58 protein-coding genes (1 of these 58 cut by a window edge) are annotated in these 54,609 nt (G+C 71.8%); 26 read left to right on the forward strand and 32 right to left on the reverse strand.

Annotation, left to right across the window (positions count from 1 at the left end):
* Position 1: 1 nt before the first annotated feature.
* Both AMR74_RS08880 and AMR74_RS19395 read right to left on the reverse strand, forming a co-directional pair.
* Positions 2–427 carry a VOC family protein gene (locus tag AMR74_RS08880; RefSeq protein WP_053771711.1) on the reverse strand — a complete coding sequence of 142 codons (426 nt, stop codon included), beginning with the start codon at positions 425–427 and terminating at the stop codon, positions 2–4.
* Positions 428–466: 39 nt separating this feature from the next.
* On the reverse strand, positions 467–592 hold the full coding sequence (locus AMR74_RS19395) for a transporter (protein ID WP_197702923.1): 126 nt from the start codon (positions 590–592) through the stop codon (positions 467–469).
* Between the two features lie 118 nt (positions 593–710).
* Here AMR74_RS19395 and AMR74_RS08885 point away from each other — a divergent pair, with 118 nt between their 5' ends.
* The 5 genes from AMR74_RS08885 (at position 711) to AMR74_RS08905 (ending at position 5,756) form a co-directional block, all read left to right on the forward strand.
* Positions 711–1,397, forward strand: a complete 687-nt coding sequence (locus AMR74_RS08885; RefSeq protein WP_053771966.1) for a 2,5-diamino-6-(ribosylamino)-4(3H)-pyrimidinone 5'-phosphate reductase — start codon at positions 711–713, stop codon at positions 1,395–1,397.
* A 210-nt stretch (positions 1,398–1,607) separates the two neighbouring features.
* Entirely contained in the window at positions 1,608–2,531 is a 924-nt protein-coding gene (locus AMR74_RS08890; protein ID WP_053771712.1) for a coiled-coil protein, read from the forward strand.
* 141 nt (positions 2,532–2,672) lie between these two features.
* Positions 2,673–3,608, forward strand: coding sequence for a signal peptide peptidase SppA (gene sppA / locus AMR74_RS08895; protein WP_053771713.1), 936 nt, complete (start codon positions 2,673–2,675; stop codon positions 3,606–3,608).
* A gap of 114 nt (positions 3,609–3,722) precedes the next feature.
* Positions 3,723–4,859: a DUF373 family protein gene (locus AMR74_RS08900; protein WP_053771714.1), complete on the forward strand. Its 1,137-nt coding sequence runs from the start codon at positions 3,723–3,725 to the stop codon at positions 4,857–4,859.
* A 72-nt stretch (positions 4,860–4,931) separates the two neighbouring features.
* The gene (locus AMR74_RS08905) at positions 4,932–5,756 is read left to right on the forward strand and encodes a shikimate dehydrogenase (protein ID WP_053771715.1); all 825 of its coding nucleotides are present in this window, start codon (positions 4,932–4,934) and stop codon (positions 5,754–5,756) included.
* Between the two features lie 24 nt (positions 5,757–5,780).
* Here AMR74_RS08905 and AMR74_RS08910 read toward each other — a convergent pair whose 3' ends face one another.
* Positions 5,781–6,239: a hypothetical protein gene (locus AMR74_RS08910; protein ID WP_053771716.1), complete on the reverse strand. Its 459-nt coding sequence runs from the start codon at positions 6,237–6,239 to the stop codon at positions 5,781–5,783.
* A gap of 104 nt (positions 6,240–6,343) precedes the next feature.
* Here AMR74_RS08910 and AMR74_RS08915 point away from each other — a divergent pair, with 104 nt between their 5' ends.
* From AMR74_RS08915 to AMR74_RS08935, 5 genes are read left to right on the forward strand one after another with little or no spacing between them, the layout of a single operon-like run.
* The gene (locus AMR74_RS08915; RefSeq protein WP_053771717.1) at positions 6,344–6,853 is read left to right on the forward strand and encodes a helix-hairpin-helix domain-containing protein; all 510 of its coding nucleotides are present in this window, start codon (positions 6,344–6,346) and stop codon (positions 6,851–6,853) included.
* 53 nt (positions 6,854–6,906) lie between these two features.
* Positions 6,907–8,613: an anthranilate synthase component I family protein gene (locus AMR74_RS08920; RefSeq protein WP_053771718.1), complete on the forward strand. Its 1,707-nt coding sequence runs from the start codon at positions 6,907–6,909 to the stop codon at positions 8,611–8,613.
* Positions 8,610–9,284 (forward strand): anthranilate synthase component II, encoded by a 675-nt coding sequence (locus AMR74_RS08925; protein WP_053771719.1) that lies wholly within the window; start codon positions 8,610–8,612, stop codon positions 9,282–9,284. Before AMR74_RS08920 ends, AMR74_RS08925 begins: the two co-directional genes overlap by 4 nt.
* Complete coding sequence (locus tag AMR74_RS08930; RefSeq protein WP_053771720.1) at positions 9,277–10,197, forward strand: aminotransferase class IV; 921 nt, start codon at positions 9,277–9,279, stop codon at positions 10,195–10,197. The genes AMR74_RS08925 and AMR74_RS08930 overlap by 8 nt, the downstream gene beginning before the upstream one ends.
* A 50-nt stretch (positions 10,198–10,247) precedes the next feature.
* Entirely contained in the window at positions 10,248–10,718 is a 471-nt protein-coding gene (locus tag AMR74_RS08935; RefSeq protein ID WP_053771721.1) for a Rieske (2Fe-2S) protein, read from the forward strand.
* A 38-nt stretch (positions 10,719–10,756) separates the two neighbouring features.
* Here AMR74_RS08935 and AMR74_RS08940 read toward each other — a convergent pair whose 3' ends face one another.
* Positions 10,757–11,203, reverse strand: a complete 447-nt coding sequence (locus AMR74_RS08940; RefSeq protein ID WP_053771722.1) for a DUF5788 family protein — start codon at positions 11,201–11,203, stop codon at positions 10,757–10,759.
* Positions 11,204–11,251: 48 nt separating this feature from the next.
* Positions 11,252–12,361: an ATP-binding protein gene (locus AMR74_RS08945; protein ID WP_053771723.1), complete on the reverse strand. Its 1,110-nt coding sequence runs from the start codon at positions 12,359–12,361 to the stop codon at positions 11,252–11,254.
* Positions 12,362–12,473: 112 nt separating this feature from the next.
* Between AMR74_RS08945 and AMR74_RS08950 the strand changes: the two genes are divergently transcribed.
* Positions 12,474–13,262, forward strand: a complete 789-nt coding sequence (locus AMR74_RS08950; RefSeq protein ID WP_053771724.1) for a YkgJ family cysteine cluster protein — start codon at positions 12,474–12,476, stop codon at positions 13,260–13,262.
* A gap of 37 nt (positions 13,263–13,299) precedes the next feature.
* Here AMR74_RS08950 and AMR74_RS08955 read toward each other — a convergent pair whose 3' ends face one another.
* Complete coding sequence (locus AMR74_RS08955) at positions 13,300–14,220, reverse strand: dihydrodipicolinate synthase family protein (RefSeq protein ID WP_053771725.1); 921 nt, start codon at positions 14,218–14,220, stop codon at positions 13,300–13,302.
* A gap of 116 nt (positions 14,221–14,336) precedes the next feature.
* On the opposite strand from AMR74_RS08955, the gene AMR74_RS08960 reads away from it, so the two are divergent.
* A complete protein-coding gene (locus AMR74_RS08960) occupies positions 14,337–14,747 on the forward strand; it encodes a TRAM domain-containing protein (protein WP_053771726.1) in 411 nt (136 codons plus the stop codon).
* A gap of 67 nt (positions 14,748–14,814) precedes the next feature.
* Here AMR74_RS08960 and AMR74_RS08965 read toward each other — a convergent pair whose 3' ends face one another.
* The gene (locus AMR74_RS08965) at positions 14,815–15,534 is read right to left on the reverse strand and encodes a class I SAM-dependent methyltransferase (protein WP_053771727.1); all 720 of its coding nucleotides are present in this window, start codon (positions 15,532–15,534) and stop codon (positions 14,815–14,817) included.
* A 100-nt stretch (positions 15,535–15,634) separates the two neighbouring features.
* Positions 15,635–16,027, reverse strand: a complete 393-nt coding sequence (locus tag AMR74_RS08970) for a PPOX class F420-dependent oxidoreductase (RefSeq protein ID WP_053771728.1) — start codon at positions 16,025–16,027, stop codon at positions 15,635–15,637.
* 151 nt (positions 16,028–16,178) lie between these two features.
* Between AMR74_RS08970 and AMR74_RS08975 the strand changes: the two genes are divergently transcribed.
* The 5 genes from AMR74_RS08975 (at position 16,179) to AMR74_RS08995 (ending at position 19,343) form a co-directional block, all read left to right on the forward strand.
* Complete coding sequence (locus AMR74_RS08975) at positions 16,179–16,451, forward strand: MarR family transcriptional regulator (protein ID WP_053771729.1); 273 nt, start codon at positions 16,179–16,181, stop codon at positions 16,449–16,451.
* Between the two features lie 105 nt (positions 16,452–16,556).
* Entirely contained in the window at positions 16,557–17,564 is a 1,008-nt protein-coding gene (locus AMR74_RS08980; RefSeq protein WP_053771730.1) for a glycosyltransferase family 2 protein, read from the forward strand.
* Positions 17,565–17,610: 46 nt separating this feature from the next.
* Entirely contained in the window at positions 17,611–18,429 is an 819-nt protein-coding gene (hisF, locus tag AMR74_RS08985) for an imidazole glycerol phosphate synthase subunit HisF (protein WP_053771731.1), read from the forward strand.
* Positions 18,430–18,524: 95 nt separating this feature from the next.
* Complete coding sequence (locus AMR74_RS08990) at positions 18,525–18,710, forward strand: DUF7511 domain-containing protein (RefSeq protein WP_053771732.1); 186 nt, start codon at positions 18,525–18,527, stop codon at positions 18,708–18,710.
* Positions 18,711–18,941: 231 nt separating this feature from the next.
* Complete coding sequence (locus AMR74_RS08995) at positions 18,942–19,343, forward strand: hypothetical protein (protein WP_053771733.1); 402 nt, start codon at positions 18,942–18,944, stop codon at positions 19,341–19,343.
* A gap of 363 nt (positions 19,344–19,706) precedes the next feature.
* Here the strand turns inward: AMR74_RS08995 and AMR74_RS09000 are convergent, their stop codons facing one another.
* The gene (locus AMR74_RS09000; protein ID WP_053771734.1) at positions 19,707–21,824 is read right to left on the reverse strand and encodes a hypothetical protein; all 2,118 of its coding nucleotides are present in this window, start codon (positions 21,822–21,824) and stop codon (positions 19,707–19,709) included.
* A gap of 104 nt (positions 21,825–21,928) precedes the next feature.
* On the opposite strand from AMR74_RS09000, the gene AMR74_RS09005 reads away from it, so the two are divergent.
* Together AMR74_RS09005 and AMR74_RS09010 are read left to right on the forward strand one after the other, a co-directional pair.
* On the forward strand, positions 21,929–24,250 hold the full coding sequence (locus tag AMR74_RS09005; protein WP_053771735.1) for an alpha-amylase family glycosyl hydrolase: 2,322 nt from the start codon (positions 21,929–21,931) through the stop codon (positions 24,248–24,250).
* 111 nt (positions 24,251–24,361) lie between these two features.
* Positions 24,362–25,423, forward strand: coding sequence for a TrmB family transcriptional regulator (locus AMR74_RS09010; protein WP_053771736.1), 1,062 nt, complete (start codon positions 24,362–24,364; stop codon positions 25,421–25,423).
* Positions 25,424–25,433: 10 nt separating this feature from the next.
* On the opposite strand, the gene AMR74_RS09015 is transcribed toward AMR74_RS09010, so the two are convergent.
* The 17 genes from AMR74_RS09015 to AMR74_RS09090 all read right to left on the reverse strand — a co-directional run bounded on the left by AMR74_RS09015 (position 25,434) and on the right by AMR74_RS09090 (position 42,548).
* Positions 25,434–26,468: a DUF7551 domain-containing protein gene (locus AMR74_RS09015; protein WP_053771737.1), complete on the reverse strand. Its 1,035-nt coding sequence runs from the start codon at positions 26,466–26,468 to the stop codon at positions 25,434–25,436.
* A gap of 26 nt (positions 26,469–26,494) precedes the next feature.
* Positions 26,495–27,328: an FAD-binding protein gene (locus AMR74_RS09020; protein WP_053771738.1), complete on the reverse strand. Its 834-nt coding sequence runs from the start codon at positions 27,326–27,328 to the stop codon at positions 26,495–26,497.
* Positions 27,325–28,335 (reverse strand): FAD-dependent oxidoreductase, encoded by a 1,011-nt coding sequence (locus AMR74_RS09025; RefSeq protein ID WP_053771739.1) that lies wholly within the window; start codon positions 28,333–28,335, stop codon positions 27,325–27,327. The genes AMR74_RS09020 and AMR74_RS09025 overlap by 4 nt, the downstream gene beginning before the upstream one ends.
* The gene (locus AMR74_RS19080; RefSeq protein ID WP_167551901.1) at positions 28,332–28,508 is read right to left on the reverse strand and encodes a hypothetical protein; all 177 of its coding nucleotides are present in this window, start codon (positions 28,506–28,508) and stop codon (positions 28,332–28,334) included. Before AMR74_RS19080 ends, AMR74_RS09025 begins: the two co-directional genes overlap by 4 nt.
* Positions 28,508–29,779, reverse strand: coding sequence for an ABC transporter substrate-binding protein (locus tag AMR74_RS09030; protein ID WP_053771740.1), 1,272 nt, complete (start codon positions 29,777–29,779; stop codon positions 28,508–28,510). The genes AMR74_RS19080 and AMR74_RS09030 overlap by 1 nt, the downstream gene beginning before the upstream one ends.
* A 193-nt stretch (positions 29,780–29,972) precedes the next feature.
* Positions 29,973–30,299 carry a NifU family protein gene (locus AMR74_RS09035; RefSeq protein WP_053771741.1) on the reverse strand — a complete coding sequence of 109 codons (327 nt, stop codon included), beginning with the start codon at positions 30,297–30,299 and terminating at the stop codon, positions 29,973–29,975.
* Between the two features lie 206 nt (positions 30,300–30,505).
* Entirely contained in the window at positions 30,506–30,922 is a 417-nt protein-coding gene (locus AMR74_RS09040; RefSeq protein WP_053771742.1) for a metal-dependent transcriptional regulator, read from the reverse strand.
* Positions 30,923–31,082: 160 nt separating this feature from the next.
* A complete protein-coding gene (locus tag AMR74_RS09045; RefSeq protein ID WP_053771743.1) occupies positions 31,083–31,877 on the reverse strand; it encodes a DUF7260 family protein in 795 nt (264 codons plus the stop codon).
* A gap of 353 nt (positions 31,878–32,230) precedes the next feature.
* Positions 32,231–33,457, reverse strand: coding sequence for an ABC transporter substrate-binding protein (locus AMR74_RS09050; protein WP_053771744.1), 1,227 nt, complete (start codon positions 33,455–33,457; stop codon positions 32,231–32,233).
* A 1-nt stretch (position 33,458) separates the two neighbouring features.
* Positions 33,459–34,637, reverse strand: a complete 1,179-nt coding sequence (locus AMR74_RS09055) for an ABC transporter substrate-binding protein (protein ID WP_053771745.1) — start codon at positions 34,635–34,637, stop codon at positions 33,459–33,461.
* A 1-nt stretch (position 34,638) separates the two neighbouring features.
* Positions 34,639–35,913, reverse strand: a complete 1,275-nt coding sequence (locus AMR74_RS09060; protein ID WP_053771746.1) for an ABC transporter substrate-binding protein — start codon at positions 35,911–35,913, stop codon at positions 34,639–34,641.
* A 101-nt stretch (positions 35,914–36,014) separates the two neighbouring features.
* Positions 36,015–36,983: an ABC transporter ATP-binding protein gene (locus tag AMR74_RS09065; RefSeq protein WP_053771747.1), complete on the reverse strand. Its 969-nt coding sequence runs from the start codon at positions 36,981–36,983 to the stop codon at positions 36,015–36,017.
* The gene (locus AMR74_RS09070) at positions 36,983–38,185 is read right to left on the reverse strand and encodes a FecCD family ABC transporter permease (RefSeq protein WP_394324737.1); all 1,203 of its coding nucleotides are present in this window, start codon (positions 38,183–38,185) and stop codon (positions 36,983–36,985) included. Before AMR74_RS09070 ends, AMR74_RS09065 begins: the two co-directional genes overlap by 1 nt.
* Positions 38,182–39,213 (reverse strand): NAD(P)/FAD-dependent oxidoreductase, encoded by a 1,032-nt coding sequence (locus AMR74_RS09075; RefSeq protein WP_053771749.1) that lies wholly within the window; start codon positions 39,211–39,213, stop codon positions 38,182–38,184. The genes AMR74_RS09070 and AMR74_RS09075 overlap by 4 nt, the downstream gene beginning before the upstream one ends.
* Before the next feature lie 3 nt (positions 39,214–39,216).
* Positions 39,217–40,476, reverse strand: a complete 1,260-nt coding sequence (locus AMR74_RS09080) for an ABC transporter substrate-binding protein (protein WP_053771750.1) — start codon at positions 40,474–40,476, stop codon at positions 39,217–39,219.
* Positions 40,477–40,536: 60 nt separating this feature from the next.
* The gene (locus AMR74_RS09085; protein WP_053771751.1) at positions 40,537–41,535 is read right to left on the reverse strand and encodes a HEAT repeat domain-containing protein; all 999 of its coding nucleotides are present in this window, start codon (positions 41,533–41,535) and stop codon (positions 40,537–40,539) included.
* A 98-nt stretch (positions 41,536–41,633) separates the two neighbouring features.
* The gene (locus AMR74_RS09090; protein WP_053771752.1) at positions 41,634–42,548 is read right to left on the reverse strand and encodes a serine/threonine-protein kinase RIO2; all 915 of its coding nucleotides are present in this window, start codon (positions 42,546–42,548) and stop codon (positions 41,634–41,636) included.
* 146 nt (positions 42,549–42,694) lie between these two features.
* On the opposite strand from AMR74_RS09090, the gene AMR74_RS09095 reads away from it, so the two are divergent.
* From AMR74_RS09095 to AMR74_RS09110, 4 genes are all read left to right on the forward strand, one after another.
* Entirely contained in the window at positions 42,695–43,543 is an 849-nt protein-coding gene (locus AMR74_RS09095; protein ID WP_053771753.1) for a lipoate--protein ligase family protein, read from the forward strand.
* A gap of 70 nt (positions 43,544–43,613) precedes the next feature.
* Positions 43,614–44,450: a deoxyribonuclease IV gene (locus AMR74_RS09100; RefSeq protein ID WP_053771754.1), complete on the forward strand. Its 837-nt coding sequence runs from the start codon at positions 43,614–43,616 to the stop codon at positions 44,448–44,450.
* Positions 44,451–44,539: 89 nt separating this feature from the next.
* Positions 44,540–45,013 (forward strand): hypothetical protein, encoded by a 474-nt coding sequence (locus AMR74_RS09105; protein ID WP_053771755.1) that lies wholly within the window; start codon positions 44,540–44,542, stop codon positions 45,011–45,013.
* A gap of 63 nt (positions 45,014–45,076) precedes the next feature.
* Positions 45,077–45,910: a class I SAM-dependent methyltransferase gene (locus tag AMR74_RS09110; RefSeq protein ID WP_053771756.1), complete on the forward strand. Its 834-nt coding sequence runs from the start codon at positions 45,077–45,079 to the stop codon at positions 45,908–45,910.
* A 23-nt stretch (positions 45,911–45,933) separates the two neighbouring features.
* Here the strand turns inward: AMR74_RS09110 and AMR74_RS09115 are convergent, their stop codons facing one another.
* The 3 genes from AMR74_RS09115 to AMR74_RS09125 are packed head-to-tail and all read right to left on the reverse strand — an operon-like array spanning position 45,934 to position 48,969.
* On the reverse strand, positions 45,934–46,578 hold the full coding sequence (locus tag AMR74_RS09115; protein WP_053771757.1) for a DUF7095 family protein: 645 nt from the start codon (positions 46,576–46,578) through the stop codon (positions 45,934–45,936).
* A gap of 55 nt (positions 46,579–46,633) precedes the next feature.
* The gene (locus AMR74_RS09120) at positions 46,634–47,179 is read right to left on the reverse strand and encodes a DUF5615 family PIN-like protein (protein WP_053771758.1); all 546 of its coding nucleotides are present in this window, start codon (positions 47,177–47,179) and stop codon (positions 46,634–46,636) included.
* Positions 47,176–48,969 carry a helix-hairpin-helix domain-containing protein gene (locus AMR74_RS09125; protein ID WP_053771759.1) on the reverse strand — a complete coding sequence of 598 codons (1,794 nt, stop codon included), beginning with the start codon at positions 48,967–48,969 and terminating at the stop codon, positions 47,176–47,178. Before AMR74_RS09125 ends, AMR74_RS09120 begins: the two co-directional genes overlap by 4 nt.
* 108 nt (positions 48,970–49,077) lie before the next feature.
* On the opposite strand from AMR74_RS09125, the gene AMR74_RS09130 reads away from it, so the two are divergent.
* Positions 49,078–49,497: a DUF2237 family protein gene (locus AMR74_RS09130; RefSeq protein WP_053771760.1), complete on the forward strand. Its 420-nt coding sequence runs from the start codon at positions 49,078–49,080 to the stop codon at positions 49,495–49,497.
* A 36-nt stretch (positions 49,498–49,533) separates the two neighbouring features.
* Here the strand turns inward: AMR74_RS09130 and AMR74_RS09135 are convergent, their stop codons facing one another.
* The 3 genes from AMR74_RS09135 to AMR74_RS09145 all read right to left on the reverse strand — a co-directional run bounded on the left by AMR74_RS09135 (position 49,534) and on the right by AMR74_RS09145 (position 53,338).
* Positions 49,534–50,751 (reverse strand): MFS transporter, encoded by a 1,218-nt coding sequence (locus AMR74_RS09135; protein ID WP_053771761.1) that lies wholly within the window; start codon positions 50,749–50,751, stop codon positions 49,534–49,536.
* Between the two features lie 89 nt (positions 50,752–50,840).
* Positions 50,841–52,232, reverse strand: coding sequence for a signal recognition particle protein Srp54 (locus tag AMR74_RS09140; RefSeq protein WP_053771762.1), 1,392 nt, complete (start codon positions 52,230–52,232; stop codon positions 50,841–50,843).
* 188 nt (positions 52,233–52,420) lie between these two features.
* Positions 52,421–53,338, reverse strand: coding sequence for a pantoate kinase (locus tag AMR74_RS09145; RefSeq protein ID WP_053771763.1), 918 nt, complete (start codon positions 53,336–53,338; stop codon positions 52,421–52,423).
* 138 nt (positions 53,339–53,476) lie between these two features.
* On the opposite strand from AMR74_RS09145, the gene AMR74_RS09150 reads away from it, so the two are divergent.
* Together AMR74_RS09150 and AMR74_RS09155 are read left to right on the forward strand one after the other, a co-directional pair.
* Positions 53,477–53,995 (forward strand): zinc ribbon domain-containing protein, encoded by a 519-nt coding sequence (locus AMR74_RS09150; protein WP_053771764.1) that lies wholly within the window; start codon positions 53,477–53,479, stop codon positions 53,993–53,995.
* Positions 53,996–54,075: 80 nt separating this feature from the next.
* Positions 54,076–54,609: the 5' portion of a phosphatase PAP2 family protein gene (locus AMR74_RS09155; protein WP_053771765.1), read on the forward strand. 300 nt of this gene lie beyond the right edge of the window; only the first 534 of its 834 coding nucleotides appear in the window; its start codon is at positions 54,076–54,078; the stop codon falls past the right edge of the window.

Raw genomic sequence — 54,609 nt, forward strand, 5'->3', positions numbered from 1 at the left:
GTCAGGCGTCGAGCACCTCGATCAGGTTCCCCTCCGGGTCCCGGACGAACAGGACGGTCGTCCCGCTCTCCGTCGTCCGCGGCGGGCTCAGCGTCTCGACGTCGTCGGCGAGCCCCGCGTGAAACGCCTCGACGTCGTCGACCGCGAGCCCGAGGTGAGTCGCTCCGGGGCGATTCAGGTCGGGGGCGTTCCCCAGACCCGACTCCTCGGCCGGGTCGTATTCGACGAGTTCGACGATCGCGTCCCCGGCGTCGAGGTGCGCGAACGCGGCGGCGGCGCCCTCGACGGCGACCGCCTCGGCGAAGGCGTCGCCGCCGACGGCGAACTCGGCGACGACGTCGAGGTCGAACGTCTCGGCGTAGAACTCGACGGCACGGTCGAGGTCGGCGACGGTGACGCCGACGTGGTGCGCGGTCGGGTCGGACACGGCCGGTCGGACGGTCCCCGCCGGGGAAATCGTATCGGGTCAGAGCCCGAACAGGCGGGCGGCGAGCCCGGCGAGCACGACCAGCGCGCCGAGGATGAACGTGCCCGGGATCGGGAGGAGGAACAGGGCGACGCCGATCAGGACCACGATCGTCGAGGTTCTCATGACGCGCTCCTTCGGTCCGGCGCCGGATACGCTTTGGGTCGGAGCGACCGCCGCGGTCGACGGTCGCGCCGACCTCCCCGACCGAAACGACCATTCCGCGTCCGGTCGACCGTCGCGTATGCACGTGGTCGTCAACGCGGCCCAGAGCGTCGACGGGAAGCTCGCCACTCGCCGCCGGGAGCAGCTCCGCATCTCCGGCCCCGAGGACTTCGACCGGGTCGACCGCGTCAGGGCGGCCGCGGACGCGGTGCTCGTGGGGGTCGGGACCGTCCTCGCGGACGACCCGCACCTCACGCTCGATGAGGAAGACCGCCGCGTCGAGCGCCTGCGGAACGGGCGGCCCGGCGACCCCGCCCGCGTCGTGATCGACTCGACGGGGCGGACGCCGACCGACGCCCGGATCTTAGACGACGCGGCCGCGACGTACCTGCTCGTCTCGGCCGCGACCGACCGGGAACGCCGCGAGGCGCTCGCCGACGCGGGCGCCGAGGTGATCGTGGCCGGCGAGGAGCGCGTCGACGTCGCCGAGGGGGTCGATCGGCTCGCCGAGCGCGGGGTCGACCGCCTGATGGTGGAGGGCGGCGGCGAGGTGATCTTCTCGTGTTTCGAGGCCGGCGTCGTCGACGAGCTCCACGTCTACGTCGGCTCGCTCGTCATCGGCGGCCGCGACGCGCCCACCCTCGCGGACGGCGCGGGCTTCACCGAGGGGTTCCCCGACCTGACGCTGACGGGCACGGAGCGGTTCGACGACGGGGTCGTCCTCTCGTACGCGGTGGGAGGGGACGGCGAGTCGTGTGAACGGTAACCACGGAAATCGGGGGGTACACGCGTCGTGGCACCGGTACGCACGAAAACCACCGAAGTATTTATGTATCGCCCGGGGGTAGTTGCGGGTACCAGAACGCCTCTGGCGCTGGTGGAATCGCACGCTGAAATGAACGGGAGTTCTTGTAGACGGCCCGACGCACCACAGCGAGCGTCCGCTATCGCCGGAGCGGTGATGGAGAGATAACAAATGGTAACGAAAGAAGAAGTCATCGAGCAGTACGACGTGGAAGCGATGGACGAGGCGGACAACGTGGACCTTTCTGAGGACGACCTGGAGAACGGCTCCAAGGGTCAGCTCATCAAACGCGCCGGCCAGCTGCGAGACCGACGCAACGAGCTGAACCAGATGGCGTCCGAGCGCGCCTCCAAGCGCGACGACCTCAACGCGAAGACGCGCGAGAAGGTCGACGAGGCCCAGGAGCACCGCGAGAAGCGCGACGAGCTCAACGAGCAGGTCCAAGAGCACAAGGACAAGCGCAACGAGCTCAACGCCGAGGCCAACGAGCTGTTCGACGAGGTCGAGGAGCTCAAACAGGACCTCGAACTCGGCTCCGGCAAGTCCATCGAGGAGCTCGAAGAGGAGATCGAGGACCTCGAGTTCCGCCAGCAGACGGAGGTGCTCGACGCGGAGGACGAGCGCGAGCTCATCGAGAAGATCGACGACAAACGCGAGAAGCTCGCCGAAAAGAAGGAGAAGGTCGACGACACGAGCGAGCTCGACGAGCTCGTCGAGGAGGCCGAGGAGGTCCGCTCCGAGGCGTCCCAGCACCACCAGAAGGTGACGGAGCTCGCCGACAAGGCCCAAGAGCACCACAACCAGATGATCGAGGCCTACCGCGAGGCCGACGACATCCGCGACGAGGCCGACGAGATGCACGAGCTGTTCGTCGAGGCCCAGGAGGCGGCCGACCGCCACCACGAGGACTTCGTCCGCGTCCAGAAGCGCCTGCGCGAGCTCGACAAGAAGGAGGAGGAAGAGCGGCAGGACGAGCGCGCCGAGAAGCGCGAGGAGGAGAAGGAAGAGGCCGAGGAGATCTATCAGAAGTTCAAGGAGGGCGAGACGCTCGACACCGAGGACCTGATGAAGCTCCAGAAGACCGGCCTCCTGTAAGCCGGCCGAGACGCGGTCCGACGCGGTTTTCTGCGGTTTTCCACGGTCGACAGCGACGCGCTCGGCGAGCGCGGGCGGCCGGTCCCGGCGACCGGCGTCGCCCACGACAGCATATAAACGGGAGCGCCGCCAACCGTCGGTATGGACGACGCGCCGGCGAACGGACGGAAGGGGTTGCTCGCGGCCGCCGCGGTCGGCGCGGCGACGACGATCGCGGGCCGCGCGGTCCTCGCGCGGCTCACGGGCGGGCGATTCGGTGACGCGGACGAGTACAACGTCGCGAAGGTGACGGTCTCGGGGCCGATCCGCCGGAACCAGGGGCGGCCGTCGCCGCTTTCGGGCCCGGGCGGTGCGACCGCGGACGACGTGGTCGAGCAGATCGAGGCGGCCGACGAGGACGACGACGCCGAGGCGCTGCTCGTCGAGCTCAACACGCCCGGCGGCGAGGTCGTGCCGAGCGACGACATCCGGCGGGCGGCCGCCGACTTCGACGGGCCGACGGTGGCGTACGCGACCGACACCTGCGCCTCCGGCGGGTACTGGATCGCGAGCGGCTGCGACGAGCTGTGGGCGCGCGAGGCGAGCCTCGTCGGCTCCATCGGCGTCGTCGGCTCCCGCCCGAACGCGAAGGGGCTCGCCGACAAGCTCGGCATCTCCTACGAGCAGTTCACCGCCGGCGAGTACAAGGACGCCGGCGTCCCGCTGAAGGAGATCGAGGAGGACGAACGGGAGTACCTCCAGGGGATCATCGACGGCTACTACGAGCAGTTCGTCGAGACCGTGAGCGAGGGCCGCGACATGGACCCCGAAGCGATCCGGGAGACCGAGGCGCGGGTGTACCTCGGGGACGACGCCGCCGAGCTCGGGCTGGTCGACGAGCTGGGCACAGAGGACGACGTCGAGGACCGGCTCGCCGACCTGATCGGGGCCGAGCCCGAGGTCCGCGAGTTCACCCCGGAGCGCGGGCTCGCGGAGCGGCTCGGCATCGGCGCCGAGCGCGTCGCGTTCGCGGCCGGGAGCGGCGTGGCGGGCGTGTTCGCCGACGACGGCGGCGACATCGACGTGGAGTTCCGGTAGCGACGGATCGGCCGTGGGGGCGGCGGAGGCCGACGAAAGCGCGGCCGCGAGGGCCGAACGGCGCGCGGCGACCGACGGGGAGGATTTTTGTCCGGCCGCGGTGTGAGACGACACGTGACGACGCTGGTCATCTGCGTCGACCGCTCGGGGGCGATCGGTCGCGCCACCAACGTCCCGATGCCGGTCGCCGGCTGGGAGGCCGTCCGGTCGCTGGTCACGGACGCCGGGCTGGACGACCCCGAGGACGCCAGCGTGAACTGCCTGCTGGAGTCGCTGCGCGTCGCGCGCGACCTCAGGGACGAACGCGAGGAGTCGGTGGTTGCGGTCGTCTCCGCCGAGAGCGACTCCCCGGTCGGCGCCGACCGCTCCATCGCCGCCCAGCTCGACGACCTCGTGGAGCGGTACGACCCGCGGGCCGCGATCGTCGTCGTCGACTCCGCGGAGGACGAGCGCGTCCTCCCGGTCGTCGAGTCGCGGGTCCCCGTCGACTCCGTCGACCGCGTCGTCGTCCGGCAGGCCCGGGACATCGAGTCCACCTACTACCTGCTCAAGCAGTTCCTCGCGGACGAGCAGCTTCGCTCGACGGTCCTCGTGCCGTTCGGCGTCGCGCTGCTCTTAGTCCCCGCGCTGTTCTACTGGTTCTCCGCCGGCGAGGCGGTCGCCGGCGTCGCCGGGCTGCTCGGCGCCGCGCTGCTGTACAAGGGGCTCGCGGTCGACCGGCTCGTGGCCGGGCTGCCGGAGCGCGTCCGCGAGGCGCTGTACGCCGGCCAGGTGTCGGTCGTGACGTACGTCGTCGCCGGCGGGCTCGCCCTCGTCGGCGGGTTCTTCGGCTTCCTCGCCGCCTCGAACCTCACCCCCGGATCGGCGCGGCTCGTCGAGGTCGTGGAGTTCACCTACGCCGCCGTCCCGTGGTTCGCGGTCGCGGGCGTGACCGCGGCCGTGGGGCGGCTGCTCGACGAGCTGATCCGCGACGAGGGGATCCGGACCCCGTACCTCAACCTCCCGTTCGTCATCGCCGCGGTCGCCCTCGTCGTCCGCGGGTTCGCCGGGTACTTCCTCGCGCAGGAGGCGATCCACGAGCCGCTGTCGGCGTACGGCATGACGATGACCCCAGTTCAACAGCTCGCGGCGTTCATCGTCGGCGGCATCGTGGTGTCGCTCGTCGGCGTCAAGATCGCCAGCGACGTCGGCACCGAGACCCTCGAAGACGTCATCGACGCGGAGCGGGACGCCGACGGCCGGCGGGAGTGAGACGGGGCGAGGGCCGGCGAGAGCGACCCGCCGACCGACCCGTTTTTGTCGGTCGCGGCCGCGTGAGCGGGCATGGACGTGTACGGACTGATCGGGAACCCGGTCGGCCACTCGCTGTCGCCGCCGATGCACGAGGCGGGTTACGAGGCGCTCGGCCTCGACGCGCGCTACGTCGCGTTCGAGCCGGACGCCGACGCCGCGGCCGCGGCGATATCGGGCGCGGCCGACCTCGGCGTCGCGGGGCTCAACGTGACGGTCCCGTTCAAGCGGGACGTTCTCGACGCGGTCGACGTCGCCCCGCTCGCGGAGCGCATCGGCGCGGTCAACACGGTCGACTACGGCCCGGTCCGGGCGGGCGAGGCCGACCGGCCGCGCGGCCACAACACCGACGCCGCGGGGGTGACGCGGGCGCTCGAACACCACGACGTGACCGTCGACGGCCGCGACGCGCTCGTGGTGGGCGCGGGCGGCGCGGGGCGGGCGGCCGCGTTCGCGCTGGCGGACGCCGGCGCGGCGGTCCACGTCGCGAACCGCACCGCGGAGCGCGCGGTCGAGCTCGCGGGGGACGTGCCGGGCGCGACCGGCGGCGGCCTCGACGGCCTCGGCGAGCGCGTCGCGGCCGCCGACCTGCTCGTCAACGCGACGAGCGTGGGGATGGAGGCGCCCGACGAGACCCCGGTGCCCGACGAACACCTCCACGGCGACCTCGCCGTCCTCGACGCGGTGTACGCGCCGATCGAGACCCGGCTCCTGCGGGAGGCCGCGGCCGCGGGCGCGACGACGGTCGACGGCGCGTGGATGCTGCTGTACCAGGGGGTGGAGGCGTTCGAGATCTGGACCGGCGAGGACGCGCCCGTCGACGCGATGAACGCGGCGCTGCGGGCGGAGTTGGAGTGAACGGACGGAGGGCCCGGCGGCCGCTCAGAGGAGCGACGGGCTCGCGAGCAGCCCGGCGGTGACGATCAGGCCGAGGGAGACGGCGGACGCGCCGTAGAGGAACGGCTTGGCCTCGCGGGCGGGCTCGCGGAGCTTGTCGGCGTCGAGCCCGTCGGCCAGCTTCGAGCCGGCGACCTCGACGAGTCCGGTGCCGACGAACCACAGCCCGAGCATCGTCAACACGAGGTGCCCGCGGGGCGTGCCCGTCAGCGCCTCGAAGGTGTACAGCGTCCCGGCCATGTGGCCGCCGGAGAGGACGAACGCGACCGCGCTGATCCGGGTGATCCAGCGCAGGCGACCGACGACCGAGCCGAGCGCGGTCGTCCCGATCTCGCCGCGGAGCGCGGGCGGGAGGACCGCGAGGGTGACGAACAGCACGCTGCCGACCCAGAGGACGGCGAAGCCGACGTGGACCGACCACATGACCGGATTGATCACGTTCATACGACCGCGACGGCCCGGCGTCACTTATAAACAGGCGGGACGGGGCCGGCGGTCGATTGCGGCGGAGAGGGTTTTTAAATATCTCGCACGTGTAGCCGCCGGCAATGGCGCTACTCCAGAAGCTCAAAGAGAAGCTCGGATTCGGGAGCGGTTCGGGCGAGCGCGAGTCCGGCGAGACGGAAGTGACGGTCGAGCACGAACCGGAGCCGGCGGCCGAGCCGCCAGCGGCCGGTGATTCGGTCGAGTCGAGCGACGCGGAGCCGGCGGAGAGCGAGGCGGACGACGGCGACGAGGCGGCGGTCGCCGCGGAGACGGAGGCGGCCGCCTCGACGGAGTCGCTCGTCGACGACGAGGGCGCGGGGGCGGACGAGGCGGCCGAGCAGGCGGAGGCCGCGGCGGGCGAGGCGGACGACGTCGCGGTCGACGACGACGACCGCGGCCCGAGCGTCGAGGAGATCAAGGGAATCGGCCCGGCGTACGCCGAGCGGCTCGCCGAGATCGGGATCGAGACGGTGGCCGACCTCGCGGACGCGGACGCCGCCGAGGTGGCGGAGGGCACGAGCGTCGGCGAGAAGCGCGCCGCGACGTGGATCGACCGCGCGGGCGAGTTCTGACGGGCGGGTCGGGCGACCGCAACTGTTTCGTCGCGCCCGCCGAACGGATTCCCATGAGGCGAACGGTACACACCGACCGGGAGCGGTTCCGCGCGGTCGCGGCCGCGGCGCCGGACGGCGCGCGGGTCCCGGTCGAGCTCCGGGTCGCCGTCGACGACCCCTTCGACGCCTACCGCCGGGCGCGGGGCGGCCCCGGCGGCGTCTTCTACGAGACGAGCGGCGGCCAGTCCGGGTGGGGGTACTTCGGCGTCGACCCGGTCGAGCGACTGACCGTCGCCGCCGAGGCGGTCGTCGCCGGCGCGGGCGACGCGGACGGATCGGAGCGCGTCGAAGGGGGGGACAGAGCGGGCGACTACCGACGCCCGTCGGCCTCGCTGTCCGCCCTGGAGGGCGTTCTCGACGGCGAGGCGCTGGCGCGCGGCGACTGCGAGGTGCCGTACCCGTGCGGCGCGTTCGGCTGGCTCTCCTACGACGTGGCGCGCGGACTGGAGGCGTTCCCGCCGGCGCCGCCCGCGGGCCCCGGCGCGGTCGACGACCGCGGGCTCCCGCGGCTCCAGGCCGCGCTCTTCGACCGGATCGCGGCCTGGGAGTGTCCGGTGGACGCCGAGGACGGCGACGACGGCGACAGCGACGGGACCGTTACGCTCCGCGTGACCGCCTGTCCCCGCGTGCCGGCGGGCCTCGACGATCCCGAGGGCGACCGCGACGCGCTCGACGCGCTGTTCGACAAGGGTCGGGCGCGGGCCGGGGACCTGGCAGCCCGGATCGAGACCGGGGACGCGGCCTCGCAGGCGCCGCCCGACCCGACCGCGGAGAGCGCGACCTTCGAGAGCGACGTGGGCCGCGAGGGGTACGCCGACGCGGTCCGGCGGGTCAAAGAGCACGTCCGCGAGGGCGACACCTTCCAGGCGAACGTCTCCCAGCGGTTGACCGCGCCGGCCGCGGTCCACCCGGTCGACGCGTACGACGCGCTCCGCGAGGTGAACCCGGCGCCGTACTCCGGCCTGATCGAGTTCGGCGGCTCCGGTGAGACCGGGGCCGACCGGCCGAGCGGCGTCGACCTCGTGAGCGCGAGCCCGGAGCTCCTCCTAGCGCGCGAGCCGACCGACGATCCCGACCGCGGCGCGCGGCTCGTCACGGAGCCGATAGCGGGGACGCGGCCGCGGGGGGACACGGCGAGCGGTGACGCGGCGCTGGAGGCCGAGCTGACCGGCGACGAGAAGGAGCGCGCCGAGCACGCGATGTTGGTCGACCTCGAACGCAACGACCTGGGCAAGGTGTCGCGGTTCGGCACGGTCGAGGTGAGCGAGTACCGCCGGGTGGACCGCTACAGCGAGGTGATGCACCTCGTGAGCCTGATCGAGGGCGAGGCCCGCTCGGACGTGGGGCTCGCGGACGCGGTCGCCGCCTGCTTCCCCGGCGGGACCATCACGGGCGCGCCGAAGCCGCGGACGATGGAGATCATCGACGAGCTGGAGCCGACCCGCCGCGGACCCTACACCGGGTCGATGTTCGCGGCCGGGTTCGACGGGCGCGCGACGCTGAACATCGTCATCCGGACGCTCGTCCGCCACGCCGCCGAGTACCACCTCCGGGTCGGGGCGGGGATCGTCCACGACTCCGACCCGGACGCGGAGTACGAGGAGACGCTCGCGAAGGCGCGCGCGCTGGTGAGCGCGGTCGACGAGGCGCTCGCCGCCGGCGGAATGGCGGTCGAGACCGAGGACGGGTCCGCGGCCGAGGAGGCGGTCGAGCGATGAGCGGTGGCGACGCGCGGCGGGAGGAGGAAGCGGCCGACCGCGGGGGCGTCGCCTCGGCGGCGGGCGGGTGGCGCCCCGGCGCGGGCGACGCCGACGCCCGGGTCCTCGTGGTCGACAACTACGACTCGTTCGCGTACAACCTCGTCCAGTACGTCGGCGAGGTCGCCGGCGCGGTGACGGTCCGGCGGAACGACGCGGTCGACCTCGCCGGGATCCGCGCGCTCGACCCGGACGGCGTCGTCGTCTCCCCCGGCCCGGGGACGCCCGCTGAGGCCGGGGTCTCGACGGACGCCTTCGAGCTCGACCGACCCGTGTTCGGCGTCTGTCTCGGCCACCAGGCGCTGTGCGCGAGCGGCGGGAGCCGCGTCGGTCACGCGCCGGAGGTCGTCCACGGGAAGCCGTCGACGATCACCCACGACGGCGAGGGCGTCTTCGCCGGGCTCCCCGACCGCCTGCGGGTCGGACGGTACCACTCGCTGTGCGTCGAGCGCGAGGACCTCCCCGCCGAGCTGGTCGAGACCGCCCGCACCGACGAGGAGCGCGAGGTCGTGATGGGCGTGCGCCACCGCGAGAAGCCGCACGTCGGCGTCCAGTTCCACCCGGAGAGCATCCTGACGCCCCGCGGGAAGCGCATGGTCCGGAACTTCGTGGAGGTGTGTGAGGATGCGTGAGGGAGACGAGGGTTCGGACCGCCTGTACCACGTCGACGGCGACCTCGTCCCCGCCTCGGAGGCGACCGTCTCGGTGGAGGACCGCGGGTTCGCCTACGGCGACGCCGCCTTCGAGACGATGCGCGCGTACGGCGGCGCCGTCTTCCGGTGGGACGCGCACGCGGACCGGCTCCGGGACGCCTGCGAGACGCTCGGGATCGACCGCGGGCTCGCCGACGCGGACCTGAAACGCCGGGTCGACGAGACGCTCGCCGCGAATGACCTCGCGGACGCGTACGTGAAGCTCTCGATCACTCGCGGGGTCCAGCCGGGGACGCTCGACCCGAAGCCGGCGAGCGACCCGACGGTCGTCGTGATCGCGAAGCCGCTCGCGCGCGGCGGCGTCGGGAGCGACCCGGTCCACGACGGCCCGGCCGCGCTCCAGACGACGAAGACGCGCAAGCCCGCCGACCGCGCGATCCCGGCCGCGGCCAAGACCCACAACTACCTCAACGGGATCGTAGCCCGGCTGGAGCTCCGGGTCACGGGCGCCGACGAGGCGCTCATGCTCGACCCGGACGGCAACGTCGCGGAGGGCGCGACCGCGAACCTCTTCTTCGCCGACGGGACGGCCCTCAAGACGCCGTCGCTCGACGGCCCGATCCTCCCCGGGGTCACCAGATCGACCGTGATCGAGCTGGCGGAGTCGGAGGGGATCCCGGTCGAGGAGGGGACGTACGCACCCGACGCGGTGCGCGAGGCCGACGAGGTGTTCCTCACGAACACCACCTGGGAGGTTCGGCCCGTCGCGACCGTCGACGGCATCGCGGTCGACGGCGACGGCGAGGGGGTCGCCGGCCCGCTCACGACCCTCCTCTCGCGGCTGTTCGACCGGCGGATCGAGGAGACTCACTACGACGGCGAGCGGCTCTGAGGTCGGCGGGGGACCACAGCGTTCAAATCGGCCCCATCCCACCGGACGATATGGACGAGACCCGTCGGATCGCCGGCGTTGAGGAGGTCCCGGAGGAGAGCACGCTGCTCGCGACCCTGCGCCCGGTCGACCCCGAGACGGTCGACGAGGGCGAGGGCGACCTCGGCGAGGGCGAGGGCGACGCCCCGGAGGTCGAGGCGATCCTCACGCGGGCCGCCGGGGAGGTGAGCGCGTTCCGGAACTACTGCCAGCACTGGACCGACGTGCGCCTCGACAAGGACGACGGGGCGTTCGTGCGCAACGGCGAGGTGTTCTGTCAGACGCACGGCGCCACGTTCGAGGCCGACGGCGGCAACTGTAACTTCGGGCCCTGCGAGGGCGCCGTCCTCGAATCGGTCGGCGTGACGGTCGCGGACGGCGCGGTGTACCTCGACGACGACGCCTACGAGTTCGTCCGGCTCGGCCCCTCCGCGGGGAAGGGCGACGGCAGCGGCTCGCGGATCGACTTCACCGGGAACTGAGCGCGGCCGGGGGGCCGCGACCGCCCCCTCGCCGGCGGTCAGAACCGCGTGCGACCGCTCCCGCCGCCGGCGTCCTCGCGCCCGAGTGCCTTCTTCAGGAAGTTCATCCAGCGCTTCTGGTCGGCGGCCTCCTGGCGCTTGGCCTCGGTCTCCGGGTCGGGCGCGTCGAGCCCCTCCAACGCCTCCAGCGCGCGGTCGATGCCGATGACCGACGCCGCCAGCCGCTCGCCCTCCTCGTAGCTCACCTCGTTGTCCTCGATCGGCGCCAGGCGGTCGAGCCGCTCGCGGCGGAGGTTCCGCTTGGCGCGCTCGACGCGGTCGCGCTCGCCGGGCGGGACCGAGTCGCGCCGCTTGATCTCGAAGACGAACGACCGGAGGTCGATCGCCTCCCCCTGGATCTCGATCGACTCCGGGATGTCGACGCCGATCGTCGACGACTCCCGTTCGACCCGTTCCAGGAGCTGTTTTCGCTCGAACTCCTTCACGGCCGATCGGTAGGTCGCGGGCGCACTTCGCTCCTTCGCTGGGCGCCGTCAGCCTGACGGCGCCGGCCGCTCCCTCGCCGGGAGGTAGAGCCGGACGACGTTGCCGCGGGGGTCTCGGCGCTCGAACTCGAGTTCTCCTCCGAGCGACTCGATACACCACTTCATCACGAAGAGGCCGACGCCCGTCCCGTGGCGGGTGTTCGTCACCTCGCCGAACGCGTCGAGGGCGTCGACCTCGGCCTCCGGGATGTGCGGGTTGGCGTCGACGACGCGGATCTCCACGCGCCCCGTGTTCGGCGACGGGCGGACGGTCACCTCGACGGTCGGGTCCGGCTCGTCAGCGTGCCGGACCGCGTTCTCGACCGCGTGGCGAAGCGCGTGGTCGAACGCGGCGTCGACGTGGATCCACATGGGTCTGCGCTCGTCGACGACGAACTCGGCGTCGGGGTACGACGGTTCGAGCGCGGCGACGACGTCGCGCGCGGCGGCGGCGGCCCGTCGGTGCGAACGCGGCGGCTCCGACCGACTGACGGCCTGCTGGATCTCCTTGACCGAGGTCGCGACGCCGCCGAGCCCCACCGCGGCCTCGCGCGCATCCGCGGCAGCCTCGCGAACGCCGTCGTCGTCGGTCGTCCGAAGGATCTCGCCGGTGTACCCGATGATCTTGTTCGCCTCGTTCCGGAGGTTATGTCGGAGCACGCGCCAGAACAGTGCCTCGCGCCGGCTCGCAGCGTAGTGCTCGCTGATGTCGCGCACCTCGGCGAGGACCCGTCTCGCGCCCGTCTCGCGCTCTCCGTCGCCGTCTGTTCGTCGGTCGGCGTCGTTCTCCAGCCCCCGGTCGCCGGACCACGGGGAGAGCGAGACGCGGACCCAGACCAACTCCCCGTCACGCCGCTTGATCCGCCACGTGAACTCGGGCGAGCCGCCGGCGGCGGCCTCGCGGAGGCGGTCGGCGAACTCCGACTCGGAGAAGCGGTACGTGTTGGCGGTGTATCGACCGACTGACAGCCCGCGGAGCTCCGCGGTCGAGTACCCGACGAGCGACTCCAAGCGGTCGTTCGCGCTCTCTACGGTACCGTCGGCGACGTCGAACAGCGCGATACCGACCCGGAGGGAGTCGTACGCCGGTGGCAGTCGCGCGTGCGGCTTCGCGGCCATACGTGTTGACTCGTCTCCCGCCCGGTCATGGGGCTTGCTAAGAGGGATATATATCGCTCCGGTTCGCTCGGGACCGTCGGGGTTTTTCGCGCGCGTCACGAAGGGGTAACACATGAAGTCGCTCGAAGCCGAACTCAACGCCGCCCGCGACCTCGCGGTCGCGGACCTGGCGGACGCCATCGAGTCCATCGGGTTCGAGTGTACGCGCTGCGGCGGCTGCTGTGCCGGCTACGCCCCCGACGAGCCGGGGGGCGCGCCCGCGGGAGAGGGGGCAGACGAGGGGGGCTCAGACGGCGACGGCGATACCCCCGACTGCCACGGCGACGGCGCCGCCGACCGCGAGCCGCACACCGCGACCGTCTTCCCGGACGAGGTCCAGCGCGTCGCCGAGGCCGCCGAGGATGAGTTCGGCGAGGCGTACGACTGGCGCGACGTGGCGCGGCCGATGCCGTTCGGCCTCGACGCCGACGGTGACGGCGAGCCGACCGGCGAGACGTTCGAGTGGGCGCTCGCGACCGACGGCTGCGGCGACTGTACCTTCTACGAGGAGTCGGGCGGGGAGGGCGCCTGTACCGTCCACGACGCGCGGCCCCTCATCTGCCGGACGTACCCGTTCAGCGTCGCCCTGGAGGGGACGAGCCAGCCGATGGGCGAGGCGGTCGACGAGGCGGGCGTCGTCCGCGCCCACGAGTGCGAGGGGCTCGGTCGCGACATCTCCCGAGAGGACGCCGAGGAGCTCGCGGCCGCGCTGAAGGAGCGCGCGGTGCGCGAGTTAGAGGAGGCGATCGGAGTCCGGGACAGTTACGACCCCGGAGCGCGCGAGCGGGCCGACGGGGACGTCGTCGTCTTCGACTCGGAGGGACCGAAAGAGGCCGACGGGACGCCGATCGGCGGGGAGTAGCGGCCGGCTGCGGGTCCGCGGTCCGGCTTCTCGCGGATCAGACCACGTCCAGCGCCGCGTCCACGTCGTCGCGGATCGCCTCGCGGGCGGTCTCGTCCGGGAGCGTGAGCGGCGGGCGCACCGCCGGATCGGGGATGAAGCCGCGGTGCGCCGCCGCCACCTTCGTCGCCGGCGCGAAGCCGTGGTCGGCGCAGCGGGCGAAAAGCGGCGCGACCGCGCGGCGGTGGAGCGCCAGTGCCCGCTCGTCGTCGCCGGCGCGGATCGCCTCGCCGAGCGCGTCGAACACCTCCGGGATCGCCTGCGAGAGCGCGTGTATCCCGCCGTCGACGCCGAGGCTCGCGCTCGGGTACAGCTGGGCGTCGACGCCCTGGAAGACGGCGAAGGAGTCGGGCGTCCCGCCGACCTTCGCCTCCAGGCCGGTGAGGTCGCCGGTCGTGTCCTTCATCCCGATCACCGACTCGCGGCTCGCCGCGTCGGCGAGCGCGTCGAGGTCGATGCCCTCGCCGACCGTCGCCGGGATGTCGTACAGGAGGATCGGGAGCGGGGCGTCGTCGGCGACGGCCTCCAGGAACGCGCGCTGCCCGTCCGGGTCCGTCGACGTGTGGTAGTACGGGAGCGTGACGAGCCCCGCGTCGGCCCCGGCCGCCGCGGCGGCCGACAGGTGGTCTCTGACCCGCGAGACGGCGGTGTCGGCCGCGCCGGCGATGACCGGGACTCGCCCGTCGGCCGCGTCGACGACGGTCTCGATCACGGTCCGCCGCTCGCCGTCGTCGAGGCTCGCGAACTCGCCGGTCGTCCCGCAGGGGACCACCCCGTCGATCCCGGCCTCGACGAGCGCGTCGACGTGGCTCGCGAGGGCGTCGGCGTCGACCTCGCCGCCGGGGGCGTCGCCGTCGGGGACGAACGGCGTCACTATCGGCGGCGAGACAGCTGCGTGCGGCAGATCGAAGAGTGGCATGGACGGCCCTTCGACCGGTGCCGACAAAGGCGTTGGTGCCTGCCCCGCTCCCGTCGCCTAACAGTGTCGGCGGTACAACTATACTGACCCGCTCCCAGATTCCGATGGAGTCTACTATGGAAATCTCCGAGAAGCTCCTCTGTCTGTTCAGCGCGGAAGTTCGCGAGGCCGACGACGGCGAGTACGTCGTCGACGTGCCCAACCGAGAGATCGAGACCGGGTCGCTGGAGCCGGGCGAGACGTACCGCGTCGCGCTCGTCGCCCGCGACGGAACCGCGGCGTCGACGGACGACGCCGACGCCGCCCCCTCCCGGAACGACGACGGACCGCAGCCGCCGGTCGAGCCCGGCGAGATGCGGTACGTCGAGATCGAGGACCTCGGCAAGCAGGGCGACGGGATCGCCCGCGTCGAGCGCGGCTACGTGATCATCGTCCCCGACACCGAGGTCGGCGAGCGCGTGAAGATCGAAGTGACCGAAGTGAAGTCGAACTTCGCCGTCGGCGAAGTGGTCGAGGAAGCGGGCTGAAGCGGCGGCGAAGCGAGGCGGCGGCGGTTTCTGACGACGGGACAGGCGACGAGCGGCGGCGCGCCGCTCACTCCTCGTCCGGCACCCTGGCGTCCCAGTAGGACACCGAGGCGACGTAGTCGCCGGGGACCGTGTCGCCCGCGAGCTCGTCGAGCGCCCGGAACGGCCGCGCGACCGCGCCCGGCAGCTCGCGGTAGAAGCCGTACGGCAGCACGAAGTCGTGCTCCTCGTTCGCGAGCGTGAGGCCCGCGTCGCCGAGCATGGCGGCGACCTGTCGCTCCGAGTAGAGCCGGGAGCCCATCGGGAGCAGCCAAGTGTACAGCGTCCGCAGGCTACGGCTGTTGAACGTGTCGAAGAACACCTGATCGCGGCTGACCCGGCGGAGCTCCTTCGCGAACGGGACCGGGTCGTCCATCAGGTGGAAGAAGCGCATCGCGACGACCGTGTCGAAGTGGTCGTCCGGGAACGGGAGCCGCGAGGCGTCGCCGCGGAGGAACTCGACGGCGTCGGCGTGCCCGGCGGCGGCGACCTTCTCGCGGGCCTGTTCGAGCATCTCGCGGGAGACGTCGAGCCCGACGACGTCCGCGCCCTGGTCGGCGAGCATCGTCGTGAACCGCCCGGTGCCGCAGGCGACCTCCAGCACGCGGTGACCTGGATCGATGGGTCCCAACGCGGCGAGGACGGCCTCCTTCTCCCGGCGGTCGATGAGCTGTCCGCCGCCGGAGAAGCGGACGTCGTCGTACTCCTCGGCGACCTCGTCGGCCTGGTACCAGTCCTGTCCCTTCACGTTGTCCGTGGTGGACGCCGGACCGACAAAACCGTACTGGAAGCGGTCCGGCGCGGGCCTCGGTGCGGGCGGTCCGGACCGCTCCGACGGCGGTCGCCGGTCACCCGCTCGTGGCGACGTTCTCGGCGGGGATCTTCACGATCACGCGGGCGCCCTCCTCCTCGTCGTGGTGCGGGTACTCGTCGACGTCGAAGTACCGGCGGGCGAGCGCGTCGATGTGGGCGCGCGCGCCCTCCTCCGTCAGTTCGGCCTCGCCGCGGACGGAGACGTAGCGGTACGGGTCGTCGGGGTCGAGCACGCTGACGCCGACCTTCGGGTTGTCGCGGACGTTCCCCTCCTTGCGTCGCCCGCGGGCGGTGTTCACGAGGACGTACTCGCGGTCCTCGTGGTCGACCCAGACCGGCGTGACGTGGGGGAGGCCGTCGGGCCCGACGGTCGCGAAGTGGGCGTACGACTCGGCTTCGAGGATGTCGACGTGGGACTCGGGGATCACGAGCCGGCGTACGGGCCGCCGCCGGAAAACACGCCTGATCGATCGTGTATGAGAGCGAGCCGAGGAGTGATATTAACACATTATATTATCACAGGCGGATTCCCCTATATGTAGCCAACCTTTACCACTACCCACGGAATTCGTGTGAGACATGAGTACCAGTCCCGCGGAGACCGCTGACCAGGACCGCCTGTCGGAGAGCGAGTATCGCGACCGCCTGCGCGAGCTTCCCCCGAGCGCGAAGCTCGTCGCGAAGGTACTGGAGGGGGACGCGCCCCTCTCGCAGGGCGGCCTCGCCGAGGAGTCGCTGCTGCCCGACCGCACCGTCCGCTACGCGCTCAACCGCCTCGAGGAGGAAGGCCTCGTCGACTCGCGGTACAGCTTCAAGGACGCGCGCAAGCAGGTGTACTACCTGACGATCTGAGCGGTCCTCGGACCGTTATCGCCGGCCGCGGCGGCGCGGCGTCGGGTCGGACCGATCGAACGCACACGTTGCCCTTTTTACCTCCTCGCCCCGATAACGGGTCGTATGGACCTCTCGGTCGTCGTCCCGACGCTCAACGGCCGGGACCGGTTGGCCGCCTGCCTCGACGCGCTGGCGGCTAGCGCCCCCGACGCCGAGGTTATCGTGGTCAACGGCCCCTCGGCCGACGGCACGACCGGCATGGTTCGCGACCGCGACGACGTCGACGTGCTGGTCGAGATCTCCGACCGGACGGTGAACGTCGCCCGCAACGCCGGCGTCGAGGTGGCGACGGGCGACGCGGTCGCGCTGGTCGACTACGACAACCGCATCGAGCCGGGGTGGCGCGACGCGGTCGCGGACGGCCTCGACACGGCCCCCGTGGTCTCGGGCCCGGTGGCCCCGATCCCGCCCAGCGAGACGGACGCGGACCGCGCGGTCGACGAGGTCGACGACCCGAGCGAACCGGAGCGCAACCGGATCGCCGGCCGGGACGTCACCTACTTCGAGGGAGGGAACGTCGCGTTCCGGCCCGAGGCCCTCCGCGACCTCGACGGCTTCGACGAGTACCTCCGGGTCGGCGGCGCGCGCGACGCGGCCCACCGACTGGCGCGTATGGACCGCGAAGTGGCGTGGCGGCCGGAGATGGCCGCGCGGAAGGAACTGCCGACTCCGACCGCCGCGGACGGCGGACGCAGCGCCCACGAGTGGGGCTGGAAGTACCGCGGGCTCGCCTATCGCCTCCTGAAGAACTACGGCGTGCGGCCGACCGTCCTCCTCCGGGCGGGATCCCACGCGGCCGGCGACGCCCTCTCCGCGGCGCGGGACGTCGTCCGCGGCGAGTCGACCCCCTCGCGCTGGGCCGCGACGGGTCGCGACGTGATCGTCGGGCTCACCGGCGGCGCCTCCGACGGGATCGTCGCGCGGCGGCGGGACCGGAGCCCCGCCAAGAACCCGAACGGGGTCTCGACGCGCGCGGACCGCGCCGTCGCGAAGTACGACCGACGAGACGCGGGGGGCCGCGGCGAGGGGGCGCCGGCCGGCGAGGCGGCCGACGCGACCGGCGCCGAGTGAGCCCCGCGCCTTTTAACCGACGGCGCGGTCTACGCTTCGCCAACGAATGGGACTCACGAAGCGTATCATCCCCTGTATCGACGTCGACCTCGACGACGACGGCGACGCCGCGGTGTACACCGGCGTCAACTTCGAGAACTTGGAGTACACGGGCGACCCCGTCGAACTGGCGAAGAAGTACAACGAGGCGGGCGCCGACGAGTTCGTCTTCCTCGACATCACCGCCAGCGCCGAGGGGCGGGAGACGATGCTGGACGTGGTGAACGCGGTCGCCGACGAGTGTTTCATCCCCCTGACGGTCGGCGGCGGCATCCGCACCAAGGCCGACATCAAGGAGACGCTCCGCGCCGGCGCGGACAAGGTGTCTATCACGACCGGCGCCTTAGAGCGCCCCGAGCTCATCGAGGAGGGCGCGGCCGCGTTCGGCAGCCAGTGCATCGTCATCTCCGTCGACGCCCGCCGCCGGTACGACGACGAGGGCGACCACTTCTACGAGGACGAGGGCGGCGAGACGGTGTGGTTCGAGTGCACGAAGAAGGGCGGCCGCGAGGGCACCGGCATCGACGCCGTCTCGTGGGCGAAGGAGGCCGAGGAGCGCGGCGCGGGCGAGCTGTTCGTCAACTCCATCGACAAGGACGGAACGAAGGACGGCTACGACGTTCCGCTGATGAAGGCCGTGGGCGAGGCCGTGTCGACGCCGCTCATCGCGTCGTCGGGGTGCGGCAGCCCCGAGGACATGTACGAGGTGTTCACCGAGGCGAACGCCGACGCCGGGCTCGCGGCCTCCATCTTCCACTTCGGCGACTACTCCATCGAGGAGACGAAGGCGTACCTCGACGAACGCGGCGTCCCGGTGCGGCGCTGAGCGCGGCCCGGCGCGGGAGTAACTACGTTCGTAGTTTCTATTTTTGCGCGACTGAAACCAACAGTTATTATCCGACCGAGCGCGAATCGTGACGTATGTCCACGTCCACGTCATCCGCGCGTGTTCGCGACGGGTCGCCCGAACTCGTCTGTAAACGGACGGACGGCGACGACGGCGGCGAGGTGACGTTCTTCGAGCGGGACGTCGACCCGGACGAGCGGACCACGCGGTGGATCACGGTCCGCGAGTCCGACTGCGTGCCCCGCGACGAGTGGCAATAGGAGCGGTTTTGTCGTGGTTTTGGGGTTTATTTGGCTCTGTTGAAATCCTCCGCAGCTGATAGTTTTCACCCCAATCGCTCAGTACAGAGCGTGATTTCAGCGAAGTATCTTAGATAACGGTGGCCGTCAAGAGAGACGGACTAGTCGGTGTCGTAGAATACAACCAATTCGGATGAACAAACTTTAGTCATGTGGAGTATATTTATATTTCATCGTTTGTGACCACGATTTGTGTCCGAACAGCCCTCCAATACTGAGATAGATATCGGACTTATCGCCCAGACGATCTTCGTTCTCGCCGTGGTGATCGGCATCCCCTCGGCGTTTGCGCTCGATGGACAACTCCGCTCTCTCGCCTTCCTAATCCTAGCCGTCCTGCTGCTCGTGGGCTTTCTTGTCGTCGGTTACCGCCATGCACGCCGACAGAAGTCTCTCCATCAGCACGTTGCTTTTTTAATAGTTTGGTTCGGCAGTTTCTCTCTAGCGGGCCGACTCGCTCGCACAGCAAGCGGCCGCCTCCCAGAGCCGATTCCCGACCTCTTGGCAATAGGCGTCACGCTCGGTGCACTGTGGATCGGCTCACGACTTGCCTACGGTGGTGCATTGACCCGGGCGGTGTTTGGGTCAGACTGAGACTTCACGAGGAGACTGAACTGGTCAGTCGAGGTCTGGCCACTCCCAATACAGGCGTTCCATGTCGTATTCGAGGCTCTAATCGGCCGGCTGTTTCAGTCGGTAATGTGTCTGAAGAATAGGATTTCAACAGAGCCGTTTATTTATAACTCGTCGTGAGCGGAGCGGCGAACACCGCCAAAGCCCCAGCCGCGCTCGACTCCCTCAGCTCGCTGCGGTCCTCGGTCGCGACGCTCCCTGCGGTCTCGCCGGCGGCGCTACGCGCCGGCGACCTCGCGCGTGCTCCTCGCGGCCTCCGCTCCGGCCGCTCGCAGGCACGCGCCGCCGCTCAGGATTCATCGAGAAATAGTCGCCGCGTGTCGGTCAGTCGTCGTCCGCGGCGGCGCGGTCGGCGAACTGCGGCAGTTCGTCGTCGAGCAGCGCGACCGTCGCCAGTCGGATCGCGTGCGGCCAGCCGAGCGGGGTCGCGCTGTCGGGCGTCCCGTCGTCGAAGAACTGCTCGGGGAGGTACGTCGTCGGCTCGCACAGGGAGCCGCCGGGCGAGACGTGCGCGAGCAGGTCGCGGGCCCGGGCCGTCATCTCCACGGCGCGCGGGTCGTCGTGCGCCGCGAGCAGGGCCGCGAGCTCCGCGCAGGCGTTCGCGCCCCACGCGGTCGAGACGGTCCACACCTTCTCCGAGAGCTGGTCCGCCCGGCGCCAGCCGTCGCCCTCGTAGCGGATCAGGCCGGCGATGTCGTCGGTCTCGTGGGAGAGGCCGTCGACGACCGTCTCCACGTGCGAGACCAGCCGGTCGAGGCGCTCGTCGTCGACCGCGCCGCCCTCGCCGTCCGCCGCGCCGAGCGCGTCGAACGAGCGGTGCGCGGCCGCCAGCGCCAGCGTCGCGGAGTCGAGCCGGTCGTCGATGCCGCCGTCGAGCGTCTCGCGGACGGCGTAACAGCCGCGCTCGGGCACCCACAGGTCGTCGAGCGCGTCGTACACCTCGCGGGCCCGGTCACGGGCGTGCGCGGCGAGGTCGTCCGGCAGCGACGCGGCGCCGGGCACGGCGTCGGGGTCGTCGAGCGCGTCCACGCTGAGCCCCTCGCCGTGCCGCGCGAGCTCGCTGTACGCCTCCAGGAACGTCGCGGCGGTGTGCGCGAACCGGCCCGCCGAGTCCTCCCACGCGTTCTGACAGACGACGGGGCGGCCGTCGGGTTCGAGCGTCCGGTCGAGCCCCGCGAGCGCGGCGACGAGGGTCGCGTCGAGGCCGGCAACGTCCACGCCCGTCGCCCGCGCCCGGGCGAGGTACGCGACGACGCTGCCGGTCTGGTCGGCCTGGTAGTCCACGTCGGGGCCGTCCTCGATGCGGGCGTTCGCCCACCCGGGGGCGAGCGCGCCGTTCCGCGGCCACACCCGGTGGGGCCAGGAGCCGTCCGGGCGCTGCGTGTCGACGTACATGCGGGCGGAGCGGGCGTGCCAGTCGTCGAGGTCGAGGTCGACGGCGTCGGCGGCGCCGAGCAGGAACCCGGATATCTCCGCGTCGTCGCGGAACCACGTGTAGCCGTAGCCGCCGGAGTGCTCGTAGTAGGGGTCGAAGTCCGGCCCCGCGATCCGGAGCCCGGACGGCGCGGAGAGCAGCGAGAGGACGCGCAGGTCCGCGACGACCGACTCGCGAGCGGGCGCCGACTCCGGCACCGACGGGAGCGCGTCGGCCGCCGCCTCGGCGAGCGCGTCGACGTCGTCGAGGTCGGCGAAGAGGTCGGCGAGGCGCTCGCGGGCCGCCTCGCGGTCGGTCTCGGCGCGGTCCGTCAGGAGCGTGGCGACGGTCGCGACCCCGTCGTCGAACGGCACGTCGGCGATGACCTCGCCGGAGAGGCGCTCCTCCTCGTAGCGGTCGCCGTCGCGGTCGCGCGGGAGCTCGGTGGGGTCGTCGTCGAGCAGTTCGGGGAACGTCGCCGGGAGCTGGCCCCGGAGGTCGGCGAAGCCGGTCGCGCTCGCGAGGAAGTCGCGCTCGTCGGCGTGGTACACCTCGACGGCGTCGTCGTAGCGGAGCTGTCCCACGCGGTCGTCGCGGCCGTCGGGCGCGAAGCGGGCGTAGACGACGAGCGAGGCGTCCGCCGGGTCGACGTCGCCGTCCGCGAACTCGACCGACGCCCGGGTGAGGTGCGCGTCGCCGAGCGTGAGGTCGTGGCGGGTCACCGTCGCGCGCGGCGTCTCGTGGACCGTCTCGACCAGCGCGGTGTCGCCGACGTACCGCTGGCTCGTCTCGGCCTCGTCGAGCCAGGCCACCTCGTCGCCGACGGCGAGCCCGATCCGGGACCGGACGAGCCCGGTCCGGCCGGTGAGCGGGTAGCCGAAGTCGCGGAGTTCGCCGTCGTCGCCGACGTGGACGAGCCGGCCGTTTCCGCCCGAGAACCGGCCGGAGACGGTGCGCCGCTCGCCGGGGAAGCGCGTCCCGTCGCCGGCGTGGCGCTTGTAATCGTCGAGGGCGTCGCGGAGCTGCATTACGCGAATACACGCCACCGGTCGATATGAATCTTTGGTGTAATTATTGTTCATTCGTTCCGAGAACGGAAACCCTCAAACCGCGGCGCGACGAGAGGCGGAGCGTGCACGAACCCGGCCCCCCGCGAACGACGAGCGTCGGCGAGCCCGTCGAGCTGGCGCCGCGGTGTCCCGACCCCGACGGGACCTACCGCTGGACCGTCCGCGACGCGCCCGCCGACAGCGACCTCTCCCCCGGCGACGGCCCCGACCCGACCGCGACCGGCCCGCCGAGTTCGGCGACGACGGTCGACCCCGACGGCTCGGCGGCAGCGGACGCGGCCGGGTCCGACGGTCCGGCGGCGGTGCTGCGGGCCGGCGAGACGGGTCGGGACGACGACCCGGTGGTCCACCTCGCGCCCGACGCCCCCGGCACCTACGTCCTCGCGGTCGACGCGCCGGACGGGACCCACCGGCAGCGCGTCCGCGCCTTCCCCGACGAGCGCCGCCGGGCGGAGATCCGCGTCCCGGCCGACGACCTGGGCGTCGAGGACGGCGAAGTCGACCGCGTCTCCCTGCTGTGGCCCCACAACGAGAACCGGCTCGCGCTCGACCGCGCCGAGCGCGACGGCGGCGAGTGGGTCGCCTCGGTCCGCGTCCCGCCGGGCGGCCACGGCTTCGGCTTCGTCCCCGACGGCGATCGCTCGGCCGCGTTCCACGGCGTCTGCGAGGTGCCCGGTCCCGGTCGGCCGCGGCTCTCGCTCGACGCGTCGGTCGTCGAGGCCGACGACCCGGCGGCGAGCGACCGGCTCCGCCTGACCGCCGCGGTCGAGCCCGCGCCCGCGGTCGACGACGTCGAGCGCGGCGGTGACCCGGACGCGCTCGACGCGACGTTCCTCGTCGACGACCGCGACGCCGACCCCGAGACGGTCGCGGCGATCGAGTCGCGGGCGGACGGGCGGACGCTCTCGGTCCCCCTCGACGACCTCCCGGACGATGTCCGGATCCACGCGGTCCCGCACGGCGAGCGGTACGGGGCCGCGGAGACGGTCCGGATCGAGCGGGAGGGCGCCGCGGCCGGCGGCGACGGTGCGGTCGCGGTGCGCGACCCGAACCCGACGCCGGGGTGGGCGGAGTCGCCGACGATCTACGAGGTCTTCGTCCGCTCGTTCGCGGGCGACACGCTCCCGACGACGTTCGCGGAGATCGAGCGCCGGGTCGAGTACCTCGACCACCTCGGCGTCGACGCGCTGTGGCTCACCCCCGTCCTCGCGTCGCCGACCGAGCACGGCTACCACGTCACCGACTACTACGACACCGCCGCGGACCTCGGCTCCCGCGAGGCGTTCGCGTCGCTCGTCGACGCCTGCCACGACGCCGGGATACGCGTGGTCTTCGACCTCGTGATCAACCACACCTCCCGCGACCACCCCGCGTTCCAGCTTCACTCGGCGGGCGTCGACACGTACGCCGACCACTACCGGCGGACCGACGCGGCCGCCGACGTGACGGGGATCGACTGGGCCGAAGTCGGCGACGGGGACGCCCCGGACTACTACTTCGAGTGGGGCCGCATCCCGAACCTCAACTACGACAGCCCGGCGGTCCGCGAGTGGCTGCTCGACGTGGTCGACGAGTGGGCCGGCGTCGTCGACGGGTTCCGCGCCGACGTGGCGTGGGGCGTCCCGCACGGCTTCTGGAAGGAAGTCGCCGACCGCGTCCCCGACGACACCCTCCTGCTCGACGAGACGCTCCCCCACGACCCGTTCTACGGCGAGGGGGAGTTCCACCGCCACTACGACACCTCGCTGTACGAGACGCTCCGCGCGATCGGCGCGGGCGAGCAGCCGGCCGACGCGGTCGAGACCGCCCTCGCCCGCGTCGAGTGGCTCGGCTTCGACGATCCCGCCGCGCAGATGCGCTACGTCGAGAACCACGACGAGGACCGGTACCTCGCGGAGCACGGCCGCGAGGCGCTCCGCGCGGCCGCGGCCGTGACGTTCACGCTGCCCGGCGCGCCGATGATCTACGCGGGCCAAGAGCGGGGCAACGAGACGTACCGCGGCCCGATCCGGTGGCACGACGGCGACAACGACCTCACCGACTTCCACCGCGAACTGGCCGCGCTGCGCGACGCCGAACCGCTCCTGCGCCGCGGCGGTGTGGCGTTCGACGGTCGCGCGGCCGACGCCCGCGTCGTCGACGGCGACGCCGAGCGCGTGGTCGCCTACGAGCGGACGCCGCCGGCGGGCGCGGGAGCCGGTGACGCCGGAACGAGCGACAACGCCGACCCCCTGCTCGTCGTCGTCAACTTCGCCGCGGAGCCGGCGACCGTCGCCGTCCCCGGACCGGTCGAGGCGGACCTGTTCGGCGACGGGAGCGCGGTCGCAGGTGACGGCGACGGCGAGGTCCGGGTCGCGGTCGACGCCGTCGCCGTGCTCCGATAGCGGTCGACGCCGTCGCCGCGCTCCGGTGACGGACCGGGCGTCGCCGGTCGGCGGCGCGGCGAGGTCGCCCGGGACCGACCCATATAAGTGTCGCTCGGAAGAGGCGTTCGTATGGACGACCGGACGCTGACCGACCTCCTCCGTCGCTTCGGGCTCTCCGACAAGGAGGTCGACACCTATCTCAGTCTGCTGGAACACGGCGAGGCGAAGGCGAGCACCGTCGCCGACGCGGCGGGCGTCTCGAAGCGGTACGTCTACAGCGTGAGCGAGTCGCTGGCGGAGCGCGGCTTCGTCGAGGTGAACGACCACGTCGTGCCGACGACGATCCGCGCGAACCCGCCGGACGAAGTTATCGACCGGCTCCGGTCCGACGTGGACGCGATGCGGCCCGGGCTGGCGGAGCGGTACTCCCGCGTCGAGCGCCAGGCCGAGCAGTTCGAGGTGATCAAGTCGCGGGCCACGGTGATCAAGCGGATCCGGTCGCTGCTGGCCGACGCCGAGAGCGAGGTGGCGCTGTCGATCACCGCAAAGCAGCTCCCGGAGGTGAAGGAGGTGCTCGTCGACGCGGTGGACCGCGGCGTGCTCGTCTTGCTCGTCGTCTCCGACGCGGCCGCCGACCTCGACGCCGACGACCCCGGGCTGGCGGGCGTCGCGAACGTCGTCCGGACCTGGGGCGAGGCGATGCCGACCCTGCTCACCGTCGACTCCGCGGCCGGGGTCGTCTCCCCGCCGGAGCTGCTCCGGCGCTCGACCACCGACCGGCAGGCCATCGCCTTCGCGCAGGAGCAGCTCGCGCCGGTGATCGCCGGCTCCTTCCTCGGGAACTACTGGCCCGCCGCGACCGAGCTGGCCGTCGCCGACCCGGCGCCGCTCCCCGCGGAGTACACCGACTTCCGGCACACCATCCTCCAGGCGACACTCCGGCTCCGCGCCGGCGACCCGCCGCGGGTGACCGTCGGCGGGCGGTGGACCGACGACGACGAGCCCGCCGAGGTCGTCGGGCGCGTCGTCGAGACGAAACAGGGGATGGTGGAGCCGACGAACAACGAGTTCCCCGTCGAGCACTCGCTCGTCGTCGCGACCGGCGACGGTGAGGTCACCGTCGGGGGACAGGGCGCGTTCGTCGAGGACGTCGAGGCGGACCTGGTGCGGATCGAACCGGGCGGGGAGTAGGGCGGGAGCGTCAGTTCGCCGACGGGACCGACGCGGTCGACGGGCCGCCGTCGAGGGCTGGCGCGTCCGGGTCGACCCGGACCCACCAGTCGGAGCCGGTCGCGTCGCCGGCCGCGCCGAGGAGGGAAATGCCGGCGATCCGGCCGCGCGAGTCCCGACGGCACAGCTCCAGCGCGGCCGGGAGCGTCGCGACCCGCCCGTCGGCGGGCGACAGCGCGTACCCGGAGACCCGGACCGTCGCGTCGTTGGCCGGAACCCCGGGTCGCGCAGCCAACCCCGCCTCGTCGGCGCGCTCGTACCCCTCGACGAGACCGACGGCCGCGAGGCGGTCGAACGCCGCGTCGACCGGGTCGGCGGCGGCCGACTCCGACGGCTCGGGGAGGCGCTCGGCGGCTGCGGCCAGCACCGACGCCTGCGCGTCCGGGTCGAGGTGCCGGTCGAGCGCCGTCGCCATCGCTTCGAGCAGGCAGAGACAGAGGTCGTCGGGGTCGGCGACGCGCTCGGCGAGCGAGAAGTACGCGTTCATCGCGGCCGACTCGGCGCGGTCGTGGCCGCCGGCCGAGAGCGCCTCGAACGTCGCCGCGGCCGCCGCGTGGCAGAACTCGACGCGGTCGCGGGCCCGGCCGCGCCTCCCTGCCTCGCCCGCGCGTCGGCGGTCCGTCGGCGCGTCGTCCCCGCCGGGTGCCCGGCGGGCGGTACCGTCAACGATCCGGTCCGCCAGCTCCGCGGGCGGCGACCCGCCCTCCCCGGGGGCGAACGTCGGGCCGCCGTCGTCCCGCTCCGTCGACCCCGACGGCGGCTCCGCGAACTCCTGTCTGACGACCACGTCGTAGAAGGGGAGTTCGGGGTCGTACCGGCGGAGGGTGTCGCGGTACTGCTCCGTCGCGCGGGCCGCCGCGCGGGCCGTCTCGCGGCTCTCGAAGCGCAGCCCCGCGGCAGGCACGGGCCGGTCGCCGTACCGCGCGCAGACGAGCGAGAACTCGCCGTCGTCGGCCGCGAGCGATTCGATGTGGTCCGCGATGTCGAGTAGGGTGGTTCCGATCACGGTTGAGTGGGTCCGGTCGCGTGCGTTCAGTCCTCGAGGCTCGGGTGCGTCTCCTGGGGGTCGGGGTGCGGCTCGGCGGACCGCTCGCGCGCCGCGTCGAGCGCGGCGGCCTCGCGTGCCCGGCGTTCGTCGGCGTCGATCTCCTCGCAGCCGGGCGGCACGTCGCGGCCGCGGTCGGTGAAGTACCCCTCCGGCGCGACCCAGTCGTGGTAGAAGGGCGCGTCGTCGTCCTCCAAGAGCGTCACCGCGACCTCCGCGCCGTGGCCTGCGCAGACCGCGGCCTGATGGGGCTTCTCGGCGAGCCGCCCCGCCGCGTACAGCCCGTCGACGCCGGTCCGACCGCGCTCGTCGACGTCGACGTACGCCTTCCCGCGGTCGACGATCCCGACGCCGTCGATCCCCTCCAGGTAGCCGACCTCGTTCTTCGTCGCCGCGACGACGTACCGCGTTCGCACCGGGTCGGCGCCGTCCGTCTCGACGACGAACCGCGCGCCGTCCGCGGCGGCGTCGGGTCGCGCGTTCGCCGCGGGGTCGTCCGCCGCGGCGTCGTCGACCGCGCCGACCGTCGCGACCCGGGTGACCCGCCCGTCGAACCGGTCCGCGCCGGCGCCGGCGGCCTGCTCGTCGAGGCGGTCGAGGAGCTGTCGGGGGTTGATCCCGAGCGGGAACCCGGGGAAGTTCTCGAGGTGCGCGTTGCGCCGGAGGATCGACTCGCCGGGGTCGACGACGAGGGTGTCGAGCCCCTGCCGTGCGGTGAAGACGGCCGCCGTGAGCCCGGCGACGCCGCCGCCGACGACCACCACGTCCCTGCTCGCGTCGGTCGACCCGCCGTCGGGGCCGTCCGCGCCGGAGTCAGTCATCGGTCCCCGACCTCCCGGCCCTCAGCGGGGCCGTCCGCCGCCTCATCGGGCAGTCCGATCGCAGCCGGGTCGGTGTCGAACGTCTCGGCGGCGTACTCGCGGACCACGTCGTCATCGAGGGCATCGAGCAGCCGGAGCTGCCCGCGGCGGTCCCGCCGCTCGCGCTCCTCGGCGGTGACGCACCGATCCAGGAACTCAGCCTTGAGATCCTCGCGGGCGGCGTCGACGACGGACCGGTCGACCCCGTCGTCCGCCGGCAGCATCTCCCGTTCGAACCACTCGTCCACGTGGTCGTCCCAGCCGTCGCCGCCGTAGCGCCCGTCGTGGACGACCCAGTCGACGTAGCGCTCGCCGACCGCCGGCCAGTACCGGTCGCTCATGTCGTCGCGGGCGAGCGCCAGGCCGACGCGAGCGCCGTGGCCGACGTTGACGCCGACCTGGTGGACGGTCTCGTCGCTCATCCAGCCGGCGACGTACAGTCCCGGTACTTCGGTGCGTCCCCCGTCTGTGGGGACGAACGGGTCCGGCGGCGACCCGTCGGCGTCGTCGGCCGCCTCCGTGCCTGCGTGTGTGTCCGCGACCGCGTCGGCAAGGGGGTCCAGCACCTCGCCGTCGTACGCGGCGGCGACGACGACGCGGTCCGCGATCAGTTCTCCGGACCCGGTCTCCACGGCGAACGCGTCGGACTCGCTGCCGTCGGAGTCCGCCGGCCGGACCGCGGTGACGCGCTCGTCGACCACCTGACCGCCCTCGGTCTCGACCTGCGTTCGACCCAGTTCGAGGAGTCTGTTGGGATCGATCCCCGCGGGGAACCCGAGGTAGTTCTCGACGTGAGCGCACTGCGTGATCGCCGCCTTGCCGCCGTCGAGGACGGTCGTCTCCAGGCCGTACCTGGCGACGAAGGTCGCCGCGGACAGCCCCGCGGCGCCGCCCCCGACGACGGCCACGTCGGCGTCGGTCCGCGAGTCCGGGTCCGCGGCTGGCGTAGTGTCGGGACGGGTCGTCATCGGCGCACCTCGACCGGTCTGTCGGCTGTGATGAACGGCTCGTCGGCGTCCGCCGCCGCGAACGCGACCGCGCCGTCGGGGCCACGCGCCACGCGCCACTGCGGGAGGGCGGGGACGCCGTACTCCGACGGATCGCCGTACGTCGCCGCGACGGTCCACTCTCGCGCGCGCATCAGAGGTCACCCGCGATGATGTCGTTGACACGGTCGCGATCGAACAGTCGGTTCTCTTCCGGGACCTCGGGAAAAGCCTCGGGATCGAACTCGCCGAACTCCTCGGGGTACAGCTGCTGGGCTTTCATTTCGGTTTGGAGCAGGTTGACGATCGGTCCCTGTTCACCGTACGCGCCCGGATACACGCGGCCCTCGCTGACGGCCGTGAGCTCGCTTCCGACCTCGTCCTCCTCTATCGGCGTCACGTACTGCTCGCGGAACGCAGAGGCGGAGAAGGAGTCGGTGTCGCCCGTCGTGCCGATCCCCCAGTGGACGACGATGATCTCCGGGTCGACCTCCAGCAGTCGCTCGTAGCCGATCGCGCCGCTCTCGGCCAGCTCCTCCGAGAAGGCGCTCTTCACTTCGAGATCGTGGTACGGCTTCATCTCGTACCCCTCGCCGCGGGTGTACAGCGGATATATCTCACCGTTCGCCGGGTTGGATCCGCCGTTTATGAGTCCGACCTCCGGCCGCTCCTCCTCGGGCGGCAGCCGAGAGGCGATCTCGGTCTGGAGCTCCTCGTGGACCGCCGCGAGCGCCTCGTAGCGCTCGCGCTCCTGGAACAGGTCGGCGAGCCGCTCGAACCCCTCGTAGAGCCCGTACAGCTCGTAGTCGTGGAATCCGCGGCGACGACGCATGTTGTTGCCGAAGAACGGGGCGACGTTCTCGCGGATCTCGGCGGTGTCCGCTTCGCTCCACGAGCCGTCCCAGCCGGTCCCGTGGAGGTAGTTCGGGTCGATGAGGAACACGTCGGGGTCGAGCTCGTAGAAGCTCTCCTTGTCCCAGCCGCCGTCGGCCCACATGGACGGTAGCTCGTCCTGCGGGGGCACGTCGAGGTCGAACGGCTCGAAGAAGAACGACGGGATCATGTTCCCCGCTGTGAGGAACCCGTCCTGTTGGCCGAGGGCGAACGCCATGTCCGCCCAGCCCCCGTTGTACACGGCGTACGTCTCGGGGACCGACTCGAAGGTGAGACAGCCGACGGGTTCGATACAGGCCTCGGACGGTGCCGTCCCGTCGCCCGAGGCGCCGCCGTCGGAGCCGTCTCCGTCGCCGTCGGCCGACGATCCGTCGTCCGTCGTCGAGGTCTGTGACCCGCCGCCGTCGGTCGAGTTCGGGTCGTCCGGCGACTCGCTCCCGGCGCAGCCTGCGAGCGCTCCCACGCCGGCGACGCCGCAGTACCTGATCGCGTCGCGGCGGGTCGCCCCGGACCGCTCTGCGTCTGAGTCCATGCGTTTTAGGCCACCCTAAAGAAATAAATCGGTTTCGAATCTTAGGCGAGCCTAAAGAGTTCGGCGAGTCGGGGGAAACCGCGCCCGAACCGGCCGGTCGAGGCGGTGGTCGAGCGCGGTTACGGGGACCGGTCGGGGTCCGTGGTTCGAGCGCTCTCCCCGAAGACGGGGACGGACTCGTCCGGTTCCCCGGTCAGAACGGCGGGCTGTAGTCCTCGTACTCGTCCATCTCGTCCATCTCGTCGGTCTTCGACGGCATCACCGCGGCTCGCGGGCCGCCGGACCGCACGACTTCGACGTCTTCGAGGCCGTCGACGCTCTCGGGCAGGCGGCGCTCGATGGCCTTCATCGTCATCGGGGCGATACCACAGCCCGAACACGCGCCGCCGATAGCGACGGTCGCCGTTCCCGCCTCCTCGTCGACGTCGCGGATCTCGAAGCTGCCGCCGTGTTGCTGGATCTGCGGGACTTCGTTGCTCAGGTAACTCCGCGTCTGCCGTTCGAGTCCTTCTGCGCTCATTGCGTTCTCACGTTCAACGCATAGTATCATAAAACTGTGGTATTAGGGTACCCTAAAACACGCGATAGAGCCCATATATAGGATATATACCGAGATTTCACTGATAAGTAATTACGTTCTGTTATTTTTCGTATCGCCTAAAACGGGACGGCGGTCGGTACCCGCCACCCGGATTCTGCCGGGGTGAGGGCGCGTTCGGGCCGGGGTCAAGACCGCTCGCCGTCGGCCGAGTTCGGGTCGTCCGAGTCGGTTCCCGGGCCATCGCCCGTCTCGACGGGGAGCGTCTCCGCGAGGCGTTCGGCGACGATCGGACTGACGAGCCCCGCCACCCGCATCGCCTGGCCCTCCGAGTCGTCGAGGTCCAAGACGCTCCGGAAGAACCACGAGACGGTCACGTAGGTCTCGTGTAGCTCCGCGGCCCGCTCGCGTCCCGCGTCCGTCAGCGCCGCGCCCTCGTACGGCCGGTACTCGACGAGGCCGTCATCGTCGAGCCGCTGGAACGTCTCGGTGACCGTGGCCGGCGACCGGTCGAGCGCCTCGGCCACCGCGCTCGTCCGGATCGGCTCCCCGTCCCGATGTCCGAGGATGTACACCGCCAAGAGGTACTGCGGGGCGCCGGTCATCGCTCGCCCCCTCGCGTCCCGCCGTCGGCCCCGCTGGACGACGGTCCGTCGGCGTCGTCGGCGCCGTCCCCTTCCTCACGGCCGTCACCGGGACCGAAAATCGCGAGGTACGTCCAGGCCCACGCCCGAGCGCGCCGACCTCGCGGTCCGCTTCCCACGGTCATACCCTCCGAACGAGGTGTCTCCGCACCGCTCGCTGGCAGTCGTCACACGTCGCGTCGAGCGTCGCGACCGTCGACAGGACGGGGTGATCGACGGGGAAGTCGCGGTAGAGGTACGGGGGGAGCTGGCGGTGGGAAACGCCCGCCTCGACTCCGTTGTTCGTCGTGCCGGTCAGAAACTCCTGTCGGCGCCGCGCCAGGTCCGCGCACCGCGATCGGAGTTCGTCGAGCGTCTCGTGTCGCGCCTCGAGCGCCTCGAAACCGAGCGCCGTCAGCGGCGTCTCGTCGAGGTCGACGATGCGCTCGGTGACGGCGTCGACGGCGTCGGCGGCGTCGGACAGGTGCGCCGCCTCCCGGGAGAGCGCCGCCTCGAGCGCGACGACCTCGTTCCGACGGGCGGTCGTCTCGGCGACGACCGTCCGCTTCAGCTGCGGACTGAACGAGGCGTCGGTCGCCGGCGAGAGCGCCAGCGCGATCGACTCGGTGAGCTCCGAGCGGACCGTCTCCAGCAGCGACTCGTCGCCGGAGCCCTCGACGTCGTCGAGGCTGTGCGGCCGGACCGTCTCCTCGAACGCCTGGCGGACATCACGACAGCGCGCGTCGTCGGCCGACCGCACGCGCCGCTCCGTCCCCGTGACGGCGGTGGCGCTCGTCGACGCGGCCGGCGTCGGGTCGGTCGATATCGACCGAACGCGGCGATCGAACCGCTCGAACGCCGTCCGTTTCGCGTCGAGGGCCTCCCGCTCCGTCCGAACGCGGGTCCGAGCTCGTTCGACGTACGTGTCGACGCTCATCTCAGGGCCCCTCCGTCGACGACGGCGACCGCGATCCGTGTGGCCGCGCTCGTCCGCCCGACAGTGTCAGTCGGTGCCATGGTTCAGGTGTGGTCCGTACTGCCGGCCTCGGTCCGCCGACCGGGCGACGCGATCGCGCAGGTTCGAACGGCTCTCCGAATCGATCCGGTGTCGGTGCGGTTCCCTCCGAGCATATGTTTTAGGCCAGCCTAAAAACACAAGAAAGTACCGGTCAGCACGCCCCCGAAACGAGACGCGTCGTCACGGTCCGCTCCACACGGAGTCCGCGCTCGCGACCCGCCCGCGGGCCGGCCCCCGGGCGTGACCGCGGCGCCGAAACGTCCGCCCGCGGTTTAGGCGTCGCCGGTGACGATGGCGCTCACCGCGTCGCGGTCGAACAGTTCGCCGCTGTACGTGTCGGGGTACAGCAGCGTCGCGAACCGCTCCGTCAGGAACAGGTTCTGGATCGGTCCCTGGTAGATCGGCCCCCCGCGGTACACCGCGCCGTCCTCGACCGCCGTCAGTTCGCTCGCGACGCTGTGTTCCTTCATGAACGCCAGGACGGTGTCCTCGAACTCCGCGCGGCTCTTGGCCTCGTGCCCGCGGACGAACAGCGCGTCGGGGTCGACCTCCAGGATCGTCTCGTAGTCGATCTGGCCGCGGTCGTCCGTCGAGAGCCCCTCGACGCCGGTCCCGGAGAGCGCGTCCGAGACGCCCAGGTCGTGGAAGTGCTTCTTGTTGGTCCCCTTGTCGGTGAGGCGGTACGGCGAGAACTTCTCGGGCTCGTCGGACCCGGCGAAACACAGCAGTCCCGCGGGCCGGGCGTCGGCCGCCGGGAGGTCCGCCTGGACCCGCGCGAGGAGGTCGTCGTGGAGGGACGCGAAGGCCCGGAAGCGGTCGCCCTCTTGGAATATCTCCGCGACCTTCTCGAAGGCCTCGTACATCGTGTAGTACCGGTAGTCGTGCCAGGAGTCGGTCCGGCGGAAGATCGTGTTCCCGATAAACGGCGCGACGTTCTCCGTCAGCTCCGTCACGTCGCTCTCGTCCAGTCCGAAGAAGGAGTTGTTGAGCAGCCACTGCGGGTCGGTGAGGTGGATGTCGCTGTCGAGCTCGTAGTAGAGCTCCTTGTCGATCCCCTCGTCGTACAGCTGCGTGATCTCCCCCTTGTCGACGGAGACCCCGTCGAGCTCGTCGTAGTACGACGTGTGGTACCGCGACTTGAACCCGACCGCGGCGAGCCCGTCAGCCTTTCCGAGCGCGACGCCCATGTCCGCGTAGCCCGGGAAGTACGACTCCCACGTCTCCGGGACGCCGTCGAACTCCACCTCGCCGACCGGCGCCATCTCGACGCTGTACCCGGTGGCGTCGGTCGACTCGTCGGCGCCGTCCGAGTCCGCCGCCGCGTCGGATTCGTCGGTCCCGTTCGTCGCGCCGGTCGTCTCGTTGTCCGCCGGCGTCGAGCCGTCGTCGGACGCGCCGGTACAGCCGGCGAGCAGCCCCCCGCCGACGACCGCGCCGCCGAACTTCACGTAGTCGCGTCGTGTCGATTCTCCGGTCGTGGTGATGTCGTCGTCGCTCATGTCAGGCGTCTCCGTTGATGATATCCGCAACGCGCTGTCGGTCGAACAGCCGTTCGTCTTCGAACCGGTCCGGGTAGAGGCCGGTGGCGTACCGGTCGATCATGAACAGGTTGTGAAGCGGCCCGGCGTATATCGGCCCGCCGCGGAACACCCGGCCCTCCTGAACGGCCGTCAGTTCGCTGCCGAGGTCGTGGTCCTCGAGGTACGCGACGACCGTCTCCTCGAACTCCGAACGGCTCATCCCCCGCCCGTGGTACCGGAGCAGCAAGGCGTCGGGGTCGATCTCCAGCAGCGTCTCGTAGTCTAGCGATTCGGAGCCGGTGTACCCCTCGACCCCCGTCCCCTCGAAGGCGTCCTCGATGCCGACCGCGTGGAAGTGTTCCTTGTTCGCGCCCTCGCCGCTGATCCGGTAGGGCGTGAACTCCTCGGGCTGTTTGCCCGCGAACATGAGCGCGGCGTCGGGGCGTTCCGCCTGCGGTGGCAGTCGCTCCCGAACCGTCGCGACGAGGTCGTCGTGTATCGATCGGATCGCCTCGAAGCGCTCTCGCTCCTGGACGGCTGCGGCGACCTTCTCGAAGGCCTCGTACAGCGAGTAGTACCGGTAGTCGTGCCAGTCGTCCGTGCGGCGGAAGATGAGGTTCCCGAGGAACGGGGCCACGTTGTCCCGGATCTCGTCGACGTCGGATGGGTCCCAGGCGGCGAGCCAGTCGGTCAGCGAGTGCGGATCGATGAGGTGTAGATCCGCGTCCATCTCGTAGAACAGCTCCTTGGACACGCCGTCGTTCCACAGCTGAGTGAGGCCGTCGAGGTCGACGGAGACGCCGTCGAGCTCGTCGTAGTGGTTCGTCTTGTACCGACCGCGGTACCAGATGGACCGGACGGCGTCGGCCTTGCCCAGCGCGACCAACATGTCGATGTAGTCGGCGGTGAACGGCGCGATGGTCTCCGGGACGGACTCGAACTCGACGGTCCCCATCGGCTCCATGCTCACCGAGTAGCTCGCGTCCTGGGCGCCGGAGTCCGCACCCGTGTCCGATTCGCCGGAGTCCGCACCGGAATCCGACTCGTCGGAGGGCCCCGCGCAGCCGGCGAGGAGGGTTCCGCCGACGACCGCGCCGCCGTACGTCAGGTAGTCGCGCCGGGTCGATTCTCCGGTCGTGGTGATGTCGTCGTCGCTCATGTCAGGCGTCTCCGTTGATGATATCCGCAACGCGCTGTCGGTCGAACAGCCGCTCGCCGTCGGGGATCGCGGGGTATGCGTCGCCGTGGTCGTAGCCGGGCCACTCGCCGAACCGCTCCGGGTACAGCTGCTTCGCGGTCATCTCCAGCTGGAACAGGTTCATGATCGGGCCCTGAACCGGGTTCCCGGAGGGGTAGAACCGGTCGTTCGCGACCGCGGAGAGCTCGCTCGCGACGGGGTGGTCGGCCAACTCCTCGCGGACCGCGCCCACGTTGTAGTAGGAGGCGATGCCGAACTGGTGGAGGATGACGTCGGGGTCAACTTCCAGCAGCGCCTCGTGGTCGTACGTCGTCTCGTAGGTGACCTCGTCGCCGGCAAAGGCGTCGGGGGCGCCGAGCGGTCGGACGTGCGCGTTCGCGAACCCGGGGCCGTCGGTCCGCGAGGGGTAGTAGGTCCCGTCCATGTAGATGAGCGTCGCGACCGTCGGCCGGTCCTCGGCCGGCGGGAGGTCGCTCCGGACCGTCTCGAGCAGGTCCTCGCGGACCGCGTCGAGCGCGGCGAACCGCTCCTCCTCCCGGAAGACGGCGGCGACGCGCTCGCCGACGTCCGGGAGCGCGTAGTACTCGTACCGGTCCCGACACGGCTCCGGCGGCTGCGAGCGCCGCCGGCTGTAGATGTTCCCGAACCACGGCCCGACGTTGTCGCGGATCTCGGCGACGTCGTCCTCGGTCCACCCGTCGAAGGAGACGAACAGGCAGGGATCCGCGAGGTGGAGGTCGCTGTCGAGCTCGTAGAGCAACTCGCGGTCGACGGAGATGCCGCCGCCGGAGCCCGTGTTGAGCTGCGCGAGCCCGTCGCGGTCGAAGGAGACGCCCTCGAGGTCGGCGTAGTAGGCGTCCAGCGTGTTCCCGCCGGCGTCGGCGTCGAAGCCGAGCGAGTTGACCGCGTCACCGTGGCCGAGCGCGACGGCCAGGTCGGCGTACAGGAGGCTGTAGACCATGACGTCCTCCGGGACCGCGTCGAACGCGACTTCGCCGGCCGGCGCCATGGTCGCCGTGTAGCCGGGGTCGGCCGTCGAGCCGTTCGAGTCTCCCGTCGCGTCGGACCCGTCCGTCGCGTTCGACCCGCCGGTCGTCTCGTCGTCGGTCGCGTTCGACCCGGGGCCCTCGGAGCCGCCCGTACAGCCGGCGAGCACTCCCGCGCCGACGACCGCGCCGCCGTACTTCACGTAGTCTCGCCGGGTCGGCCCCCGACGTTGGCTTCGTTCGTCTGCCATATTTTTAGGCTGACCTAAAAATTGAAAAGGATTCTGATCCGTCGATTCCCGGCGGAGCGCCGTTCGCCGACGACCCGGGATCGACCGCGCCGGTCGCGACCCTACTCGTCGCCGCCGTCGGCCCGCGCGACGCGCTCGCTCGGGCGCTCGCGGTCGTCGTCGTGCCGGGCGCGAAGCGGCTCGATCCGGGGACCGCGCGGAGTCTGATCGACCGCGGCGTCGATCTCGAACACCTCGGCGAGCAGGTCCTCGGTGACGACCTCCTCCGGCGTGCCGCGGGCGCGGATCGCGCCGTCCTTGAGCGCGACCACGCGGTCGGCGACCCGCGCCGCCTGCTGGATGTCGTGGAGGACGACGACCACGGTGACCTCGCTCTCGTCCCGGAGCGTCTCGATGATCTCCATTACCTCCATCTGGTGGTGGAGGTCGAGGAACGTCGTCGGCTCGTCCAAGAGGAGCACGTCCGTGTCCTGCGCGAGCACCATCGCGATCCACGCGAGCTGTTTCTGCCCCCCGCTGAGGCTGCCGACCTCGCGGTCCCTGAGGTGACCGCAGCCCGCCAGCTCGATGGCGCGGTCGACGGCCGCCTCGTCCTCGTCGGTCGTCGTCTCGAAGAACCCGCGGTGCGGGTAGCGCCCGTGGTACACCAGGTCCTCGACGGTGATGCTGTTCGGCGACGTGCTCTCCTGCGAGAGCAGCCCCATCGTCCGTGCGAGCTCCTTCTTGTCGAACGAGTCGAGCGCCCGCCCGTCGACGAGCACCGAGCCGGCGGCGGGCGCCAGCTGGTCGGCGAGCCCCTTCAGCAGCGTGCTCTTTCCGGACCCGTTCGGGCCGACGAGCGCCGTCACCGCGCCCGCCTCGGCCGTGATCGACTCGCCGTCGACGACGGGCCCGTCGGTCGACGGGTACGAGAGGACGAGCTCCTCGCCGTCAAGGCGCCCGTCGGCGGCGTCGCCCGCGTCTCGCCGGTCCGCGTCGGCGCTCGGGCGCGCCTCCGCCTCTCTGTCCGCGCCGGCGTCGGCGCGGGCGTCGCGGTTCGACTCGCCGTCGCTCGTCTGGTCGAGCGCCATCAGATCTCCCCCATCTGTTCCTGCTTGCGCATCAGGTAGAGGAAGTACGGTCCCCCGACCAGTCCGGTCACGATCCCGACCGGGATCTGCGCGTCGGAGCCGACGAGCACCGCCATGCCGAGGCGCGCGCCCACGTCGGCGGCGACCAGCAGCGCCGGGCCGGCGAACACGCAGCCGATCACCAGCTTCCGGTAGTCGCTCCCGACGATGTTGCGCACCATGTGCGGGACGATCAGCCCGACGAAGCCGACGATGCCCGCCACGGCGATGCTCGCGGCGGCCGCGAGCACCGCGACGCCCGAGAGGGCGAACCGGACCTTCTCGACGCTCATCCCGAGCGAGCTGGCCGTCCGCTCGCCGAGCAGCAGGACGTTCAGCTGGCGGGAGCTGACTAAGGCGAGCAGCATCGCGACGGCGGTCCACGGCAGGGCCATCCGGACCTGCTCCCAGTCGGTGCCCGTCAGCGAGCCGGTGGTCCACGCGATGGCCGACTGGACGACGCCGATGTCGTCCGCGAAGAAGAACAGCGCCGTCTGGAGGCTGCTGAACACCGTGCCCACGATGACCCCCGCGAGCACGAGCCGGACCGGAGAGGTCCCGTTCTTCCACGCGATGACGTAGACGACCAGGAACGCGGCGGCCCCGCCGAGGGCGGCCAGAACGGGCAACAGCGACGAGATTCCGAGTTCGACCGTCGTCAGCGACAGCGACAGGTCCGCCGACACCGCGAGGAAGGGTATCGCGAGCGTCGCGCCGGCGAACGCGACGAGGACGAGCAGGATCATCAGCCCCGCCCCGGAGGAGACGCCGAGGATGAACGGGCTGGCGAGTTCGTTCCGCGTGACGGCCTGGAAGATGGCGCCCGAGACGGCGAGGTTCATCCCCACGAGCATCCCGACGAACACCCGCGGGAGCCGGATGTTCCAGACGATGAGGCTCTGCTTGCCCATCTCGGGGAGTTCGGCTCCGAGGAGGAACGCCCGCCACGCCTGCGCATCGAAGATGACCCGCGGGGTGAACACGGCCTGCCACGCGTCGACGATGGTCATCGAGAACGCGCCGAAGCTCACCTGCACGAGCCCGCCGGCGACGACGACGGCGAGGCTCGCCGCGCACAGGGAGAACAGCGCGCCGTCGAACCAGCCGAACCACTGCTCGCGCCAGCCGGCCGTCTCCGAGGAAGTGCCGGTCGCCACGGTCAGGATCCCCCCTGCGTCGGGCCGAGTTCGGCGGCGCGGTCCCGAACGCTGTCGTCGTCGACCGCATCGAGGAGCGTCTCGTCGTCGAGGGCGTCAAGCAGGGCCTCGGCGTCGAGACCGTCGACCAGCGCCTCGGCGTCGGCGGCCTCCGCCACTCGGTCCGCGTCGAGGTGCGACGCGAGCGCGACCTGCCCCGCGGTCGCGCGCTCCTCGATCTCGTCCGGCTCGACGTACGACGAGAGCGAGTCGTCGATGGCCGCCGCGCGGACGCGCCGGTACCGCTCGGAGTCGGTGTCGACGGGCGCGTCCTCGCCGTAGTGGTCGTCGAACCACTCGGTCCACCGGTCGCGGTCGCTCCACTCGGCGTCGAGTTCGGCCTCGCGGCGCACCCAGTCGGTGCCGTCCGCGACCGCCTCCCACCAGCCGGCGTCGATCCGGGCGTCGGCGATGACGCGGTGCGCGACGCGGGCGCCGCGGCCGGCGGCCATGATCGCCTGCGTGTCGGCCTCGTCAGAGGGCGAGGCGACGTAGAGCCCGTCGACGGGCGTCGTCCCGTCATGTGCGGCGTACTCGCGGTCGAACCAGTCGTGCTCCTCGCCGTCGTGCTCGTACGTGTCGAACATCGCCGCGTCGTCGCCGAGTCCGCGCAGGTACGAGCCGTCGTAGCGCGTCGCCGCGATCACGCGGCGGGCGGAAACGTGGTCGCCCTCCTGCGGAGTGACGACGAATCCCTCACCGTCGTCGGCGCGGTCGACCGACTCGACGAGGTCCGGGACGATCGCGGCGCCGGCGGTCTCGGCGTGGGCGTGGATCAGCCCGTACAGCGTCTCGACGTCGATCCCGGCCGGGAAGCCGAGGTAGTTTTCAAGGTGCGCGCAGCGCTTGAGCGACGAGCGCCCGCGGTCGAAGACGACCGTGTCGAGCCCCTCGCGGGCGCAGAACACGGCCGCGGAACAGCCCGCCGGGCCGCCGCCGACGACGGCCACGTCGCGGTCGCAGTCGCGTGTCGGTTCGGGGTCGGTGGTGCTCATTGGTCAGATGTCGCCGTTGACGATGTCGGAAACGCGTTGCCGGTCGAACAGTCGCTCGTCCTCGGGCGGCTCGCCGACGCCGTTGAACTCCCCGAACTCGCCCGGATAGATCTGCTTGGCGGCGATCTCGATCTGGAAGAGGTTGAAGATCGGTCCCTGGAACGCCGTCCCGCCGGGGTAGAACCGGTCGTTCTTCACCGCCGTCAGCTCCTGTGCGACGGGGTCGTCCTCGATGAGGTCGTACACCGCCTGCCGCATCGAGCCCGCGCCGCTGTCGGGGTACCCGATGCCGAAGTTCTGGATGAGGATGTCGGGGTCGATCTCCAGCATCGCCTCGTGGTCGTACGCGGCCTCGTAGTTCGCGTTGTACGTCTTGTCGCTGTCGTCGAACGCGTCGTTGACGCCGAGGTGCTGGTACTGCGCGCGGCCGAAGCCGGGGCTGTTGATCCTGTAGGGGTACCACTTCTCGTCGTCCGCCCAGAAGACGACCAGTCCGACGGTGGGACGCTCCTCCTCGGGCGGGAGGCGGCTCTCGATGTCGGCGACCATCTCGTCGCGGACCTGCTTGTACGCCGCGACCCGGTCCGGAACCTGGTACAGCTGCGCGAACTTCTCGGCGAGCTCCCAGAGCGTGTAGTACCGATAGTCGGTCGCCGACTCCGGCGCGTTGTGCGACCGGCTGAACCGGTTCGCAAAGAGCGGAGAGATGTTCGACCTGACCTCCTCGACGTCCGCGTCGTCGAAGCCGAGGTACTCAATCGCCCGGATGGGGTCGATGTGGTGGACATCGGCGTCCGCCTCGTAGAGGACCTCCTTGTCGATGGCCTCCCCGCCCCAGATCGCCTTCACCTCGTCCCCGTCGAAGGAGACGCCGTCGAGCTGGTCGTAGTACTTCCCGAAGAACTCGCCGTCGCGCGCCTTGGCGACGAGCTTGTCCCCCTGCCCGAGCGAGACGAGATGGTCGATCCACACGTCGTCGAACGTCACGGCCGTCTCCGGCACGGCGTCGAACTCGACCGTCCCGACAGGGGACATCGTCACCGAGTACCCGGTGTCCCCGGTCGACTCCTCGTCGCTCGTCGTCCCGCCGTCGTCCCCATCCGTCGTCTCGTTTTCGGCTGCCGGGTCGTCGTCCGTCGCCCTCGACGAACTGCCGGCGTCGGACGTACAGCCGGCGAGCGGGCCGCCGACACCGACGGCGGCGCCGTACTTGACGTAGTCCCGCCGAGACGGTTCCGGCCGGTCGGGCCGTTCGTTTGCCATATGTTTTAGGCTCGCCTAACTCTTCAAAAGAGTTCCGAATCTTTAGGCCGGCCAAAATTGTCAGCGAGGCGTCCCGCAGCGGGGACACATCGGGGGGCCGCCGTCGGCGAAGTCGAGGCCGCAGTGCGGGCAGACGCCGTCGTCGGGGACCGTCATCGCCGCGACCGCGTCGGCCGTCCCCTCGCGGACCGACTCGACGGTGCCGACGCCGGACACCGGATCTGACGCGGGATCGGCCAGTCGGCGCCGGCAGAACTCCGCGCGGTCGAGAAGGAAGGACGGCGCCGCGTCGGCGTCGACCTCGTCAAGCGCCTCGCCCGCGTCGGCGCGCTCTTTCGGCGGCTCGGTTCCGGCGAGCAGGCCGAGCGCCTCGGCGGCGCGTCCCCGGACGTACGGGCTCTCGTCGCGGAGGCGCTCGCCGAGGGCGGCCTCGGCGGCCGTCAGTCGATCGGGGTGCTCACAGCCTATCGCGACCAGCGCGGTACAGAGGTGATACCTCACGAGTTCGTCGCCGGCGTCGAGGTGCTCGGCGAGCGAGTCGACGTGGTGGCGGAGTCGGCTCGGATCGCCGAGCGCGACGTGCGCCAGCGCCTTCGCGAGCTTCTCTTTCACCTCCGGTTCGTCGAACTCCAGTCCGACGCGGAGGTCGGCCAGCGTCGCCGGGTCCGCGACCGCCTCGGGCGACTCGACGGCGACGTATCCGAGCGCCTCGGCGCAGCGGGCCCGGACGTAGTAGAACTCCGCGTCGTCCGCCAGCCGCTCCCCGAGCGAATCGACGGCGGGGGTCACGGCCTCCGGTGCCGTCCGCGCGAGCGCGACGAACAGTTTCGCGGCCGTCAGCCGAACCGCCCGGTCGTCGTCGGTCAGGAACGACGTCAGCGACCCGACGGCCGCCCCGTCGAGGCGGGTCCCGTCGTCGACCGCGTCTCCGACGGCGCGCAGCGCGCGCTTACGAGTGTCGGCGTCGACCGCCGTGAGGTCCGCGACAGTCGCGACGACCGCCTCAGCGTCTCCCTCGGTAATCCGGGCGGCGAGGCGGTCGGGGTCCGAGTCCTCCATGATCTGTTCGGGAGTCTCGCGAGCGACCGGTTTCAACGCGGTGGTTCCGCGTCGGGCAGCGTACTGCCCGATAAGAATTGTATATCGCGCTATCTGGTTTATCGGTCGTCGAACGCTCGAACGCTGTCGAACGAGCCGTCGGCGATAGCGGCGGCGATGCCGTCGATATCGGCCTCTCGGGGCACTTCGTGGGGATACTTGCGAGCGAAGTACCGCGTGAGGTTCTCGACGTCGCGTTTCAGGAAGTCGCGCGCGTTCTCGTGGTCGACGGGCACGGCCTGCGGCCAGTCGAAGACCGTCACGCCGCTCTCCGCGACGGCGACGTTGTGCTCGGACGCGTCGGCGTGGATCCAGCCCAGGTCGTGTGCGGTCGTCAGCTCCCGGAGGATCAGATCGAGGACCCCGACCGCCTGCTCCGGGTCAAGCTTCGCGCGCGACAGTTCCACGCCCGGGAACTTCTCCATCACGATGGCGTGCCGGTTGTGATCGACCGGCCGCGGGACGCTCACGTCGGGGTACAGTTCCTCCATCGCCTCGTACTCGCGTTCGGCCGCCTTGCGCGCGGTGTAGAGCCACGAGACGTGGTCGCGGTCGGCGGTGTACTCGCGCTCGCGGTTCACCTCGCGGAAGTTGGTGTACCCCTCGCGGTGGTACTTCAGGGCGAGCGGCCGGAACGACTGCGCCTCGTACACGTCGCCCTCCTTGCCGAGCCCCAGGGGCGACCCCACGCCGTCGATGGTCTCGCGCTCGGCGAACGTCCGGAGCGCCAGCGCGTCGTACCCCTCGAAGGTGAGCTGGTACCCCTCGTACTGGATCGTCTTCCGCTCGATCAGCTCCCGGTCGAGACACCGGTCGATCCGGTAGTCGACCTCCTCGCGCGTCAGGTCGGCGTAGTCGGGGAGCTTGTCGCGGCGGACCCACTCCGAGAAGCGCATCCCCTGCTCGACGCCCGAGAGGAGGTAGAAGTCCTCGGGGTCGAGCTCCGCCATGTCGCCGGCGACGTTTCGCACCATGCGCGCCCCTACTCCGGCGATTCGTAAAAGGGACGCGCGTTCGGGATCGGTGGCCGATAAATCGCATACTGCGATAACAAATCCGAATCTCGCCGTTCGCGACGTCGAGCGCAACCGCTTTCGGAGCGGCGCCCCACGGGAGCGGTATGACCGCGCCCGCCGTCGACTGGCGGCTGATCCGCGAGGAGGCCCGCCCCGGCCCGATGCAGATGGCGTTAGACGAGGTCGCCGCCGAGACCGCCGCGGCGGGCGGGCCCGCCACGCTCCGCACTTACCGCTGGGAGCCGAGCTGTCTCACCCTCGGGCGCCATCAGGAGCCGGAGACGGTCGACTGGGAGTTCTGCGAGCGCGAGGGGGTCGACGTGACTCGCCGGCAGACGGGCGGGGGCGGGATCTACCACGACGGTCGCGGGGACGTGGCGTACTCCATCGCGGTCCCCGCGGACGAAGTGCCGAGCGAGCTGCTCGACTGCTATCACCTGCTCTGCGAGCCCGTCCTCGACGCGTTCGACCGGCTCGGGATCGACGCCGACTACGTCGAGGAGCCGCTGCCGGAGCTGTACCACCCGGCGTGTTACCTCCGCGAGCTTCACGCGGCGCACGACGTGGTTGCCGACGACGGCCGAAATGGACCGCGCAAGATCGCCGGCAACGCGCAGTACCGCAAGCGGGAGGCGGTGATTCAGCACGGGTCGCTGACGTTCTCCGTGGAAGCGGACCGCGATCTGGGCGTCTTCGCCGACCCCCCGGTGACACCCGGAGCGTTCCGCGACCGCGTCGTCGGGATGGACGAGCTGGTCGACGTCAACCGGGCGGACGCGGTCGCGGCCGTCGAGGCGGCGCTGGCCGACTGGGCGGGAGCGGCGCCGGACGCGACCGTGGAGACGGACGGTTCGTGGACGGAGGCGGAGCTGGAACGAGCCGAAGAGCTCGTCGCGGAGAAGTACCGCGACGAGGCGTGGGTCCGAACGCGCCCCGGCAGCGGCGGGGCGTAGCGGCCTCGGCGGGCGGGGCGGGGATTCCCGGTTCCGAAGGGGCTTTTTCGACCGCCTCCGTGTAACCGGTATGAGCCTCAAGGTCGGCGCGCACGTCTCCATCGCGGGCGGCGTGGACAACGCCGTGGCGAACCAGGTCGAGGTCGGCGGCAACTGCGGGCAGATATTCACCCACTCGCCGCAGGTGTGGCAGGACCCGGACATCGGCGACGACGAGGCCGAGCGGTTCCGCGAGGGGACCGAGCGCGACCTGGAGGGACCGTGGGTGATCCACACCTCCTACCTCGTGAACCTCTGTACGCCGAAGGAGGCGCTCCGGGAGAAGTCGCTCGACTCGATGCAAAAGGAGGTGGACGCCGCCGACAAGCTGGGTATCCCGTACGTCAACGTCCACCTCGGCGCGCACACGGGCGCCGGGGTCGAGGGCGGGCTCGACAACGCCGCGTCGGTGATCGACGACCTCGACGTGCCCGACGGCGTGACGGTCCTGATCGAGAGCGACGCGGGCGCGGGGACGAAGCTCGGCGGCGAGTTCGAACACCTCGCGGGGATCGTCGACCGCACGGAGACTGACATCGACGTCTGCGTCGACACGGCCCACGCGTTCGCGGCGGGCTACGACCTCTCGACGCCCGAGGCGGTCGACGAGACGGTCGCGGAGTTCGACGACGTGGTCGGGTTAGAACACCTGGAGTACATCCACCTCAACGACTCGAAACACGAGTGCGGCACCAACAAGGACGAGCACGCCCACATCGGCGAGGGGCACATCGGCGAGGCGGGGATGGAGCGGATCCTCAACCACCCCGATCTGGTCGACGTGCCGCTGGCCCTGGAGACGCCGACCGAGGACGGGAAGAGCTTCGCGTGGAACATCGACCGGGTGCGGGAGCTGCGTCACGACTGAGACGAGCTCCGCGGCGCCGAACGCCGTCGGCCCCGAGGACGCCGTCCGTCCGACGCGGTTTTAAGTGACCTCGCGAGCGATCCACGGACATGCCCACCACGAAGGCGTTGCTGTTGGGACGCCGCCGCGGCCGCGCGGTCGGACTGGTGGTCGGGTTCGCCGGCGCCGTGGCGCTCGCGCTCGTCGCCGCGTTCCTCGCCGAGTCGACGGGCGTGCCGACGGCGAGCGCGCTGACCGACCGGCTCCTGCCGCTGCTCGTGTTCTACGCGCCCGGACCGCTGGCCGCGGCCGGTGCCTACGCGCGTTGCGGCGGCCCGGCGTGCCTGGCCGTCGGCGTCGTGCCGGCGGCCGTCCTCGGCGGGTTCGTCCTCCTCGGGACGGTGGTCGGCGTCCCCGGGATCAACGGGGGGAACCCGGCGATCGGCGACGTGACGGTGAGCTTCGCCGCGGTCGGGGTGACCAGCGCGTTCGTCGGCTACTGCGCCGGCGTGACCGCCGTCCTCGCCGCCGACCTGCTCGGGGTCGGGTCCGGTAGCAGGGACGGCGAACGCGGCGACGAGTGAGGACGCGGAGCCGCCCGCGACCGATCTCCTGACGTTTATTTCCGCCCGCCGCGAAGCGGGCCCGTGCGACGCTTCTCCGCCGAGTACCTCGAACACACCCGCCGCGGGATGTGGGACGACGGCCGCGACGCGCTCGCGGACCTGGACCTGCCGAGCCGCGAGCGCGTCCTCGACGTCGGCTGCGGCACGGGGGAGCTGACCCGCGTGCTGGCCGCGGAGGCGGACGCTGCGGGCGACGCGGACGCGACCGTGATCGGCGTCGACGCCGACCGCGACCTCCTCGGGGTCGCCCGCGAGGAGAGCGACGGGCGGATCGGCTACCTGGCTGGGGACGCGACCCGGCTGCCGGTCGCCGACGACGCGGTCGACCTGGCGGTCTGTCAGGCGCTGCTGATCAACCTCCCCGACCCGACCGCGGCGGTGCGTGAGCTCGCCCGCGTCTCCGAGGACCTCGTCGCCGCGGTCGAGCCGGACAACGCCGACGTGCGGGTGGCCTCGACGGTCGACGCCGAGGAGCGCTTAGAGCGCGAGGCGCGCGAGGCGTACGTCGCCGGCGTCGACACCGACGTGGCGCTCGGCGACCGGGTGCGCGAGGCGTTCGGCGCGGCCGGGCTGGTCGACGTGCGGACGCGACGCTACGTCCACGAGAAGCGGACCGAGCCGCCGTACGCGGAGGCCGCGCTGCGGTCGGCGGCCCGGAAGGCCTCCGGCGCGGGCCTAGCCGACCACCGCGAGGAGTTGGTCGCCGCGACCTCCGAGGCGGCCTACGACGACCTCCGCGGGCGCTGGCGCGAGATGGGCCGCGAGGTCGTCGACGCCATCGGCGCCGAGGAGTACGAGCGCGCCGAGTACGTCCCCTTCGACGTGACCGTCGGACGGGTGGCGTCGGGCGGCTGACCCCCGTTGCCCCGGGCGCCGGGTCAGACCATGTCGCCGCGGACGGAGGCGCCCTCTTGCTCGGCGCGCCGTCGTTTGAGCACGTCGGCGGCCGCGTTGGCCGCGTCCTCGTCGGCGCCGAGCATCCCGAGCGCGGCGGGCAGCGTCGGCATCGCGAGCGAGGCCTCGCGGAGGCGGTCGAACGCCTCGTCGTCGCGCTCGCCGTCGACCCACAGGCAGACCCCGCGGGGGTCGAGCACCTCCTCGTAGGCGTCGCGGGCGAGCGCCCCCTTCAGCCGCTGGCGGACGTTGTCCTCGAAGCCCGCGTTACACACTTCGAGGTGGATGGGCTCGTCGTCCTCTACGAGTTCGGCCGCGAGGCACTTCTCGGGCGCCGCGTAGCCGTTGTCGCTCGTCCGGACGCGGTCGGGGTTCGCCTCGGCCCAGTCGGCGTCGACCGTGGTGCCGACGCCCTTCACGCCGTACTCGGCCTCGAAGGCGGCGGCCGCGTCGCCGTCGCCGCCCATGATCACGTCCTTCGTGAGGTAGACGTCGAGCCGGTCGACCGGGTCGAGCCCGAGCGCCACGTCGCCGAACGCCCACACCTCGCGGACGGGCACCGGCATCGGCTCGCGCTCGACGCGGTCGACGAGCGACTCCAGGCGGTCGACGGCCCGTTCGCGTTCCATTACCGACCGGTACGCGGCGGGCGGGCAAACCGGTTACGCTCGGCCGCCGGGCGGGTCAGAGCCCGTCGAGCCGCGCCGCCACGTCGTCCCAGTGGCCCCCCTTCCAGAACCACTGCCCGCACTCGGCACAGCGCCATCCGGGCCGGTCGGTCCCCACGTCGTCCGGAACGTAGTCGGGGCGGTCGGCCGGAGCGGGGTTCGCCTCGTCGACCGCGACGCGCTCGACGGGACCGTTACACGAGCCGCACCGGGAGGGCTCGGCGGCGAGTTCGACGGTGAACCCCGTCGCGTCGAACTCGCGGAGCTGGTCGAGCACGTCGCGCTCGGTGAGGAGGACGGCCTCGGGGGAGCCGTCCGTCGCGTCGGCCCGCGCCGCGAGGTCGCGGTCGCGGGTGACCAGGGTCCGCCCCTCGTCGGCCGCGAGGTCGAGGAGCCGGTCGTCGGCCTCGACGCCGCGGTCGAGCGCGTAGGCGGCGTCGTAGCCGCACAGGCGCAGGTAGGTCGCCAGTTTCCCGCACATGACGTCGAGCAGGACCGGGGGGTTCCCCCCGGTTGTGGGGCCCCGACCGTCGGGCGCGTCGCCGCCGTCGCCGCTCGTCATTCGAGCAGGAACGAGCGGACCCCGTTGAGCGAGCGCGCGTTGAGCACGTCGGCGGCCCGCGCCCACCCCCGCCGCGCGGTGTGAACCCCGTAGCGCGCGTTGTCGAGCTCGCGCGGGGCGTGCGCGTCGGTGTTGACGGCGATCGTCGCGCCCGCCTCGATCGCGGCCCGGACGAACTCCCCGTCGGCGTCGAGCCGAGCGGGGTTCGCGTTCACCTCGATCGCGGTGCCGGCCGCCGACGCGGCCGCCGCGATCGCCTCCACGTCGGGGTCGAGCCCCGGCCGCTCGTTGATGAGGCGGCCGGTCGGGTGGCCCAGCACGTCGACGTGGGGGTGTTCGACCGCCCGGACCAGCCGCTCGGTGGCCGCCTCGCGGTCCTGTCCGAGGGCGGCGTGCGGCGACGCGACCACCAGGTCGAGCGCGGCGAGGGTCTCGTCGTCCGTCGAGAGCCCGCCGTCGGCGTCGATGTTCGCCTCGATCCCGTGGAGGATCGGAATCCCGACCTCCTCGGCGGCCTCGGCGACCGCCGCCGCCTGCTCCTCGATGTCGGACTCGTCGAGGCCGACCCCGCCGACCATCCCCGGCCCGGTCGCGTGGTCGGTGACGACGTGGTAGTCGTACCCGCGCTCGTCGGCCGCCCGCGCCATCTCCGCGATCGAGAAGCCGCCGTCGGACCAGTCGGTGTGGGTGTGGAGGTCGCCGCGGAGCTCGCCCGGCTCGACGAGCGGCGGGAGCCGGTCTTCGGCGGCCGCGTCGACCTCGCCGCGGTCCTCGCGCAGCTCGGGCGGGACCGGCTCCATGTCGAGCGCGCGGTACACCCCGTCCTCGCTCTCGCCGGCGACGCGCTCGCCGGCGCGCGTCGAGTCCGCCTCGGCGGCGTCTCCGCCGTCGTCGTCCGCGTCGGCGGAGGGCTCCTCGTCGAGGTCGCTCACGTCGAAGAGCCCGTACTCGTTCAGCTTGAGCCCGCGGTCGATCGCCCGGTTGCGGACGGCGACGTTGTGCGCCCGCGACCCGGTGAAGTACTGGAGCGCGGCGCCGAACTCGTCGGGGTCGACGATCCGGAGGTCGACGCGGGTGCCGTCGGCGCGCACGCTCGCCTTCCCGGTGCCCGCCTCGATCGTCGCGTCCGCGGCGTCCCAGTCGGTGAACGCCTCGACGATCGGCTCGCGCGCCTCGCTGGCGACGAGCAGGTCGACGTCGCCGATGGTTGACCTCCACCGCCGGATCGACCCGCACACCTCGACCGACTCGACGGCGTCGAGGGCGGCGAGGTACGCGAGCGCGTCGTCCGCGAGCGGCCGGGCGTCGCCGAGGCGGGTACGCTCGCGGGCCTCGCGGGCGAACGGGACGTTCTCGAGGATGTTCTCCTCCGTCTTGGCGCCGAACCCGGACACCTCCCGGATCTCGCCCGCCTCGGCCGCGGCCTCCAGCTCGTCGAGGTCGGTGACTCCGAGCGCGTCGTACAGCGAGCCGACCGTCTTGGGGCCGACGCCCTCGACCGCGGTCAGCCCGGCCATGTCGACCGGCAGCTCCTCGCGGAGATCCGTCAGCTCCTCGATCTCGCCGGTCTCGACGTACTCGACGACCTTCGCGGCGATGGCGTCACCGACCCGGTCGATCTCGGCGACCGCGTCCTCGCCCTCCGCCGCGAGCCCCTCGATCGGCGCGGGGTGGTCGCGGACGTTCTCGGCCGCCCGTCGGTAGGCGGTCGGCTTGTACTCGACGCCCGTCGCCTCGAGGAGGTCGGCGAACTCCTCGAGGCGGGTCGCGACCTCGTCGTTCCGGCTCATGACGCGACCGTTCGACGGCGCGGCACTTATACGGCCGGCCGAACGCTCGACGGCCGCCGGACGGCGACCCGCCGGTCGCTTATGTCGGCGGCGGCCGAACCCCGTTGTATGTCGACCGACGACTCCGACGGGGAGCCCGGCGAACGCAACGTCTTCGGCGGCGAACTGGCCCCCTGCGGCGGCGAGCCGACGACCGGGTACCTCCGCGACGGGTACTGCCGCGACCTCGACGGCGACGTGGGGGAACACACGCTCTGTGCGGTCGTGACGGCCGAGTTCCTGCGGTACAGCCGCGACCGCGGCAACGACCTGATCACGCCGCGCCCAGAGTTCGACTTCCCCGGGCTGGAGCCGGGCGACCGCTGGTGCCTCTGCGTCGGCCGCTGGACGGAGGCGGCCGAGGCGGGGGTCGCGCCGCCGGTCGTCCTCGAGGCCACGAACGAGTCCGTGCTGCGCGCGGTCGACGCCGACCACCTCCGCGAACACGAGTTCGACCCGGAGACGTTCGAGCCCGGGAGCCTCGACTGAGCGCGGGCGCCGCGGGCTCGACGGGCCGCCGACCGGTCACTCCGTCGCCCAGAGCCCGGCGGCGACGACCGCGGCGAGCCCCATCGACCCGGCGAGCAGTCCGAAGGCGGGTCGGAAGCCGACCACGTCGGCGACGATGCCGACCGCGCTCGGCGCGAGCGCGCCGCCGCCCATAAGCAGCGTCCGGACGACGCCGAGCCCGCCGCCGGCGAGCCGGTCGGGCAGCGCCTCCACGAGGTAGGCGCCGCGGACCGGGCGGAAGCCGTGGGACCCGAGCCCCAGCGCGACGACGAGCGCGCCGAGCGGGACGGCGCCGGCGCCCGCGAGCGCGACGAGGCCGCCGAGCGCGGCCGTCGCGAGCCCGAGGGCGGCGACCATCACCGGGAGCCGTCCGAGGCGGTCCGAGAGGTCGCCGGAGGCGAGCTGGACGAACGTGACCGCGAACAGGGCGGAGTACAGCAGGCTCGCGGTCGTCGCGGGGAGCGCGGCCGCCTCGGAGAGGTACAGCGGGAGGAACGCGACCGTCCCGTTGTACGCGAACGAGAAGGCGACGGTCACCAGCACGAACGCCGCGAACCGCGGGTTCCGGAACAGGCGGAGGTACGCCGCGGCGCCGGGGTCGTCGTCGCCGTCGGTCGCGCCGTCGGCGGCCGCCGACCCCGAGATCCGGACCGCGGTCGCGGCCGCGAGCCCGACCGCGAGGACGCCGGTGAGCAGGAACGGCGCCCGCCAGTCCGCGCCGGGGAGCCGCGCGAGGACCGCCGCCAACGCGGGCGGCGCCGAGAGGACGGCGACGACGACCGCCGGCGCGGCGACCCCGCCCATCGCGCCGAGCGTGTCGTGCGCGCCGAGCATCCGCCCGGTGCGCGCGGGGTAGACGCGGGCGATCAGCCGCACCGAGACGGTCTTGTGGACGCCGGTGCCCGCCCCGATGACGAGCATCGCGGCGACCAGCGCGGCGAAGGGGGCGTCGACGACGACCGCGAGGGAGCCCGCGCCGGCGACGAGCGCGCCCGCGACGATCACCCGGACCGGTCCGAGCCGGTCGGCGACCGCGCCGCTCGGGAACTGGAGGAGGGCGTACACGATCATGAACCCCGTGAACGCGGTCCCGACGACGGCGTTGCTCACGCCGTAGGCGCCTTGGATCGACTCGAACAGCGGGGGGAAGAGGTAGCGGACGAACTTCCCGAGGAACCAGACGAGCGAGACGAGGATCAGGGCGTCGTACTCGCCGATCCGGTCTCGGTTCATCGAGTCGTCGTTGACCGGTCACCGAATTAAAAGGCCGGAAGGAGGCAGAGGACCGGTCGCGACGCGACCGGTGGCGACGGCCGACCCGATCAGAACGGCCCCTTGCCGCCGCCCATCATGTCGCCGAGGCCGCCGCCCTCGCCGCCCATCTTCTTCATCATGCGCTGCATGTCGCCCTCGCCCATCCCTTGGAACTGGCCGATGGTCTCCTCCATCATCGAGTGCTGTTCCAAGAGCTGTCGGACCGTCTCCTCGTCGGTGCCGGAGCCGCGGGCGATCCGCTCCGTGCGCGACTGGCCGACGACGCGGGGGTTCTCCAGCTCCTCCTCGGTCATCGAGTCCATGATGCGCTCGAAGCGGCGCATCCGGTCTTGGGTGACGTCCATCGCGTCGTCCGGCAGCTCGTCCATCATCCCGCCGCCGAGCCCGGGGATCATGTCCATCACCTGGTCGAGCGGCCCCATCTTGTTCATCGCGTCCATCTGCCGCTTCATGTCTTTCAGGGTGAATTCCCCCTTCAGCATGTCCTCGGGGTCCCAGTCCTCGTCCTCCTCCTGGGTCTCCTGCATCGCGCGCTCGACGCGCTCGGAGAGCTGCTTGAGGTCGCCCATCCCGAGCAGCCGCGAGATGAACCCGGAGGGCTCGAAGCGCTCGATGTCCTGGACCGTCTCCCCGGTGCCGAGGAAAGCGATGGAGGAGTCGGTCTCGTTGACCGCGGTGAGCGCCCCGCCGCCCTTCGCGGTCCCGTCGAGCTTGGTGATCACGACGCCCTCGATGCCGATCGACTCCTCGAACTGCCGGGCCTGCTCCTTCGCGCCCTGGCCGATCGCGGCGTCTAAGACGAGCAGCGAGCGGTCGGGGTCGACGACGCCCTCGATCTCTTCGATCTCCGCGATCAGGTCGTCTTCGAGCGCGTGGCGGCCCGCCGTGTCGACGATGTGAACGTCGGCGTCCGCGGTCTCTTCGAGGCCCGTCCGCGCGATGTCGACCGGGTCGTCGTTGTCGGGGTTCCCGTAGAAGTCGACCTCGGCGCGCTCGCACATCTGCTTCGCCTGGTCGTACGCGCCCGGCCGGAAGGTGTCCGTCTGGATCACCGCGGGGCGGAGGCCCTTCTTCGAGAACCACCAGGCCATCTTCGCCGCGGAGGTGGTCTTCCCCGACCCCTGGAGGCCGGCGAGGAGGATCGTCTGGTTCTCTAAGGGGAGCTCGGTGGAGTCGCCGACCAGCTCGACCATCTCCTCGTAGACGATCTTGAGGACGTGGTCCTTCGCCGTGGTGCCGCCCGGCGGCTCCTCTTCGAGCGCGCGGGACTTGATCGAGTCCGACAGCTCCATCACGAGGGAGACGTCGACGTCGGCGGACAGCAGGGAGCGCTGGATCTCCTTGACGATCTCCTCGACGTCGCTCTCGGAGAGTCGGGACTTCCCCTGGAGCTTGTCGAGGCTGCTCCGCAGGGACGTACCGAGGTCGTCGAGTACCATTTGCCGGAGATAGGCGGGCGACGCGGTAAAGCTTTGTTCGTCGGCGGCCGCGAGATGCGTCGTCGGTCGGGGATCCCGAGGAAGACACCTCCAACTCCTCCGAGAACCGGGATCTCTTGACGGCTACCGCCAGGAGAACCCGCCCCGGCCTCGCCGCCGGCGTCGACCGCGACCGTTTCGCCGTTCGCTTACCGCTCGACGAGCCGCGCGCCCGCGGCGTCGATCCGGCAGGCCTCGGGGTCGTAGCCCGCGTCGGAGAGCCCGGTGCCGAGCGCGAAGGCGGTGCGGCCGAGCATCGCCATCGCGGCCTCGCCGCCGGCCGCGTCGACCGCGTCGATCGCCTCGGCGGCCTCGGGGACGAGGAGGTCGGCCTCGCGGGCGAACTCACGGGCGGCGTCCATCAGCGTCGGCAGCCGCGGGTCCTCGCGGAGCCGGTCGAGCGCGTCCTCGCCGGCCGCCGTGAGCGCGTCCGTGTCGCCGCCGAGGACGGTCTCCGTCGACAGTTCGCCGAAGGTGACGTACTCGACGCGGGCGGTCGCCGGGACGCCGTCAAGCTCGCCGGCGCCCGGCGCGCCCGGTTCGAGCCGGACCGGGACGCCGCCGCGCGCCTGTGCGACCACGTCGCCGAGGCCGGTCCCGCGGCCGACCTCCGCGGCGTGGGCGATCCGGACGAGGTCGTTCTCGGTGCGGGCGCGGTCGAACGCGTCGTTCGCGGCGAGGGCGGCCCCCAGCGCCGCGGCGCCGGAGACGCCGAAGCCGGCCCCGATCGGGAGGTCGGTCTCGACCGCGACGTCGGCTGCGGTCGCGTCCAGTTCGGCGAGGACGTCGTCGACCGCGCCGATCGAACGGCTCTCGCCGTCGACGGTGCGCGAACCGCCGTCGGCGTTCGCGTCGCGGTCGCTCGCGTCCGCCGCGTCGTTCCCGCCGCCGTCGTTCCCGTCGCCGTCGACCGCGCCGTCCGGCGCCGACACCCGAACGGTCACGCCGTCGGCGAGGGTCAGCCCGGCGCCGCGCGACCCGGCGACCGCCGGATCGTCGTCGGGGTGCGCGCTGAAGAAGGCGGTGACGTGGCCCGGGACGAACGCGGTCGCCCGCTGGCTGCTCATGTGCCCGCCGACGAACGGGCCGCGATTAACGGTTGTTATCCCGACCGGAGCGGTCGCGGACCGGGAGACGGCTCGGCCGACGGGGGCGCTCGGGGCGACACCGCAGGCCTAAGTACCGGCCGGTCGAAGCCGGGCCGTATGCGAAACCAGTTGCGCCCCGTCCTCGCGGCCCTGCTCGCGCTGGTCTTCCCGGGGCTCGGCCACCTCGCGTTGCGCCGGTGGGGGCGGGCGCTGCTGTGGCACCTGACGATCGTCGGCGGCGGGGTCGCGCTGTTCGCGCTGTACGACGTAGAGCCCGTCGACCCGCTGGCCGACCCCGCGGCGCTGACGGCGGCGGTCCCGACCGACGTGACGCTGCCCATCGTGCTCCTGTCCGCGCTGTCGGCGCTCGACGCGTACCTCGTCGGCCGCGCCGAGGCCGCCGAACGCGATCGCGCCGAGGCCGCCGCCGAGGCGATGCGGCGGCGGGCCGCGAGCGCCGACGGCGACGAGGGCCCGGGAGGCGTCCAGTCCCCGCCGCCGGCGGCCGCGACCGGCGAGGACGGCGAGACGGTGGAGGTGGCCTGTCCCAACTGCGGCAAGGAGGTCGACGCCGACCTCGACTTCTGTCACTGGTGTACCGAGCCGCTCCCGTGGGCCGAGTCGGACGCCCGGTGACGCGGACAGCCCCACCGCTACCGAGAGACTGATTGCTCCGCCGCCCCGCGTGCCCGTAAACGGATGACCGGTGAGTCGCGATGACCGCGTCGGCCGCCGGGTTCGTCGGGGTGGCCGGGCTCGTCGGCGGCGCCGCGCTCGCCGCGTTCGCGGTGCTGCTTCCGGTCTGCGTCGGTCCGGACCGCATGCGGGCCGTCCTCTCGGACCGCGACCTGCTCCGCGAGCGCGCCGTCGGGATCGCGCCGTACGTCGCGGGGCTCGCCCTCGTCCTCGCCGTCAACAAGGGGTCGATCCGGCGGATCGAGGCGTTCTCCTTCGAGTACGGCTACCGCGCGACGACCGCCGTCTACGCGATAGAGGGCGACCTCGTGGCCGCGATACAGGACGCGGTCCCGCGGGCCGCGGTGTACTACTTCGGCCCGATGTACGTCGTCGGCTACGTCGTGCTGGTCGCGTTCCCGGTCGCGGCGTACGCGTTCGCCGAACGGCTGCGCCCGCTGAAGCGGCTGGTCGCGGCGTACGCGGTCAACTACGCGGTGGCGATCGCCTGCTACGCCGGGGTCGTCGCGTACGGTCCGCGCAACTACCCGACCGCGCCGGGCGCCGACCCGGGC

This window comes from Halorubrum tropicale, assembly GCF_001280455.1.
GTDB lineage: Archaea > Halobacteriota > Halobacteria > Halobacteriales > Haloferacaceae > Halorubrum > Halorubrum tropicale.

Bases quoted from the DNA above. Each gene is read 5' to 3' on its own strand.
- AMR74_RS09125 (WP_053771759.1), bottom strand. From the start codon at position 48,969: ATGAGCCGGAACGACGAGGTCGCGACCCGCCTCGAGGAGTTCGCCGAC.
- AMR74_RS09090 (WP_053771752.1), bottom strand. From the start codon at position 42,548: ATGGTGCGAAACGTCGCCGGCGACATGGCGGAGCTCGACCCCGAGGAC.
- AMR74_RS08935 (WP_053771721.1), top strand. From the start codon at position 10,248: ATGGACGAGACCCGTCGGATCGCCGGCGTTGAGGAGGTCCCGGAGGAG.
- AMR74_RS09045 (WP_053771743.1), bottom strand. From the start codon at position 31,877: ATGAGCGTCGACACGTACGTCGAACGAGCTCGGACCCGCGTTCGGACG.
- AMR74_RS09050 (WP_053771744.1), bottom strand. From the start codon at position 33,457: ATGAGCGACGACGACATCACCACGACCGGAGAATCGACACGACGCGAC.
- AMR74_RS09035 (WP_053771741.1), bottom strand. From the start codon at position 30,299: ATGAGCGCAGAAGGACTCGAACGGCAGACGCGGAGTTACCTGAGCAAC.
- AMR74_RS08905 (WP_053771715.1), top strand. From the start codon at position 4,932: ATGGACGTGTACGGACTGATCGGGAACCCGGTCGGCCACTCGCTGTCG.
- AMR74_RS09020 (WP_053771738.1), bottom strand. From the start codon at position 27,328: ATGACTGACTCCGGCGCGGACGGCCCCGACGGCGGGTCGACCGACGCG.
- AMR74_RS09065 (WP_053771747.1), bottom strand. From the start codon at position 36,983: ATGGCGCTCGACCAGACGAGCGACGGCGAGTCGAACCGCGACGCCCGC.
- AMR74_RS09060 (WP_053771746.1), bottom strand. From the start codon at position 35,913: ATGGCAGACGAACGAAGCCAACGTCGGGGGCCGACCCGGCGAGACTAC.
- AMR74_RS08925 (WP_053771719.1), top strand. From the start codon at position 8,610: ATGAGCGGTGGCGACGCGCGGCGGGAGGAGGAAGCGGCCGACCGCGGG.
- hisF (WP_053771731.1), top strand. From the start codon at position 17,611: ATGGGACTCACGAAGCGTATCATCCCCTGTATCGACGTCGACCTCGAC.
- AMR74_RS09105 (WP_053771755.1), top strand. From the start codon at position 44,540: ATGCCCACCACGAAGGCGTTGCTGTTGGGACGCCGCCGCGGCCGCGCG.
- AMR74_RS09100 (WP_053771754.1), top strand. From the start codon at position 43,614: ATGAGCCTCAAGGTCGGCGCGCACGTCTCCATCGCGGGCGGCGTGGAC.
- AMR74_RS08910 (WP_053771716.1), bottom strand. From the start codon at position 6,239: ATGAACGTGATCAATCCGGTCATGTGGTCGGTCCACGTCGGCTTCGCC.
- AMR74_RS08955 (WP_053771725.1), bottom strand. From the start codon at position 14,220: ATGCCACTCTTCGATCTGCCGCACGCAGCTGTCTCGCCGCCGATAGTG.
- AMR74_RS09145 (WP_053771763.1), bottom strand. From the start codon at position 53,338: ATGAGCAGCCAGCGGGCGACCGCGTTCGTCCCGGGCCACGTCACCGCC.
- AMR74_RS09010 (WP_053771736.1), top strand. From the start codon at position 24,362: ATGGACGACCGGACGCTGACCGACCTCCTCCGTCGCTTCGGGCTCTCC.
- AMR74_RS09025 (WP_053771739.1), bottom strand. From the start codon at position 28,335: ATGACGACCCGTCCCGACACTACGCCAGCCGCGGACCCGGACTCGCGG.
- AMR74_RS08990 (WP_053771732.1), top strand. From the start codon at position 18,525: ATGTCCACGTCCACGTCATCCGCGCGTGTTCGCGACGGGTCGCCCGAA.
- AMR74_RS09130 (WP_053771760.1), top strand. From the start codon at position 49,078: ATGTCGACCGACGACTCCGACGGGGAGCCCGGCGAACGCAACGTCTTC.
- AMR74_RS09085 (WP_053771751.1), bottom strand. From the start codon at position 41,535: ATGGAGGACTCGGACCCCGACCGCCTCGCCGCCCGGATTACCGAGGGA.
- AMR74_RS09140 (WP_053771762.1), bottom strand. From the start codon at position 52,232: ATGGTACTCGACGACCTCGGTACGTCCCTGCGGAGCAGCCTCGACAAG.
- AMR74_RS09150 (WP_053771764.1), top strand. From the start codon at position 53,477: ATGCGAAACCAGTTGCGCCCCGTCCTCGCGGCCCTGCTCGCGCTGGTC.
- AMR74_RS09080 (WP_053771750.1), bottom strand. From the start codon at position 40,476: ATGGCAAACGAACGGCCCGACCGGCCGGAACCGTCTCGGCGGGACTAC.
- AMR74_RS09095 (WP_053771753.1), top strand. From the start codon at position 42,695: ATGACCGCGCCCGCCGTCGACTGGCGGCTGATCCGCGAGGAGGCCCGC.
- AMR74_RS09030 (WP_053771740.1), bottom strand. From the start codon at position 29,779: ATGGACTCAGACGCAGAGCGGTCCGGGGCGACCCGCCGCGACGCGATC.
- AMR74_RS09000 (WP_053771734.1), bottom strand. From the start codon at position 21,824: ATGCAGCTCCGCGACGCCCTCGACGATTACAAGCGCCACGCCGGCGAC.
- AMR74_RS08890 (WP_053771712.1), top strand. From the start codon at position 1,608: ATGGTAACGAAAGAAGAAGTCATCGAGCAGTACGACGTGGAAGCGATG.
- AMR74_RS19080 (WP_167551901.1), bottom strand. From the start codon at position 28,508: ATGCGCGCGCGAGAGTGGACCGTCGCGGCGACGTACGGCGATCCGTCG.
- AMR74_RS08915 (WP_053771717.1), top strand. From the start codon at position 6,344: ATGGCGCTACTCCAGAAGCTCAAAGAGAAGCTCGGATTCGGGAGCGGT.
- AMR74_RS09135 (WP_053771761.1), bottom strand. From the start codon at position 50,751: ATGAACCGAGACCGGATCGGCGAGTACGACGCCCTGATCCTCGTCTCG.
- AMR74_RS08975 (WP_053771729.1), top strand. From the start codon at position 16,179: ATGAGTACCAGTCCCGCGGAGACCGCTGACCAGGACCGCCTGTCGGAG.
- AMR74_RS09120 (WP_053771758.1), bottom strand. From the start codon at position 47,179: ATGACGAGCGGCGACGGCGGCGACGCGCCCGACGGTCGGGGCCCCACA.
- AMR74_RS08945 (WP_053771723.1), bottom strand. From the start codon at position 12,361: ATGGCCGCGAAGCCGCACGCGCGACTGCCACCGGCGTACGACTCCCTC.
- AMR74_RS09115 (WP_053771757.1), bottom strand. From the start codon at position 46,578: ATGGAACGCGAACGGGCCGTCGACCGCCTGGAGTCGCTCGTCGACCGC.
- AMR74_RS09040 (WP_053771742.1), bottom strand. From the start codon at position 30,922: ATGACCGGCGCCCCGCAGTACCTCTTGGCGGTGTACATCCTCGGACAT.
- AMR74_RS19395 (WP_197702923.1), bottom strand. From the start codon at position 592: ATGAGAACCTCGACGATCGTGGTCCTGATCGGCGTCGCCCTGTTCCTC.
- AMR74_RS09075 (WP_053771749.1), bottom strand. From the start codon at position 39,213: ATGAGCACCACCGACCCCGAACCGACACGCGACTGCGACCGCGACGTG.
- sppA (WP_053771713.1), top strand. From the start codon at position 2,673: ATGGACGACGCGCCGGCGAACGGACGGAAGGGGTTGCTCGCGGCCGCC.
- AMR74_RS08920 (WP_053771718.1), top strand. From the start codon at position 6,907: ATGAGGCGAACGGTACACACCGACCGGGAGCGGTTCCGCGCGGTCGCG.
- AMR74_RS08960 (WP_053771726.1), top strand. From the start codon at position 14,337: ATGGAAATCTCCGAGAAGCTCCTCTGTCTGTTCAGCGCGGAAGTTCGC.
- AMR74_RS08980 (WP_053771730.1), top strand. From the start codon at position 16,557: ATGGACCTCTCGGTCGTCGTCCCGACGCTCAACGGCCGGGACCGGTTG.
- AMR74_RS09055 (WP_053771745.1), bottom strand. From the start codon at position 34,637: ATGAGCGACGACGACATCACCACGACCGGAGAATCGACCCGGCGCGAC.
- AMR74_RS08930 (WP_053771720.1), top strand. From the start codon at position 9,277: ATGCGTGAGGGAGACGAGGGTTCGGACCGCCTGTACCACGTCGACGGC.
- AMR74_RS08950 (WP_053771724.1), top strand. From the start codon at position 12,474: ATGAAGTCGCTCGAAGCCGAACTCAACGCCGCCCGCGACCTCGCGGTC.
- AMR74_RS08885 (WP_053771966.1), top strand. From the start codon at position 711: ATGCACGTGGTCGTCAACGCGGCCCAGAGCGTCGACGGGAAGCTCGCC.